Source organism: Vibrio mediterranei, from assembly GCF_013364395.1.
GTDB lineage: Bacteria > Pseudomonadota > Gammaproteobacteria > Enterobacterales > Vibrionaceae > Vibrio > Vibrio mediterranei.
The window spans coordinates 976,396-1,034,066 of record NZ_JABXGK010000001.1 but is presented as its reverse complement, the minus strand read 5'-3'; the positions used below and the strand labels follow the sequence as shown (position 1 = coordinate 1,034,066).

The following is a 57,671-nucleotide window of genomic DNA, read 5'->3' as shown; positions in this document are numbered from 1 at the left end:
AAACGTTTGCGCAATATTCGTGACAAATGCCGCAGTTATTGGTATAAAGCTCACGAAATTTAGAAACCCAATTCAGGAGAACATCATGGAACTGTCAGCATTGACTGCTGTTTCACCAGTAGACGGCCGTTACGGTAGTAAGACAACTGCACTTCGCAGCATCTTTAGTGAGTTTGGCCTACTAAAGTACCGCTCTATCGTTGAAATTCGTTGGTTGCAAAAACTAGCAGCAACGGATGCGATCAAAGAAGTTCCAGCATTCAGTGTCGAAGCTAACCAGTTTCTTGATGAGCTAGCCGCTAACTTTAGCGAAGAAGATGCGGCGCGTATTAAAGAGATCGAGCGTACTACTAACCACGATGTAAAAGCGGTTGAGTACTTCCTAAAAGAGAAAGTCGCTAGCGTTCCTGAACTGCACGCAGTAAACGAGTTCATCCACTTTGCATGTACTTCTGAAGATATCAACAACACGTCTCATGCTCTTATGCTTAAAGAAGCACGCGATACTGTGGTTCTTCCTGAGATCCGCAATATCATCGATGCGATCAGCAAACTAGCTGAAGAGTACCGTGACATTCCTTTGCTTTCACGTACCCACGGCCAACCTGCCTCACCTACTACTATGGGTAAAGAGATGGCAAACGTTGCTTACCGTATGGAGCGTCAATACAAGCAAATCGAAGCTGTAGAGATCCTAGGTAAGATTAATGGTGCGGTTGGTAACTACAACGCTCACCTATCTGCTTACCCAGAGCTAGACTGGCACAAGTTCAGCGAAGAGTTCATCACTGAGTCTCTTGGCGTAACTTGGAACCCATACACAACTCAGATCGAACCGCACGACTACATCGCCGAGCTATTCGATGCGATTGCACGTTTCAACACGATTCTAATCGACTTTGACCGTGACGTATGGGGTTACATCGCTCTAGGTCACTTCAAGCAAAAAACTATCGCTGGTGAAATCGGTTCTTCAACGATGCCACACAAAGTTAACCCAATCGACTTTGAAAACTCAGAAGGTAACCTAGGTCTAGCAAATGCTGTATTTGCTCATCTAGCACAAAAACTACCTATCTCTCGCTGGCAGCGTGACCTAACAGATTCAACGGTTCTTCGTAACCTAGGTGTTGGCTGTGGCTACGCTATCATTGCTTACACTTCAACGCTTAAGGGTATCAGCAAACTAGAAGTGAACCGTGAAGCGCTTCTTGCTGAGCTAGACAAAAACTGGGAAGTACTTGCAGAGCCAGTACAAACCGTTATGCGTCGTTACGGTATCGAAAAGCCTTATGAGAAACTAAAAGAGTTAACTCGTGGTAAACGTGTAGATGGCGAAGCAATGCGCAGCTTCATCGATGGCTTGGAATTGCCAGAAGAAGAGAAAGCACGCTTGAAGTTAATGACTCCAGCTAACTACATCGGTCAAGCAATTGAGCTCACCGATAAGCTGTAATTATTAATCAGTACATAAACTCAAAAAGGCTGCTTATTTTGCAGCCTTTTTTGTGGATATCATCAACGATAAATGTTCTAGATCACCTCCTACTGTTTTTGGAAAAACAGTGTGATCTTTCCTACTTCGATACCAAACTTTCGGATGCTCGTTAGGTTAAAAACGTGTTTATCATCTTGTCGATACAACCAATCATCGAAAGCCACAGTATAGGTTGAGCCATCAACCTTGAGTTCGAAGTCGTACTGCCATTGTAAAGCGTTACCCTCTTCCTTGCCTGTTGCCGCGCCAATGATATCGTCGGCCACCCCACGATAAGAACCATCTTGGAGCTTCTCAATGGTCCAAATCCTTTGGTCAATTTCCCCGTCATCAAAAACGAAGTCTTCAACCAGGACAAGCTTGTTGTCCTGCACTGTGCCGACAATAGTGACGTCAAAACGTCGGTTCTGTTTATTGGTATAGTCTTGAACCATTCCCCAAGCTTTTGTCTCTCCTTCAAAGTACCCGAACAAGTCAAATCTAGGTTCACTGTTTTTATAATCTGACAGGTCTGCACTACATGCACCTAACATGAGTACAAGAGGCAGTATAAGCCAACGAAATAACGTCATCTATTCATCCCTATAAGTTGGGCTCTAAGTTTCGGATACTGGCTATTTGGAGCTAGCCAAATACCAAGGAAGCCATCGTTCAACGACTCATCATCAATAGACCCTACGAGCTGCAGCGGCTTCTGATTCGTAAGATAATAGAACTTGCCCGATGTCCCATCACTGACATAAATGAGCTGCTGTCCATCTGATACACTCGGAAAAATATCGTATAACTTGGCAATCCATTGATTTCTTGTCACTTTATCGACACCCATTTTTTGCCATTGGTCAAGCGTCGCATCTAAAAGTTGTTGTCGACTGATGTCTCTTTGATACTGAATTCTTAATGCTATGGGATGGGGAGAAACGTCTTCTGACACTTCGTAAATGCCTTGAGGTGCAAGCAATTGGGAACGATAAACGTCAAAGAACAACCAACTGAGTTGCGCCTCCCCAACGACTTGCCACTGGCCCCACGCTTGATAACTGACGGGGGAATCTTTGGAGGCGACTGCGTTATGAGAACTCAGTAACAAGCTCAGTAAGGTCGCCAAAATTATCCTATGTCTCATGAGTCCACTTTCTCTCGTTTGGTCTTGGATATCGCACGATTAAGTAAACGATTAAGACCCATTCAATAAAAAGGATTCCGAGAGTGACCAGCATCGAATACTGCGTAGTTACAGCTCCAAGCTTAAAACCCGCCAAGTAACTAATCGCTCCACCGAATCCACCAATTATTGATACGAGGAGAATTGGGTAAGACGTCAAAAAAGTTTTCAAATAAAACGCATACCAAGAGAAAATTAACCAAAGCGCCATAAGCCATACCGGCAAAACATGAGTGTCGAACACAAGTAGACTAGCGAACATGTTCAGACTATCAATAACTAGGCCAGCGACAACCAACAGCGACAGTTGCAATAAACGAAGGTTTAGCATTCGATACGAAACCAAAATGGTCACAATACTCAATGTCAACGCTAGCCACTGAAACCTTGTTTGACCAATGACTGACAGTAACCAGATCACCTGAAACCAACTACTGATAATGAGAAGTTTCCACCCTGGTGACATATTGTGACCTCCATTATTTAGCATCAAACGTTTTATTAACGACCACGCTGGAAGGTAATATGAACGGTACTGATACTTTTCGCCCTAAACCCGCCTTCGCAATAACAAAAATAGTAGCGCCACATACGAATAAATCGCTCGTCGTAGCCTAAGGCTCTAACTCTCTCTAATGATGCTTCAAACCTTAGACGCCAATCCACCAATGTCTTCGCGTAATCCAAACCAATATCAAACAGATCTCTCACGATGAGATCCGTGTGTTTAGTACTGTAAGTGGTAAGCGCTGTGATGGAAGGCAAGAAGCCCCCAGGAAAAATGTACTTCTGTATAAAATCGACATTATCGGCATAGTAATCGTATCGCTGGTCAGCAATAGTAATAGCCTGAATCGCCATCAAACCTTGAGGTTTTAATAAAGACTGGCATTTTTGCAGATAGGAAACTAAGTATTGCTTACCAACTGCTTCAATCATTTCGATGGAAACAAGCTTATCGAATTCTCCCTCGAGTAAGCGATAGTCTTGCTTCAAAAGAGTAATCTTATCTTCGAGTCCTGCTTTTTCGACCTGCTGTTTTGCGTAATCAAACTGTTCATCCGAAATAGTGGTTGTGGTAACGTGACATCCATAATTTTTGGCCATATAAATCGCCATACCGCCCCAACCTGTACCTATTTCTATTACGTGATCTTCCGGTACTAACTGCAATTGTTGACAAAGCCGCTCCATTTTATTGAGTTGGGCTTGCTCTAGCGTGTCTGTCGGGCTTACATAAATGCCCGAAGAGTAGAGCATTCTCTCATCGAGAAATGTCTCATATAGACTGTTACCCAAGTCATAATGAGCTTGAATATTCTCTTTTGACTTAGTAACCGTATTGCGATTCACCCAGTGCCCAAGTTTATACATCACTTTCGTGAGCAGACTTGATTGATCTTCAATAGAGTCAAGAGCGGCTAGGTTGACCGCCATCAACTCCATTAACGCGGATAAATCAGGACTATCCCACCAATCATCCATGTACGCTTCACCCGCTGCGATACTGCCTCCTTGAATTAGTCGACGGTAAAACTCTGGGTGTTTCACTTCGATAATCGCTGTCGGTTCCCCATCTTTGGGTTTACCAAAGCGTTCACCAACATGTTTGCCGACGCTTCCTTCTTCTTGAAAGCTCTCTATGATGGTTAAACAACCAATCTCAAGTTTGTATAAACATTTGAATGCAATACTTTTCGCGGTTTTTTGTAAACCAGTTAGGGCTCTAGGTGCCTCTATTGAGGTCGTATTTAACATGTTGAATTCTCCCTAATTCTTTGAGTTCGTATGCTGCGAAAATTCGTCAGAAGGTGCAGAATGAGCCGAAGCCTTCTTGGGTTTAGAGTGGTCATAGATGGGTGTTCCTTTAAGCCATAACTTTAAGGCGTGCCAATATATCCCCACCACGACTTTCACCGTCATAATTGGGGTTGTGACCAATTGTCGGATTAAATTCTTCGAGGTAAATGCACGCCCTTTCATTGACAAAGTGGCATCAAATACTTTTTCTGACTTGTGACACGCTAAGTACACAAACAAGCGCTGCCCTAACGGCTTCAGACGCCACTGATACTGCTGATCTATAGGATTAAACGGAGAGACGTGGAATGCCTTGTCATGGCGCCAATTTTGATGATTTACACCTTTGTCTGCCTCTATAGCGTAATAATGTCTTTCATTCCAAGGGGTGTTACTTACTTCTGCCAACAGATAACGCCAGTTATTCTCTTCATCATATAGGTAATAGAAGTTGACCGGACTGAAATACAGACCAAGGTATCTCAGATGGCAAACCGCAACCACTCTACCCTCGATTTTTTCACCAGTGAGCTCCTCAACTTTACCTTGCACCGCTAACTTCAAATCGCCTTCACCTAGATAGTCTTCTCGGCGAAATCGAGCCCAGTGCCACCAACGTTCCCCAAAACCCCAAACTTTTTGCTTTAAAGAGTCAAGCTCATCTAAATCGATAGCAGGCATGAATAATGGATAATCTAAATGGTGTTTGGTAGGCGTATAGCGACGATGCGCTACGTGTCCAACCATAAGTTGGCTGTTGGAAACCATCACGCAGCTCCTCGTACAGAAGCGGAAGCATTGTTAACACTGGCTAAAATACCTTCAACAACATCCAACGCACTCTTCACTCCATCTTCATGGAATCCGTTATACCAATAGGCTCCGCAGAACCACGTGTTATTTTGACCCCACAGTTTTTCTCTATGTTGCTGTGCTTCAATACTTTGGGTCGTGAACACCGGATGACTATAGTTAAAGGTTCTGAGTATTTTGGAGCGGTCAATCACGTTAGATGAATTGAGCGACACGCAAAATGTCGTATCAGATTCAATATGCTGAAGAATGTTCATGTCATAGGTCAATGTCGGCAATCGAGATTGTTCATCTTCCGAGCCATCTAACGCATAGTTCCACGACGCCCATGCAGACCTTCTCACTGGAAGTAGACTTTCATCGCAATGCAACACTACTTCATTTGATTGATACTCCATAGCACCAAGAATCGATAACTCGGATTGTGTCGGCTCAGCAAGCATCGCTAGTGCTTGGTCGCTATGACAAGCAAAAATCACTCTGTCAAAACGCTCTGAGTTGCCATTAGACATCACCGTAACTCCAGCAGAATCTCGAGACACCGAGGTAACAGGAGAGTTCAACCGGATCTGATCGGCAAAGCCCTGCGTAAGCGGACCGATATAGCAGCGTGATCCACCTTCAATCACATACCACTGCGGTCTATTAACAACATCAAGCAAACCATGATTTAGGAAAAAGCGCAGAAAGAATCCAAGCGGGAATGCTCTCATATCGGCTAGAGTCGAAGACCAAATTGCTGCGCCCATTGGTAGGATGTAGTTTTGAGTGAAATAGTCAGAGAAGCGATGATGACTTAAAAAGTCGCCTAGCGTTTGAGTTGCTAGCAGGGATTTGTCTGACTCTGCAGACGATTTAGCAAGCTTATTGAACCTTAAAATTTCAAAGATAAAGCGGTAAAAGGTTGGATTGAGTAGGTTGCGTTTTTGGGCGAACAAGGTTGATAACGTATGACCGTTGTACTCTAAGCCCGTGGCTGCGTTCTTGACACTAAAACTCATTTGTGTAGGAACACCCTTTACTCCAACCTCTTTCATCATTCTCATGAAATTGGGATAAGTTCTATCGTTATAAACGATAAATCCAGTATCGATGGCATAGGACTTTCCCTTTACCTCAACGTCCACTGTGGCGGTATGACCACCAATATAATCATTGGCTTCAAACAGGGTTACATCGTGATGCTTATGTAAATAGTAACCACACGTTAAGCCTGAAATTCCTGTACCGATAATTGCTATTTTCATAGAAAGAAAGTCCTTTATCTATCACGATTGATTTAGCAAGCGTGTTACTAATTTAGTTTGTAAGCCATAAGGCATGATACCGACGAGGCGAAGAATCCACGTGAAGCGCTTGGGGAAATAGATGTAAGCTGCCCGTTTATCTATTCCCGTTTGAATCGCGTTTGAAGCTTCTTCTACCGATACCATCATCGGCATATCAAAATCGTTTTTATCCGTAAGTGGGGTTTTCACAAATCCAGGGAAAACACAGCTGATGGCAACCCCTTTTTTTTTCCAATCGAGCTGTAGAGTGCGCACTAAATAGGTGATAGCGGCTTTCGAAGCACCGTAAGCTTCAGCACGAGGCAGAGCCAACTCACCCGCTATTGAACTGACGACCACAACATGATGTTCCGATGACAATCTTGTCTGCATTTGTTCCAGTACATTCACGCTCCCCATCACATTGACTGTCATCACTCGCTCTATCAACGCTGCGTCAATCACCCCTTCATCGATGTACTCGCAGTCACCAGCATTGACTATCCACAGCGTTGGAACTAGTTCAATCTTGCTAAATGCCTGTGCTACCGCTTCCCTATCGGTTACGTCAAACGAAAGTGGAACGATGTTCTCTCTGCCCGCTTGTAACGAATGAAGTTTCGCCTCTGAACGCCCGCAGGCGTAGACAAGATAACCTTTTTCAGCATAATCATTAGCCAACTGCCATCCTATGCCAGATGACGCGCCGGTAATGAAGACGGATTGATGCGAGTGCGTCATTACTTACCCAACCTCTGTTTAATATTCTTAATAACAAAACCGAGTAGAGGAATGTTCTCGTAAAGCATTTCCCCTAAGTCGAAGTAATCTCGATGAAAGATGACTCGATCTCCGCTGAAACGAATGTGACTAACCCCATTTACTTTTACGGCTTCTCCCCCATTAAGCTTGGGATGCTGTAACTGCATGGTCCAAGTTAGAAAACCTGAATCTTCTACCTGTTGATGATGACGAATGTCAAAATCACATTTGATGACGTTGGTATACAAAGAGTCAAAATAAGCGGACAGTTGATCCCACCCCTCTAAGCGATGAGCTGAGTCCTCAAACACCACATCCTTGTGATAAATCTGTTCAAGAAGATGCAGGTTGTTCTTGTTTAGCTTCTGATACACCTCGCTAACCATTTCTATATTCATAACAACCCTTAATTCGTTTTTTCAAAAGTCTCTAAAGTACAAGCTAGTACAGCCTGAAAGTTATACAAGATCTGGAAAGTACAACTTTTTGTATAAGTGTTACGGTGGGGAGGTTTGAAAGGATCAAAAAAAAAGCTTGGAAATTTTTCCAAGCTTTTTAACAAGTTCTAAGAATTAGTATTGCTGATTTCTTAACGCATTAATACGCTTTTCTAGTGGTGGGTGGCTCATTAGAAGTTCGGTCATGGATCGCTTACCGTTGATGCCGAATGCCATCATGGAACCTTCAAGATGAGACTCTTGGCTCATTTTCAATCTTTCTAGTGCTGCAATCATCTTTTGTTTGCCAACAAGACTTGCCGCTCCCGCATCCGCATGAAACTCACGATGGCGGCTATACCACATAGTAATAAAGCTCGCTAGGAAGCCAAACACCAGTTCAAGCACCATAGAAACACCGAAGTACACCATCATGTTAGTGCCGCCTTCGCCTTCATCGCTGTTATTGTTTGACGCAACAATATTTGCAATAAAGCGAGACAGGAAGATAACGAACGTATTCACGACACCTTGCATTAGCGTCATGGTAACCATGTCGCCATTCGCGATATGACTAACTTCGTGGGCAAGTACCGCTTCTGCTTCGTCTCGTGTCATATTGTGTAGTAGGCCGCTAGATACAGCCACCAACGAGTCATCTCTCTTTGCACCCGTCGCAAATGCGTTTATATCTGGAGAATCATAAATCGCAACGGTTGGCATACCGATGCCCGCCTGCTGAGATTGTCGACCGACGGTTTCTAGTAACCAATGCTCTGTTTCATTACGAGGGCTTTCGATCACCATTCCACCAACTGAACGTAGCGCCATTTTCTTTGACATCATCAAAGAGATGAATGAACCGCCAAATCCAAATACTGCCGCCATGACTAATAAACCCGACAAACTGCCTGGTTGCATGCCAGTAACTGCATAGACAATGTTAAGAACAATACTTAACACTAGAACCACAGCAAGGTTAGTTGCTAGGAAGAGTAATACTCGCTTCATTCACATTTCTCCAAATTAAGAAGCTTGATTATGACGAAAATGCCATTTTGCTTATAGTTTTAGTCAAAGTTCTACGGCCCAAGTTTGAGATCCGTGTGGCATTTTTCGATTTCACTATATACATATAGTCTTAGATTTAAAAATCAAGGTTAAGCTTTAAATTGAAACAAACAGTTAATATCTTGATTACTTCATAAACTATAAGCCCATGAAATAACAGAAAAGCACATCAACTACCGATTATTGCAATTATACGCATATAAAATATGGAGCTAAGATTTCATTGTGATTGATGAAAAGGTCTTAGACTTTGGTCGTATTGTGAGTGATAAGTGTGCGAGTTAAAGTCCAGTGAGATTGAACACTCCATGTAGAAAAGGAAAATACCATGGTAGAGAACAACAACTTTCAGATGGCAATTGATTTGCTTTGCTGCCACCTCGGTATCAGCGAAGACGAAGCTCGTGAGCAACTAGGTATTCAAGACACTACTGAGCTAGACATTCATCTTATGGAAACTCAGTCTGCACTTATGGGCCTATCGGAAGATAAGTAACTTCCTACATGTTATCCAATTAAAAAGGGCTGTCATAATGACAGCCCTTTGCATTTATATGCTTTCGAGTACATCTAACTTGATATATTTGCCTAAGTCTCGCTTCTTACAGCCAGGAACGTAAGGCACCTCCCCTAACTTGGGTGCATCAATTTTGTTTTCTAGCATCTCTATAATTTCAGCGTAATGCTCCACACCAGGGTTTACGCGGTTAGCTACCCATCCGACTAATTCAAGACCATCCGCTTTAATCGCTTCAGCAGTAAGCATAGCGTGGCTCAAACAGCCCAATTTAATACCTACGACCAAGACAACTGGCAACTTTTCTTGTTGAACCCAAGTCGACAGACAATCGTCTTTCGAAACTGGTACGCGCCAACCACCAGCGCCTTCAACTAACACAAAGTCACTGTTTTCTTTATGCTGGTGTAAGGTTGTAGAGAGCTTGTCGTAACTAATTACTTCATCATCGGCTATCGCAGCAATATGCGGCGACGCAGGTAACGAAAGCGCATAAGGATTGACTAAGTCGTAGTCGATATCTTGATTCGCAGCCGCTTGAAGATGTAACGCATCTGAATTTCTCAGACCGTGTTCTGTAATTTCGCATCCTGCTGCGACAGGCTTATACCCTATCGTTGATTTTCCTTGTGCACCTACAGCACTTAATATCGCTTTTGATACAACGGTTTTCCCAACTTCAGTATCCGTACCGGCAATAAATAGTGCTTTCATCATAATGCAACTGACCCCAAACAAATTTGATAACTAGCAGGTAGCAACCCATCTTGGTTTGCGTATTTTTGATATTCCATTTCAAGTGCCTTGAGAGCCTGTTTACCAGTAAACCCTTTTGAGCGACCTTCTACGTGATTGGCTCCTATGCCTTTCAAGTCCTTCATCAAACCAAGTGCGGTGCGATACCACATAACCATTTCCGGCAAGTCTAGTTGATGGTCACGACATCCAGATTGCGCTAACGCAATTTTTACCTGATTCAACGTCGTAAAGTCGTTTACATGTTGATATGCATCAATTTTACCCCATGACCTCTTGAGTTCTTTAAGAGAGCCATCGACAAGAGATGAGAAGAATACAGCGCCTCCAGTTTTGGTCACGCGTTTCATCTCTCGCAGTGGTATCGACAAATCCGCACACCACTGTAATGCCAAGCTGGAGACTACATAGTCAAATTCAGCTGACGTAAAAGGTAGCTGCTCAGCGTCTGCCAATTGATAAGTCACATTTTCGATACCACAACGACGTTGAGCCTCTGCTAACATCTCAGCAGAGAGATCAGCGCAAACTACGTCAGCGCCTCTAAGCAGTAACTGCTGTGCGCAGTATCCCGTTCCACAACCAAGATCGAGCACTCGGCATCCAGATAAGTCATTGGGCAGTTTGTCCAACAAACGGTCCGCTACTTTTCGTTGCAGTTCAGCATGCTGGTCATAATGCTCTGCAGCACGTCCAAACGCGGCGGAAATTGCATCTTTATTTGGTAATGGAGCATGCAAATGAGCTAACACTTCGGTCATTTATCCTTCCTCCGAAAAACGTGTCAATTGGTTGGCAAGCATGATCACATCTTGATGCTGATGCGATGCAGAGAGAGTAATACGAAGCCTTGCACTTTCTCTGGGTACCGTTGGAGGACGAATAGCCGTGGTCCACACACCTTTTTCTTTTAAAGAAGAACAAAGCGCTAAAGCGCGAGCTGAGTCGCCGACAACCCAAGGCTTAATTGGCGTAAAGGTGGAGACATATTCTGGGCAATCGCTTAATAGCTCCTCAAACATGGCAGACAATTCCATCCATTTTTCTCTGCGCCAATGATGCGTTTGAATCATTGACAGAGCCTTTAACAGAGCACGGGCATGAGCTGCTGAAAATGCCGTTGAATAAATGTAGTGACGAGCAAATTGGGTTAGATATTGGCCCATTTCTTCTGAGCAAAGTATTGCCGCGCCATTAAGACCAAACGCTTTGCCAAACGTCACGACTAATATCTCTGGCTTGAGTTCACTGACCCCACAGGCTCCCAATCCATTGTCGCCAATGACCCCAATGCCATGAGCATCATCGACCATCGACAACATACCGCGTGTCTGGCAAACTCCGACAAACGCTTCGATGTCGGATAGATCGCCATCCATACTAAACACACTCTCGGTGACCGCGAGTGTTGAACGCTCAGCTCTAGCCAATGACTCCAAATGGGCAAGATCGTTATGACGAAAGCGCTTCATATCTGCGCCACAAAGCATACCCGCTTCCATCAGTGAGGCATGATTGAGTCTATCTTGAAGTAACAAATCCCCCTTAGTTAATAGCGTGAGCAGCAGCGCTTGATTGGCAGCATAACCTGACGAAAAAAACAGTGCAGTATCAAAACCCAACCATTCAGTAAGCGCAGATTTCAATGACTCATGCTGTGTGGAATAACCCGTCACTAAAGGAGAGGCTCCACTACCCACTCCAAGCTCTGAGATGGCTTGCTGATAGCTGTCTTTTAGCTCAGAACTTGACGCTAGACCTAAGTAGTCATTGGAAGAGAAGTTAAGGAATGACTGACCGTCTTTATAAAAAACAGATTGATTCCCTGACTCCAATGTTTGGACAGAGCGAAGCAAGTTGCTCCGCTCCCTTTCCATTAGAGCATCCGAGATGCGCTGGTTAAACGCTCGCGTCATAGAACAAATCGTCTTTTGTTGGACGCGCAGCAACACGCTCTACTACTCTATCTAGTAACTCGCTTTCTTGGATTTCATCTGGCTTTTGCGATGTCTCTTCGCGATTAATACCCAACTTCTTAAACAATTGAAGATCGGTATCTTCATCTGGATTAGGGGTCGTCAGCAACTTACAACCATAGAACACTGAGTTTGCTCCGGCCATGAAACACAGGGCCTGCATTTGCTCATTCATATTTTCTCGCCCAGCAGACAAGCGCACTGCTGACTTTGGCATCATAATACGGGCAATCGCAATTAGACGGATGAAGTCGAACGGTTCTACATCATCCACTTCTTCTAACGGCGTGCCTTTTACTTTGACCAACATATTGATAGGCACGCTTTCTGGTTGCACTGGTAAGTTGGCTAACTCCATCAGCAGACCGGCGCGGTCATTAGCACTCTCACCCATGCCAATAATGCCACCTGAGCAAATCTTCATACCAGCATCACGAACATGGCTAAGAGTGTCTAAGCGGTCTTGGTAAGTTCTTGTGGTAATGATGTTGCCGTAAAATTCAGGTGAGGTATCAAGGTTGTGGTTATAGTAGTCAAGTCCAGCCTCAGCTAAGTGACTTGCTTGATCTGGCGTTAGCATGCCTAAGGTCATACAGGTTTCTAAACCCATATCTTTTACGCCTTTAATCATATCTGTTAGCAAAGGCATATCGCGCTCTTTGGGGTTTTTCCATGCAGCCCCCATACAGAATCGCGTTGAGCCTGCATTTTTCGCTTTTTTAGCAGCATCTAGTACACGCTCCACTTCCATCAAGCGTTCAGATTCTACGTCTGTTTTATAACGTGCACTTTGGGGACAGTATTTACAGTCCTCTGGGCACGCACCGGTTTTAATCGACAGCAAAGTGCTAACTTGGACGTGATTTGTTTGTTGAAACTGCCTGTGCACCAACTGCGCCTCAAACAGCAGATCCATAAAGGGTTTGTTCATCAACGCTTGCACTTCGGCATGGGTCCAATCGTGTCGTACTTCCACTGGTTTATCCTTTGCTCACTTATAATTAGTCTTGGCTAGTGTACTGACAAGCGGTACACTGTCAACACCGACCACCCCAACAAGTTTACACTTGGTTAATTTTTAATCAGAGCTTATTTCATGGATTTAGAGTTTGATAAACAGCATATCTGGCACCCTTACACTTCTACCCTTAACCCTTTAACTTGTTATCCCGTCATCTCTGCTAATGACGTACTTCTTAAACTAGAAAATGGCCTTGAACTCGTAGACGGCATGTCTTCTTGGTGGTCTGCGATACATGGGTATAACCACCCAAAGCTCAATCAAGCGTTGATTCAACAAAGTGAAAAGATGGCTCACGTCATGTTTGGTGGCATTACTCACCAACCGGCAATCGACGTCAGCAAACGGCTGTTAGCACTGGCACCTGATAATCTGGAACACATTTTCTTAGCTGACTCTGGCTCGGTCTCTGTTGAAGTAAGTCTAAAGATGGCTCTGCAATATTGGCATGCAAAGGGAGAGAACCGACCTAAGTTCCTGACGTTAAGTCACGGTTATCACGGTGACACCTTTGCGGCTATGTCGGTAACCGATCCCAACAACTCGATGCACAGTTTGTATAAAGGGTTTCTTCCGGAGCATATTTTTGCGAAATCGCCAACGATCGGTTTTGACGAAGAGTGGGATGAGGCCGATATTGCCGACTTTAAAGCAAAGATTGACCTACACCACCGCGAGATCGCCGCAGTAATCCTTGAACCTATTGTTCAAGGCGCTGGTGGGATGCGAATTTACCACCCCAAATTTCTTTCCCGAGTGCGTGAGCTTTGCGACCAATACGGTATTTTGCTGATTTTGGATGAAATCGCTACGGGCTTTGGAAGAACAGGAAAACTGTTTGCTTGCGAGCACGCCAATGTCCAGCCAGACATTATGTGTGTTGGCAAAGCACTAACTGGCGGCTATATGACTTTGTCCGCTACACTCACGTCGAAGCATGTGGCTGATACTGTATGTGGTGGGGAAGCTGGCTGTTTTATGCACGGGCCTACTTTTATGGGGAACCCTTTGGCTTGCGCTGTTGCTTCAGCCAGCTTAGAACTCATTGCCGACAACCACTGGCAGCAACAAGTCAGCAGTATCGAAGCAATGTTTGCTCAGCTGCTCCCTGCCTTAACTCGCCACCAACAAGTTGAGAACGTGCGTTGGCTTGGCGCAATTGGTGTGGTTGAAACCAAACACCCCGTAAATATGGAAGTGATTCAGAAGCATTTCGTCGAACAAGGGGTTTGGATTCGACCTTTCGGCAAGTTGATCTATATGATGCCACCTTACATAAGCCAGCCGGAACATATTGACGCCTTAGTTAAAGCTATTGATTTAGCGTTGGAAAATGAAGCTTGCTTCGTTGAATCAAGCGCAGGATAACGTGTACTGAAAAGCGGTTTGACGCTTGGTTTCAAACCGCTTTGTATATCGATGATAATTAACGTAGTTGGCTATCTTTACTCGCCCGACGATTAAACAACGCCTGACGTTGAGTTAAGTGCTCTAGCGATTGCTGACATTGAATACAAAATCTCACACCCTTTATCGCTATGCGCCTCGCTTCAGGAATCAACTCCCCACACTCATCACAATAAAGCGCACTTTCTCCGCGACTCGCCGCGCTTCTTACCCGTGAAATCTCATCGTCAATGGTATTTTGAATTTGTTGGCTGACACTATCGTCATTTGCCCACCCTACGGCCATATGCCCTCCTCAGTTAGGTCGAGAAATGAATACTTACCGTGGTAAGGCGGACATTATAACTATTGGGCTTGAGTTAATAATCGGTCGAAATTAGGAAAGACTATTACATTGTTGTAATAGTTAAATCAGACGTCGCATACCTAAACAAGCGGAAAGTTGACTTCTAGATATGAAAAAGCCCAGCAATGCTGGGCTTAATAATTAGTAGGTTATGCGTTAACCGATATGTGTTGCGCCACTCATGTACTTTTGAAGTACAGCTGGAATCGCGATACGACCATCTGCTTCTTGGTTGTTCTCTAGGATAGCAACCATAGTACGGCCAACCGCTAGGCCAGAACCGTTTAGAGTGTGCACCAGCTCAGGCTTCTTCTCACCTTTACGGCGGAAGCGAGCTTGCATGCGACGAGCTTGGAAGTCCCACATATTTGAACAAGAAGAGATCTCACGGTATGTTTCCTGCGCAGGAACCCAAACTTCAAGATCATAAGTTTTGCGAGCACCAAAGCCCATATCACCAGTACAAAGCACCACTTTACGGTATGGAAGTTCTAGCAACTGAAGTACTTTCTCAGCATGACCAGTTAGCTCTTCAAGCGCGTCCATTGAATCTTCTGGCTTCGTGATTTGTACCAATTCAACTTTATCGAACTGGTGCATACGAATAAGACCACGAGTGTCACGACCATAAGAACCCGCTTCAGAGCGGAAACAAGGCGTGTGCGCCGTCATCTTAAGTGGCAAGTCCGCCTCTTCAGAAATAGTGTCACGAACTAAGTTCGTCACTGGCACTTCTGCTGTCGGGATAAGAGACAGTTTACGTGGCTCTTCATCGCTCGCTTTTTCAGTTAGTGGCTCAGTGTGGAAAAGATCTTTACCAAACTTAGGTAACTGACCAGTACCAAACAGGCTGTCCGCATTCACTAGATAAGGAACATACATTTCTGTATAGCCGTGTTCTTCCGTGTGAAGATCCAGCATAAACTGAGCGATTGCACGGTGAAGGCGAGCGAATTGGCCTTTCATAACGATAAAGCGTGCACCAGTAATCTTCGTTGCGCTAGCAAAGTCTAGACCATCACCCATCTCACCAAGATCAACGTGATCCTTAACTTCAAAGTCGTAAGACTTAGGCTCACCCCAACGTGAGATTTCTACGTTGTCGTTTTCATCTTTACCTTGAGGAACGTCGTCCGCTGGCAAGTTAGGAACAGACAGTGTGATGTCTTCAAGTTGAGCCATTACCGCAGTGAGCTCTTCTTTCTTCGCTTCAAGATCGCTACCTAGTGTACCGATCTGCTTTTTGATCTCTTCAGCGCCTTCTTTGTCGCCTGCAGCCATTTTCTGGCCGATCTGCTTGGAAATGGAGTTACGCGTGGATTGTAAATTCTCAACTTCTACTTGAATGGACTTACGTTGTTCTTCAAGTTTACGGATAGTCTCTACGTCTAGCTTGAAGCCGCGACGTGCTAATTTTTCAGCTGTTTCATCCAGCTCTGTACGAAGTAATTTAGAATCCAGCATTGCCAATCCTATGCTTTTTAGTTGTGAATACCTCTACAACTGATTACTTTCCAACCAGTTGTAGATATTGATTTGTTAACCGGATAAAGATAACTAAAAGCCACTACTTTTCATAGCGCTTTTGTGGGCTTTTTGCGTCTAAATCCGCCAGATAATCTAACTTTTCGCCAATTTTGGTTTCGAGACCACGATTTGTTGGCTGATAATAGCGAGTTCCTTCCATTTCGGGCGGAAGATATCGTTCACCAGCCGCATACGCACCCGGCTCGTCGTGAGCGTACCGATACTCTGCTCCATACCCCATATCTTTCATCAGTGAAGTCGGTGCATTTCTAAGATGATGCGGGACTTCATATTCTGGTAGGTTATGGGCGTCAGTTAAAGCCTGTTTCCACGCGGTATACACGGCGTTACTTTTTGGAGCGCATGCCAAATAGACAATCGCTTGAGCGATGGCCCTCTCACCCTCTGCGGGTCCGACACGAGTGAAACAATCCCATGCAGAAAGTGCAACTTGCATCGCTCTAGGATCAGCGTTGCCTACATCCTCTGACGCAATGGCTAATAGTCGGCGTGCGATATAGAGAGGGTCACAACCCGCCGCTATCATGCGCGCAGACCAATATAGCGCTGCATCTGGATTTGACCCCCTAATGGACTTATGTACCGCAGAAATCAAGTCGTACCAGATATCGCCTTTATTATCGAAGCGATTGACTTTCTCGCCTGCGACTTCCGCTAATAGAGCTAACGTAATGTCCTTCTCACCCTGTGCATTATCTTCGGCCATATCGTAGAGCAGCTCTAGGTAGTTCAGCGACATACGCGCATCGCCATTAACCAGCTCCGCTAAACGCTCCAGAACGTTGTCATGGAAATTTGCCGCGATAGTTCCCAAGCCTCGCTTTGCATCATCTCTTGCTTGCTCCAGTACCAATAAAATATCGGCTTTGTCCAAAGACGTCAGTTTGTAGACTCGAGCTCGAGACAATAGTGCATTATTAAGCTCAAATGAGGGATTTTCGGTGGTCGCACCAATAAAGGTTACTGTGCCATCTTCAATATGAGGTAGAAACGCATCTTGCTGGCTTTTGTTAAAACGATGGACCTCGTCCACAAACAGAATCGTTCGTTTACCAGCCAGCTTGTTCTCGCGAGCTCTTTCGATAGCCGCACGGATATCTTTAACACCTGACGTCACTGCCGAGACTCTTTCTACCTCTGCATCCGCATAATTTGCAGCCACTTCAGCAAGCGTCGTTTTACCTGTACCTGGTGGGCCCCAGAGAATCATTGAGTGCAATTGACCCGCTTCAAGGGCACGTCGAAGCGGTTTTCCCACACCCAGAATGTGCTGCTGACCAATATATTGCTCAACATTTTCTGGGCGCATTCTAGCAGCAAGGGGACGAAAATCTTCGTCCCCTGAAAAGTCAAAACTGAAATTACTCACGCAATCTCCTAGTTCCTTTGGTCGTCCACTTCGACGCCATTAGGAATCACAAAGGTAAATCGATCGGCAGAAGGTTTGCCTACCTTAATGTTGTCAAACGCAAAGGTCCCTTTCTGACCATCTTGCTCAATAACATTAAAGCCATGCACAATACCTTTGCTATCAATATTAATCTGGAACTGCCCCTGTGTTGAATCAACAGCAGTAGGAATCAGAGTAAATACATCGCCCTTTTGATTGACGTTGTAATTGTCCCAGTCACTGGCGCGATTACGAGTCAATAATACAAACGGGGTTTGCTCGGTCGCTTGCTCCTGATTGTAAATACTGACTTGCTCAATGAATGGGCTGTAGTACCACAAGTTGTTGCCATCTGATACCAAGACATTTTCGTCAGGCATGGTTGTCACCCAGCGGAACATGCTAGGACGTGATATTTCAACGTTGCCCTCGCCTTCCATCACGACCTCACCTTCAGGGCTAGTGACTTTTTGAGTGAAGGTAGCACTAAATCCGTCGTTTAGCTGTAGTCTGTCGCTTAGCTCCTGCTGAGGCGTCGCAGTTGCTAGTGCAGAAAAACCTAGCGTGGAAAAGCTCAAAGCGGCGAGCGTTAACCATTTCTTCATGTAGTCTCCTCAGAGCTTATCAATCATCATTAATCTTTAGGTGGCGGCGGTGCGAGTACCTCGCGATTACCATTATGGCCTGGCGCACTAACAATGCCTTGCGCCTCAAGTTGCTCTACGATGCGAGCGGCACGGTTGTAGCCAATCTTAAATCGTCTTTGTACACCTGATACCGAGCCTCGACGAGACTGAACAACGTGCTCGACTACTTGGTCGAACAACGGATCCATCTCTTCATCACCTTCCATTTTTTCACCTGGAAGTAGAGTTTCTGGTGATTGTTCACCGCTGGTAATCTCTTCAATGTAGTTAGGTTTACCACGAGCTTTCCAGTTATTCACCACCGCATGCACATCATCATCTGATGCAAATGCGCCGTGAACACGCGTGGTATGACTTGAACCAGGCGGCAAATACAACATGTCACCCATACCTAATAGCGATTCCGCGCCGCCTTGATCGAGAATGGTTCGTGAGTCTGTTTTTGTCGATACAGTAAAGGCCACACGTGTTGGGATGTTCGCCTTAATAAGACCAGTGATAACATCAACAGAAGGTCGCTGCGTCGCAAGAATAAGGTGTACACCTGCCGCACGTGCTTTTTGCGCCAAACGAGCAATCAATTCTTCAACCTTCTTGCCAACTACCATCATCAAGTCAGCAAATTCATCGACGATAACGACGATGTAAGGCAGTTTCTCGAGTAATGGCGGCTCAGGGTCCATACTGTCCCCAGCTTGCCACAGTGGATCATGAATTGGATGTCCAGCTTCAGCAGCCATCTTAAGTTTGTCATTAAAGCCTTTAATGTTACGCACACCTAATGCCGACATTAACTTGTAGCGACGCTCCATTTCTCCTACACACCAACGTAGTGCATTGGAGGCGTCTTTCATATCCGTTACAACTTCAGATAACAGATGAGGGATACCCTCATAGACCGATAGCTCAAGCATTTTCGGATCGATCATAATAAAACGAACGTCTTCTGGTGTCGCTTTATATAGCATACTCAGAATCATAACATTCACACCAACCGACTTACCCGAACCGGTTGTACCTGCCACCAGCACGTGAGGCATCTTCGATAAGTCTGCAACGACGGCATCACCTGCGATATCTTGACCAAGCACGACTGTGGTAGGAGATTTCGCTTCAATGAACGCTTGACTGCCCACTACGTCAGAGAAGAAGACAGTTTGACGAGACATGTTCGGCAGCTCTAGTCCAACATATGGTTTACCAGGGATAACCTCAACCACACGAACTGCCATTGCTGACAGTGAACGCGCTAAGTCCATCGACAGACCTGAAATACGACTCACTTTAACGCCCGGAGCAAGATCAAGCTCAAAACGGGTGATCACTGGACCAGGGAAGATATCCACCACTTCAGCTTTTATTTTGTAGTCAGCCAATTTCGATTCAACCAAACGAGCGATGTTTTCTAATGCCTCGCGGTCGATGAAATTCTCACGCTTCTCTGGATGGTAAAGAAGTTCCAAGGTCGGCATTGGCTCTACTGGCTTAGGAAGATTCTGCTCTTGCTGTACTAAGAACGGATTCATCTTAGCCACTTGTGCTTTTTGAGCATCTGCGACTAAGTTCTGGAACGCAGCGGAATCTGGGTCAACGACTTCAGGTTCAGGCTCATTACTTTCTTGAGGCACTGAAGCGTGCGACGTTTCCTCTTGCTCGAGCGCATCAATATCGAATGTAGGCTCTACATGGGTGCGAGACAGTTCAACTTCAAGTTCCTCAAAATTCCCCAACTCGCTACTTGCTTTAGGCACCGGCTCTGATGGAGTAATGTTAGTCGCCTCATCAACAAGATTTGTGTCCACCGATATAGCTTGCGTTGTCGGCTCACTCACTTCCCATGGCATGGTATCGATATTGACACTCTCAGTCGCAGTTTCAGCCTGAGCGGAGGTAGACGATAACGCTGCTGCTCCAATGGCCGTAGAGGTTAGTGGTATAGAGGCATCCAATTCCGGCTCATCATTATCTTGTGCAGCAAAGTCATCACTAGAGCGCGCCGCCATCTCGAGTTCTTCGATGGTAGCGCCCAATTGACGAGTTCGTTCAACCTGAGGTTCGTTGCTGGTCTCAGAATGAACCGATGGCTGCTCTTGTACTGGGGCGTCAAATACAGGCGTGACCGGCTCAATAGTCGGTGCTGCATGATGATATTCTGGCTCTGTTTCAACTTCAGACTCAGGGATTGTCATCGTCGGCTCAACACGCTGTGTATCCGTGTCTAGCTGTTGCCAATCCGAAGAGAACAGTGGGTCGAACTCTTCTTCTTTGTTTGATGCGGGTTGAGCCGCGACAGTGTTAACTGGTTCTGGTACATGGATGTTGTATTGTTTCTTCGCAACCGGCGCCGTATCTACATTATCGGTTTCAGACTCATTCGCTTCTGCGGAGAAATGTGGCATATCCTCAGCCGGCTCTTCTCGCTCAGGCTGCGATAAAACAGGCTCATACACTTCTTCTTTGGTACCACGTGCTTTATTAACGACGTTGGAAGACATAGACAGCACAGAATCGCCAATCCATTCGACAATACTCAGCCATGAGACACCGGTTAGCAGCGTAAACCCAGCACCCCATAGAAATAATAGAACAATGGTTGTGCCAAGTACGTTAAGCGTAGGTAGAGAGAGGCTCGTCAGAACGTCACCAATTACGCCGCCCGATGAAAAATACCAGATATCATCGAAGTTGATATCTGCAAGACCGCAACTGGTTAAGATGAGTATCACCAGACCGAGGATACGCGTTCCCCAGATCATCAAGTCAATTTCATCGTCTTCATCGCGATTGCGGAAAAAGACCCAGGCACTAAAAGCCACAATGAATGGTATTGGGTATGCCAAAGAACCAAAGACAAAAAATAAGGTATCCGCCAACCACGCTCCGACAATCCCCCCTGCATTTTGAATGTCTCCTCCCCATGAGGTCTGTGACCATGAAGGATCGGCAGGGTTAAAGGTGAATAGCGCTACAGCGAGTAGAATGGACGTAAGCACAGCCAAGATAAAGCAACACTCTCTCAGCCGTTGAAATCCGTTTAGGCGAAGCGCGTCTTGCTCTTCGCTCGTCTTGATAATCGTTTCGACTCTTTTTTTGTCCTGTTTGAACATAACCAACATCTAATTATTGAAAACAGCCCGAGCGGCAAAAGCCGCTCGGTGTATTCATTGATTTAACCACATCAAGGATTAAAACCCAATTTAGGTAGAGAATAAAGCATGGATTTTCATTACTTTAGTCAGCTTCCTGTAAGACTTACTGTAACTACAGTTTAGCGGGTTTTAATCACAAGTTGGTTGGTTTGCTTCACTTCTTCCATTACAACGTAGGTACGAGTGTCATTAACGCCCGGTAGACGAAGTAAGGTATCCCCAAGAAGCTTACGATAAGCACCCATATCCGACACCCTTGTTTTCAAAAGATAGTCGAAATCACCAGAAACTAGGTGACACTCTTGAATGTCATCCAGCTTTTGTACCGCAGTATTGAACTGCTCGAACACATCCGGTGCACCACGGTTCAATGTAATCTCAACGAAAACAAGTAGTGACGCATCTAAATATTGAGGGTTAAGAAGAGCAGTATAGCCCGTAATATATCCCTGTCTCTCAAGTCGACGTACGCGCTCTAAACATGGAGTAGGAGAAAGCCCCACTCGTTTAGAGAGTTCGACGTTTGAGATTCGACCATCTTTCTGCAACTCATTTAGAATGTTGCGGTCAATTCGGTCTAGTTCCTTGGACGGCTTCTTATAGTTGTCTGCCATTTTTTATTCCACCTTGTTACTTCCTTGCAAAAAAATATACTACAACTCTGTAATATTCAGTATCAAATTTTGTTTATTAGCTTCTATACTAGTACGTAATTCGACAATAACACCCTACAAACAGTTAATACAACCACAATATAATGAGGAGTCAGGATGATAATTGGCGTACCTAAGGAAATTAAAAACCACGAATACCGTGTTGGTATGGTTCCAGCAAGCGTTCGAGAACTAATCTCAAACGGCCACGATGTTTACGTTGAAACTAACGCTGGCGTTGGTATCGGTTTTTCAGACGATGATTACATCGCTGTAGGCGCATCCATTCTTCCTACCGCTGCTGACGTTTTCGCGAAAGCAGAGATGATTGTAAAGGTCAAAGAACCTCAAGCTGTCGAGCGTGCTATGTTACGCGAAGGACAAATATTATTCACTTATCTTCACCTAGCACCAGATTTTCCACAAACTGAAGAGCTAATCAAGAGCAAAGCTGTCTGCATTGCTTATGAGACTGTAACAGATAATATGGGTCGCTTGCCACTATTAGCACCAATGTCTGAAGTCGCTGGGCGAATGTCTATACAGGCTGGTGCACAAACACTCGAAAAGTCCAATGGTGGACGTGGTCTACTCCTAGGTGGCGTACCTGGTGTAGAACCAGCGAAGGTCGTCGTCGTTGGCGGTGGCGTAGTGGGTTCTAACGCTGCTCGCATGGCTGTTGGTATGCGTGCAGACGTCACAATCCTCGACCGCAATATTGATACATTACGCGTTTTGGACGAAGAATTCCAGGGTCGCGCAAAAGTCGTTTATTCTACTGAAGATGCTTTAGAGAAGCATGTTCTAGAAGCTGATCTTGTCATTGGCGCTGTTTTAGTACCTGGTGCTGCTGCACCTAAGCTAGTCACCAAAGAACATATCGCTAAGATGAAGCCTGGTGCGGCAGTCGTTGACGTTGCTATCGACCAAGGTGGTTGTTTCGAAACATCGCACGCAACCACTCATGCGGACCCAACTTACATTGTTGATGATGTGGTTCACTACTGTGTCGCAAACATGCCTGGCGCAGTTGCACGCACATCAACCTTCGCACTGAATAACGCAACTCTGCCTTACATCATCAAATTGGCGAACAAAGGCTATAAACAAGCGCTGACTGAAGACAAAGGCTTCCTAGACGGCTTGAACGTTATTCACGGTAAAGTGACTTGTAAAGAAGTAGCAGAGAGCTTCGATCTAGAATACGTAGAACCAACAACTGCTATTGCGATGTTTAACTAATCGCAAATCTACTTTGAACGTTATGTTCTAAACCTCTAAAAGTTAAAAACGGGCGTCATGCCCGTTTTTTAATGCGCTCTCTTCGCGTGAATCAGAATATTTCTTGGCGTCACACTGGACTCACAAAATGTACTGAGCCCCACATTATACCCCTGCTCTTGTAAATATATGGCTTTGTCCAAAGCTAGCCACACTTCCAATGGTCGCCTGAAAACGCCTTGTACTACGCTTAATGCTTCCATTTGCCAATATCGTCGGTGACCCATTTGTTCAAAATGGCCAAAATCAACATCAGGTAGGTCGAGTTGCTTATTACGAGCCGCCCATTCGCACAATGCTTTAAAACCACTCGATAGCTGCGATTTTTTTATGCTCGGTATAGGTAAGTAGCCTTCACTTAACTTATGACTCTGGCATAAAGCATCAAAGCCTAAACGAAACACCATCTCTTGTTCACGATGACGACGAACACGCTCTCCTCCTGTCACAGTTTCTTGAAGTGGGATTCGCAACTCATGTTTACTTAGTGATAGTTTTGCGGCCTTCCCCTCTTTGGACAATGGCGAGTAATTATCTCCTTGGATAAGGTGATAACAACACGGTGATATCGTCAGTGCGGATAAATGATGCTCTACGGCATGTTTAATAAGAGTAACGTGTAGATCGCCACATGCATGAAGCGCAACAGCATGTTGAGTTGGCTTAAAGACCAATTTAGATTGCGGAGAAAAAGCATCGCCTTGAACAAACCGCATGGGTAACGCGCGTTTATCGGCTTCTTCCTGCCCAGCTTTGCAAAGTGCTGATTGAAACTCAAAGCTTGTAACGGACTGCTTCGACTCCGAAGCCAATAACCGCCCTAAAAATCCTTTCCCTGAGCACCACTCTAGCCATTCATTGCCAGCATGGTCATTCAAACACGCCGTTATCATCTGCTTTATTTGTTCTAGTTTACGGCCAGGAATCCCGGCATCGAGACCTCTTGGCAACACAAGCTCCTCCGCCGAATGCATTGAGCGAAGTTCAATTGCGATATGAGCAGTTCGAACATCGGAAATATACGGCTCTAACGCTTCAATGACGCACTCAGTCGATGATTTGAGTTTCAGTATCTCTTGCGGGGACAGTGTTTGGAGCCATTCAAACAATTGAGGCGCTGACTCTCGCCATAATACTTGTTCAGAGATCACTTGATGAAAAGGATCATAGCGCCAATAGTTTTGATGACGAAGAAGAAATGAAGTGATGTCTGCAAACGACTGATGCATTTGCGTCCCCCTATTCCCGGTGCAATGCGTTAATCGCACCGATTGTAGGAGGAAGTCTTCAACAACGAAAGGAGTTTATGCTATCGAACGGGTAAGTCGATATCTTTAAACATCTCTTCAATCTCCACATTGGACTTGAGAGAGATGGCTTGTTCAACAACTGGGCGAGTCAAATGAGGAGCAAAACGCTCCATGAAATCATACATATACGAACGCAGGAACGTGCCTTTTCTAAAGCCAATACTGGTAGTACTAGCACCAAATATATGGCTTGCATCAATGGCGACAAGATCGGTGTCTTGCGATTCATCCATGGCCATACTAGCAATAACACCTACACCAATCCCCATTCTTACATACGTTTTAATGACATCAGCATCAGTTGCAGTAAAGACTACTTTAGGCGTCAATCCAACCTTGTTAAAAGCAGTATCAAGCTCTGAACGACCCGTAAAGCCAAATACATATGTTACCAATGAATACGCAGCTAAATCTTCAATGGTGATCTGTTGTTTCAGTGCCAAAGGATGGTCTTTTGGTACCACGATAGAGCGATTCCAGTGGTAGCAAGGCAACATGATGGCGTCCTGATAAAGATGCAATGCTTCTGTCGCGATAGCAAAGTTAGCGGTGCCTTTGGCAATCGCCTCTGACATTTGTGACGGTGTACCTTGGTGCATGTGCAGAGACACTTTAGGATAACGAGCCGTAAATCCTTTAATGACTTCAGGAAGCGCATAACGAGCTTGCGTATGGGTAGTCGAGATATTAAGCGTTCCCATTTCAGGGTGAGTATGCTCACCGGCAACCGCTTTAATACTCTCAACTCGAGAAAGGATTTCTTGAGAGATACGAATGATGTCTTCACCAGCCGTAGTCACTTGCGTAAGATGTTTGCCGCTGCGCTCAAAAATCTGAATACCCAACTCGTCTTCTAGTAAGCGAACCTGCTTACTAATACCCGGTTGAGAGGTATAAAGACTCTCTGCCGTGGCAGACACATTCAGGTTATGGTTCACTACTTCGACAATGTATTTTAACTGCTGTAACTTCATCGGCTTCTCATCATCCCTGTTGATATTGCATTGAGCCCATCACAACTCAAAACAAGCATATAATTATTAGTTATAACGAATTACTAGAAAGATTAACAGTTTTTTTGACTACAAAATGCTCATTTGCATTTTTGCTGGATGAAAAGCTATCGAATTCCTTGCTTTATGACCGAATCGACAACTTAGCAGTGTTGATGCTTTTGTCTTTGGTGTATCCTGTTTATCGAATTGTAGGGAAACTCATTGTAGATACAAAACGTTATGAATATTGGTTTAATCATCGCACTGGTTGCACTGTTGCTTGTCCTGATCCTTGGGTACAACATCATGCTGCAGTACAAATTAAAGGCGGAAGCGACACGACGTCAAGAATCCGCTCGCTACGTAGCCTTAATTGATGCTACTGAAGAACTGATAAGCGGTGCTAGTTACCTCCCTTACAGCAAAGAATTGATGCTTTGCCTTCATAATCGCATTCTCGATGCTCTAATGAACATGTATGAGCTCGATCCTAAGAATAAACACCTTGCCCAAAGAGTTGAGTCTGCCAAAGGTCAAGTTCAGCAGATTCAAGACAGTTATGAAGGTAACGACGCTACATCGTTTAAAGTGCCAACGAGCGATAAGCAAGCCATTATCATGCTTAAACTGGTTAAGCGCTTACGAGACACTGTTCGCACTGAACACAATAAAGGCCGGATGGATACCCAGTCGTATATGGTTGAGAATGCTCGACTCGAAACCATTCAGATTCGAATCAATATCGAAAATGTGGTTAAACGCGCTCACGAATCTATCGCAAAAGGTCAACCAGGTACCGCCGCTCAACTGCTTAAAAAAGGCATTGATGCGCTAAGCACAAAAAATGACAACTACTCGATGCAAGCCAAAGAGAAGCTGTCTGAAATGCTAGAGCAACTTCAAAATAGCCGACAAGCTAAAGCCGAAGAAAAACAACAACAAACCAACAGGGAACGTGATGACGACATCAACGCACTGTTTGGTGAAAAGAAAAAATGGTAATCTTTACCGGTTCAAAAAAGGTCGCTTTGGCGGCCTTTTTCAATTAGCTCAACGAAAAATATTATGATTACTTCATCTCAAATAGACGCGATTCTTTCTCCGATTAATCAGTTTCTACAATGTTCAACGCCTAACGAGTGGGTTGAAGAAGCAAAAAAGCCCGACAACCTACCTACCATACTTATCGACCACTTACTGTGTGAGTTGAAAGCTGGTCAGTCAGCAATGTTCCTGATTCGCAAATACGCGGTAGATAAACAAAGCGCCGCTGTGTTGTTTGATTGGTTTAAGCCTTATGAAGAGTTTGCATATCGCCGTATTGGTAATATGGAAACACTGCGTGGTAAGAGCAATATTTCTAAGTCCATTATCGCCAAGTCCGACTCACCTTATAGCCAAGACTTAATTGATAAAATGGTGCTACTGATTAAGGAAGAGCTGCATCACTTTTATCAGGTATTAGAAATCATGGAACAGCGTGGTATTGCTTATGAACCAATACCCGCAAGCCGATATGCGAAAGGATTACTATCGAAAATGGCAACTTATGAGCCTAATACCTTAGTAGACAAGCTCATTATTGGTGCCTATATCGAAGCTCGATCGTGCGAACGTTTTGCTAAGTTGGCACCTCACATGGACGACGATATCGCAAAATTCTACATATCACTATTGCGTTCGGAAGCACGCCACTACCAAGACTACTTAACGTTGGCAGAGCAGGTAGCCGGTGAGGATATCAGTGAACGAGTGGCTTACTTTGGTAAGATCGAGGCGGAGCTAATTTCATCTCCGGATAATGACTTTAAATTCCATAGTGGAATACCAGCTTAAGTCTATTTAGTAAGCAACATAAAAAAGAGCCAACATCTTATCGACATTGGCTCTTTTCTTTTTAATGGCTTAGCAATTTGGTTTAACGCAAAGACGCATTGATGTCTGCTAGAACCTGAGCTGGGTTTTCTGCTTGAGTAATTGGGCGACCAATCACAAGATAATCAGAGCCCGCCTGAATCGCCATATCTGGTGTCATGATACGTTTTTGGTCACCAACTGCAGTACCTGCTGGACGAATACCTGGAGTAACTAGTTTAAACTCTTTGCCAAGTTGTGCTTTTAGCATGCTAGACTCTTGAGCAGAACAAACCACCCCATCCAAACCAGCATCTTTGGTTAAGTTAGCCAAACGAAGAACGTGCTCCTGAGGCTCAACATTAATACCGATACCCGCGAGATCTGACTGCTCCATACTCGTCAGTACAGTCACACCAATAAGCAGCGGTCGGTCTTTACCATAAGGTTCTAGAATCTCACGAGATGCCGCCATCATACGCTCACCACCGCCAGCATGGACGTTCACCATCCAAACGCCCAACTCTGCTGCAGCTCGTACTGCTTTCGAGCAAGTATTAGGAATGTCATGAAACTTAAGATCTAGAAATACAGAGAAGCCTCGTTTATGAAGCTCTCGAACGAACTCAGGACCAAATAGTGTGAACATCTCTTTGCCCACTTTTAGTCGGCAAGAGCTTGGGTCAATTCTATCGACAAAAGCTAATGCATCGGCTTGGTTATCATAGTCCAGTGCAACAATCACTTTTTGGTCAATCATTTTCGCTCCTCGTTGAAAGTTGAGTTTTACTCAAAAAAAGCAGCACATAAGTGCTGCATGAAAAATTCTGTGTCGGAGGCTACTCGCCATCCAGTCCTCGTATAGGCTTGATCGTACCCCATCCTTTACATGAAGGACAATGCCAATATAACGAATGCGTTGAAAAGCCACATTTACGGCATCGATAGTGCGGCTTAGTTTTTAGTTGCTCACCCACCAGTGATTGCAAAGTCGTTAAGCTCTCCTTCGCTCGGCCCTCTTCCGCATTCGCAAGATGATAGTCCATCAGGCGGTAGAAACCTTTCATGGTTGGGCTACGAACCAGCTGCCGAGTAAGCAACGCCTGTGCGGCCTCCGTTCCTTCGTGATTTGCAACTAGCTGCGCTAACATCAACTCAGCAGAAACACCGGCACCTTTTTCAATACTGGCTCTCAGAAATTCAACCAAACCCTGTTCTTGCCCTAAGTGGTGATAACACTCAGCCAAGGTAGGGAGAACTTCACTGATAAAGTCTTTATCTTGTTCTAGCACTGACTCAAGGTAAGACACGGTTTTAGCGTAATCTTCATCTTCCAGATAAAGTTTACCTAATGAAATGCTGGCACGAGCACACCTAGGGTCAACGGCAAGGGCCTTTTTAAAGTTTTGGATCGCCTTATTAGTATTACCATCGGCTTTTTCGATCATAGCCAACTCACACCAAAAATGAGCGATGCTGTTCTTCACTCGCTTCTTGCCCATCTTTTGTAATGCTGTGGCGTACTCAATCGCTTTATACCACTCACTGGTTTGCTGATAGATTGCCAGCAGTTGCGTTAGAGCAGCTTCACGATGTTCAGGTTCATCAACCAATTGAACGAAGATCTTTTCTGCACGGTCAAGAAAACCTGACACCATATAGTCTTTAGCAAGCTGTTGCAGAGCGAGGTTTTTCTGATCGATGGTCAACCCAGAACGGGAGATAAGGTTTTGGTGAATTCGAATGGCTCGGTCTACTTCGCCGCGTGAACGAAATAAGTTACCCAAAGCTAGGTGAGTATCAATAGTCTCATTATCGACTTGTAGCAGTTCGATAAAGTGATCAACCGCTTTATCCGATTGATCAGATAGCAATAGGTTAAGGCCCGTCATATATTGACGAGATATTTGATGCGATTGCTCCTGTCGATCATGCTTCACGCTGCGCTGACCCATGTACCAACCATAGGCTGCAGCTATCGGAAGAAGCAGGAATAATAGCTCAAGCATTTAGTAAATAGACCCTAACCCTTTGTGTTTGATTAGCTATTTGAGCTAACCACTTCTTTAGATTCTGATGGTTTTTGTTTCGCTAACTGTTTCTTTAACTTGCGTACCGTCAATTGAGACTTGAGGTGTAAGCTGCCAAAAATAACCCAAGAGATAACAAAACCTACGACAAACACACTACCCAGCAAGGTCGATAGATGGAAATCACCTTGGGCCAGCAAATAATTAAAAGTCACCACTTCTTGGTTCTGTGAGCCAAGAGCTAAGGTCACTAAAAAAAGTACTATCAGTAAAACTATTTTTATAATCTTCATGCGTTTTTACCACAGTTATTGGATAGCTACGATTATGCAGGAAATTGGATTCACACACCATGCCCTCTAACAATAATCTTGTTAATCGTGGCTAAAATTAGAGTATATAGACTATTCTGTATGCACCTTTGGTGATAATTAAACGACTATGCGCACTCGACCACAAAACAAAACGGCACACTAATAAGTATGCCGTTTTATCGATTAACGAGTATTTATAGACTGTCGTTCACGCGCTCACGTAACTCTTTACCTGGTTTGAAGTGTGGTACGTATTTACCATCAAGTTCCACTTTATCACCAGTTTTAGGGTTGCGACCTACACGAGGTTCACGGTAGTGAAGAGAAAAGCTACCAAAACCGCGGATTTCAATACGGTCACCGCTCTCTAACGTATTGGCCATATGTTCTAGAATATCTTTTACCGCATCTTCAATTTCCTTTGCGGACAAATGAGTTTGCTCCGCGCAGAGTCTTTCTATCAGTTCAGACTTAGTCATAGGTAGGTACCCTCGTTACTCTTTATCTTTAGTATCTTTATATTCAGTGAATAGTGGTCTATTTGTCATTTTACAACAACAGTGCACTAACTGCCTGTATAAATTGATAATAGTCTATATTTTGAAAAGATAAAAACAAAAAAAAGGAGCCTTACGGCTCCTTTTTCACTAATGGCGTAAATTATTCGCCTTTAGCAGCTTTGAATGCATCAGCCATAGCATTACCGAACGCGCCTTCTTCTTGCTTGTTCAGTGAAGCCATTGCTTCTTGCTCTTCAGCTTCATCTTTAGCTTTAACAGATAGGTTGATTACGCGGTTCTTACGGTCAACACCTGTGAACTTCGCTTCAACGCTGTCGCCAACGCTTAGGATTAGAGACGCATCTTCAACGCGGTCACGTGATACTTCAGAAGCACGGATGTAGCCTTCTACACCTTCTTCTAGTTCGATAGTAGCACCTTTAGCGTCAACTGCAGTAACAGTACCGTTTACTAGAGTACCTTTCTTAGTGTCTGCAACGTAAGCATTGAATGGGTCATTTTCCATTTGCTTAACGCCTAGAGAGATACGCTCACGCTCAGCGTCTACTGCTAGAACAACTGCAGAGATCTCGTCACCTTTCTTGTACTCACGAACTGCTTCTTCACCAGCAACATTCCAAGAAATGTCAGATAGGTGAACTAGACCGTCGATGCCGCCTTCTAGACCGATGAAGATACCAAAGTCAGTGATAGACTTGATCTTACCAGTAACTTTGTCGCCCTTAGCTTGCATTTCAGCGAATGACTGCCATGGGTTAGCTTTACACTGTTTCAGACCTAGAGAGATACGACGACGTTCTTCGTCGATATCAAGAACCATAACCTCAACTTCGTCGCCAACATTAACAACTTTAGATGGGTGAATGTTCTTGTTAGTCCAATCCATTTCTGAAACGTGTACTAGACCTTCAACGCCTTCTTCGATTTCAACGAAGCAGCCGTAGTCAGTTAGGTTAGTAACACGACCAGTTAGCTTGTGACCTTCTGGGTAACGCTTAGCGATTGCTACCCATGGATCTTCGCCTAGCTGCTTAAGACCTAGTGATACGCGAGTACGCTCACGGTCGAACTTAAGAACTTTAACTAGGATCTCGTCACCAACGTTAACGATCTCAGATGGGTGCTTAACACGCTTCCACGCCATATCAGTGATGTGTAGAAGACCGTCAACACCGCCAAGGTCAACGAATGCACCGTAGTCAGTAAGGTTCTTAACGATACCTTTAACTTCAGTACCTTCTTGTAGAGTCTCAAGAAGTTCGTCACGCTCAACGCTGTTTTCAGATTCGATAACAGCACGACGAGAAACAACAACGTTGTTACGCTTCTGGTCTAGCTTGATAACTTTGAACTCTAGCTCTTTGTTTTCTAGGTGAGCAGTGTCACGGATTGGACGCACGTCAACAAGAGAACCAGGAAGGAAAGCACGGATACCGTTTAGTTCAACAGTGAAACCGCCTTTAACTTTACCGTTGATGATACCAACAACAGTTTCAGCTTCTTCGTAAGCTTTCTCAAGAACGATCCAAGCTTCGTGACGCTTCGCTTTCTCACGAGAAAGTTGAGTTTCACCGAAACCGTCTTCAACAGCGTCTAGAGCTACGTCTACTTCAGCACCAACTTCAACTTCAAGTTCGCCAGCAGCGTTCTTGAACTGTTCAGCAGGGATAGCAGACTCAGACTTAAGGCCAGCGTCAACAAGAACGAAACCGTTCTCGATAGCTACTACAGTACCTTTAACGATACTACCTTGTTGGAATTCTGTTTCGTTTAGAAACTCTTCAAAGAGTTGAGCAAAAGATTCAGTCATTATTTAATCTTCAATAAGTAAACGTCCATGGGCATCCTACCGCATGGGGTTGATAATTTAGTCGGTCATCATCCTTGCGACCAACGGCTCAAAGCTCACCAAGTCTATGCCTGATAGAGGCTACTTCGTGAGTTTAGATTCGATATATTGTAGCGCTTTTTCCAATACTTGCTCGATGTTTAGCGAAGTTGAATCTAGCACTAGAGCGTCATCTGCAGGACGAAGAGGTGCAACCGCACGGTTACGATCTCGATAGTCTCGTTCTTCGATCTCGCTCAAAAGGTCGTCAAATCTAACATCTAAACCCTTTAGTTGCAACTGCTTAAAACGCCTTTGCGCTCTTTCTTCTGCACTTGCATCTAGAAAGATTTTTACTGGTGCTTCAGGGAAAACAACAGTTCCCATATCACGACCATCGGCCACCAAACCGGGCTCGACATTAAATGCTCTCTGACGACGTAGCAGAGCTTCTCTTACGCGAGGCAGCGCTGCGATTTTTGATGCCGCATTGCCAGTTTCTTCTTTACGAAGTTCACCTGACACATCTTCACCTTCAAGGATCACTTTAACCAGTTCTCCTTCAGCGACAAACTGCACATCTAGGTGCATCGCCAATGGGACTAGCGCGTCTTCAGACTCAAGATCCACGCCATGATGAATTGCAGCTAACGCTAAAACGCGGTAAATCGCCCCAGAATCCAGTAAGTGATAGCCTAATTTCTCAGCTAGCAACATACACAGTGTGCCTTTGCCAGCACCACTTGGTCCATCCACAGTAATCACTGGTGTGTTTGAGGACATGTTTTACTCCACGTTGTTTTTTCATAAGCTCGACTTTGAAGGTCCAACTCATTTTTGTTCTTAATTTTACGGCGCAGAATTATATACCCAATAGCCTCAAGATGCCATTTTCTTTACCTTCAAACATAAAAAAGCGCCAACAAATAACCTTGTTGGCGCTCTATTCATTTAATGTATTTATACTATTGGTTTTTGGCCGCGGCTAATCAGTTTTAGTAGCACGTTATCGGCAGCCTCGCCCGCTACACCTGCCAGTTTATCGGTGATCTTCTTCTTTTGAACATAGTGGATAGACAACACGGTTTTGTCCTTACACGCTTCGATAACAATATCATCCGATGCTTTAATTTCATCCACCAGCCCTAGCTCTTTGGCTTGAGTACCAAACCAGTGCTCACCCGTCGCAACTTTATCCAAGTCGAGAGCCGGACGATGTTCGCGAATAAAGTCTTTAAACAGACCGTGCGTTTCTTCTAGTTCTTGTTTGAACTTGTCACGAGCTTTATCCGTGTTTTCGCCAAACATTGTCAGCGTGCGCTTGTACTCACCCGCTGTAAGCTGTTCAAATTCGATATCATTTTTCTTCAATAACTTATTGAAGTTCGGCAATTGTGCAATCACGCCAATAGAACCAACAACAGCAAATGGCGCTGAGACAATCTTGTCAGCAATACACGCCATCATATAGCCACCACTTGCCGCGACCTTGTCTACAGCGATAGTCAAAGGTAATTTCGCCGCTTTAATACGGTCAAGCTGTGAAGATGCCAAACCATACGCATGAACCATACCGCCACCGGATTCAAGGCGTACTAGTACTTCGTCGCCATCACGCGCTACAGCCAGAATCGCGCTCACTTCTTCACGTAGCGATGCCACTTCTTTCGCATCAATGCTGCCATTAAAGTCGAGAACGAATAGGTGTGGTTCGCGTTTGCTATCAAGCTCACCATCTTTTGACGCTTTTTTAATCTCTTTCTCGCGCTGCTTGGTTTTCTCTTTTTCCGCTTTCTTTTCTGCTTTATCACGAGCTTTGATGAACGCGTCATCGTGTAAGTGGTGTTCTAATTGCTCTACTGTTTGTTTACGTTGTTCAGTTAAGTTAGTGATTTCAAGTTCGCCTTTTGCGCCACCTGAGCGTCCACCAACTGACTTAGCAATAACCAACAACGCGACAATCGCTACGACAACAGTCACGATCTTGGCTAAAAATAATCCGTAGTCTAATAAAAATTCCAATGTGTTAATCCCCTGTACGACGAATTAGTGTATTGTAACCATCTTGTCACGATTACCAAGAATTATTCAAAACTAAGGAAGTGTTCAGTGGAATATTCAACCGCTCCTGAGGCGCTAAAAGGTAAAGTTATTCTAGTCACAGGCGCTGGTGCCGGCATTGGTCGCCAAGCTGCTTTGAGTTATGCCGAACATGGCGCAACAGTCATTTTATTGGGTCGTAATGTTAAGAATTTAGAGTACCTCTACGACGAAATTGAGAATGCAGGCTACCCACAACCCGCTATCATCCCGTTAGATCTAAAGGGTGCGACTAAGCAGAATTACATCGATATGGCGGAAACGATTGAAGGACAATTTGGAAAACTAGACGGTATTCTCCACAACGCCAGCGTCTTGGGCACATTAAGCCCTTTCGATCAAATTGACGAAGAGACCTTCGACGACGTGATGCAAATTAACGTCAAATCTGAATTTCTGATGACGCAAGCCTTGCTGCCTGCACTGAAAAAAGCCGAGGCAGGACGAGTAATCTTCACTTCCTCTACCGTTGGCCATTCAGGTCGTGCTTTCTGGGGTACTTATGCGATTTCTAAGTTTGCAACAGAAGGCATGATGCAAATTTTAGCGGATGAGCTTAGTGATACTGAAATTCGAGTCAATGCAATCAATCCTGGTGCTACACGTACTCGTATGCGTGAAAAAGCGTATCCAGGAGAAGATGCCAATACGCTAAAAACACCGAAAGATATTATGCCATTGTATCTGCACCTGATGGACCCTAGTGTCACCGACGTTAATGGTCAGTGCATTGACGCTCAGCCAAAGCGAGTGGTTGGCTAATATTTTTCCATGAGTCCGTCATTCTCAGTAGATCTAAGAATGACGGCTATTCACCCTTTGCATCAGCGACTCACATTATGATGCTCAGACAGAAACTCCCCTGCCATTGCAAAACCATGCTCATAATCTTCCATTATTTGGTCTTTCTGGCTCAGCAACCCTTTTGACGATAATTCATGTTTCGGTTGAATGTGCCATAGGTTTACATCCTCCGGTGGTGATAACAGAAACTGCTCCACTTCCGCATGATTAGCATAGTGAGACACCAACATATCCAAATGACTTGTACCGCTACGACTGAAAGGTACACGCTTGTTTTGAATGTCGATCAGTCGGCTAAGCTTTTCTTTGTCTTGGATCCAATTAGACAACTTAAGTTTATCGGCCGCTTTGAGTTTGTTCTGCTCTCGGTAAGATTCCAAGCGTGGTCCTGTTAAGCGTTGATAATCCGCTTTAATGCTCTCTAACTTCTCAGAAAAGTTCTTATGGAATTCTGACAACTTTTCCTTAGTGCCAGAGATTTTTAAGTGGTTAATGTGAGTATCCAACCCTGCTTCAAGTTCTTTCTTCCACTTATCTAGTGAATCTTTTACTGACGCAGTCACCGCATGTTGCTGTTTCGGCTGCGGAATGGTACTGATGACCACCATGTTGTTTATCCCTCGACGGTAAGACTCTTCTACTGGGATAGTCGCTGAGACACCACCATCGACCCATTTTTTGCCATCAAATTCAATGTCATGATAATAGAGCATTGGAATGGCACAGGTTGCTCTTAGTACATCAAACCAATTCTCCGCAAAAATCGGATAGTAGTAATCTTTAAGCTCTTCAACATCGGTAATACAAGCGAGTGCGATTCTATCCTCACCAAGGTACTGCTCACCCTTAGCAAGATCCAAAGGAAATTCACCACTGTTTACAAACTCAAACGCCCAGTCCAAATCCATTGGCTGCTGTTTTTGTAGGAACTTATTGAAGTCGAAAAATCGGTCTCGGGTGGTGTAATTCATAATGAAATCTAGCCCTAGACCACGTTGCTTAGTAACAAAAGAAGAGACATTCAATGCCCCTGCCGATGTGCCAATATAGAGTGAGAATGGGTCAAAATTCACATCGATAAATTTATCAAGTACACCTGCAGCAAACGCCCCTTTTTGGCCGCCTCCTTGTACAATCAACGAGTATTTTTCATTTTGTTTGAACACGACCACTTCTCCTATCCGAACCGACGATGGTGCAATCTTCCTTTGAGATTAAAATATTTGCTCTAGTCTGAACACTGCTTTTTTCGTGTTTTTTGTTACCACTAAATTCGGCTAACGCTTTGTTTATGTTAACTGTCTCCTAATATTCGTGTACCTCCCGATAATACAAGGCTTGCAGCCGTTAAGAATTATTATATACTGTACGTATATACAGGTATTTATTATGCATGAATTGATTAGCGAATTACAAAGTAAACAATTGATTTGGAAAGGGGCAAGAGCTGAGTCTTTCAGTGAGTGTCATTCAACAGGGTTTGCTGAATTAGATCATCGTTTAGGTGGAGGCTTCCCAACTTCTGGTGTTATTGATATTCAATCACCCCTTGGTATCGGTGAACTGAGACTATTGATGCCCTACGCACAAGCACAAACAACAGAACGACTTCTGGTGTTCATCAACCCGCCTGGTTATCTATGTGCGGAATACCTATACGCTCAAGGAATTGATCCTGCCAAGATCTTGCTGATTTATCCTGAATCTGGGAAACACGCACTCTGGGCAGCAGAGCAATGCTTAAAGAGTGGCGCATGTTGTGGTGTCTGTTTATGGCAAGATGGGCTCGAAATCCATCAAGCAAAGCGCTTACAAGTAGCTAGTGAAGTCGGACACTGCTTACAGTTCTTATTTAAGCCAGCCTTATCCGGAACCACATCACAAGTATTCTCACTACCCGTCTCCTTGAGTTTGAATTTGACTCCTCATGAGACAGGGCTTTCCATCTCTATCACTAAACGTAAAGGCGGCTTTGTTCGAGACAGTTTTGTTATTGATATGAGCACTTATTGGCCTGAGTTAACACTTTCTACAAAACCTCATACTTCTACCGTGATTCCTTTCCCAATGCAGCAACAAGGATAAGTGGAACAACGATGTTACTGTGGTTATATTTGCATTTCCCGACTCTGCAACTCGACACTCTATTTCATAATAAAGACAGCAACCATGATGCTGATGTCGCTGTTGCTATCGTCGATGGTCGCCGCCATGAAGTCATTCAAGCCAACCAGTATGCCCTTGAACAAGGTGTTAAATTAGGAATGGGGCTTGGTAGTGCAGCCGCACTTTGCCAGGATCTTCAAGTACACCCATACGACCCAGAAATGGAAGCTAATCGGTTGAGTGATATCGCTCAATGGTTGTATATGATCACCTCTGATATTTGCCTATTTCCGCCTAATGGATTGTTAATCAAAGTAACTAATATGCTTTCACTCTATGATGGCATCGACAATTATTGGTCGACTCTATACGCACACCTTAGCCATCTTGAGGTTCAAACGTTTTACTCTACAGGCCAGTCACCTTTCAGTGCGATGTTAATGGCAAAACAAGGTAAAAACTGGATTGAGCCACAGCTCACTCATCTGAAACAAGCCATCCTGAGCTACCCCTTAACATGTACTGAGCTACCGAATAAACAAGTAGAGAAATTACAACGAGTCGGCATTCAGACCATCGACGATTTACTAATACTACCTTTACCCGAAGTAGCAAAACGTTTTGATATCGACCTCGTCAACTATGTAGGAAGACTGACTGGTCAATTTAAGCACCCTGTGGAATTTTATCACCCTGCAGAACACTTCAGCCAATATCTGGAGTTGCTGTTTGATATTGAAAATATTGACTGGCTGCAAAAACCGTTGACGCGATTATTCAAGCAATTAGAGGTATTTTTGAAGCTTCGTGACAAGGTCGCGTTTGAATTACAGCTCACGTTACATCAACGAGATCATGGCGATAAGCCTGTGACTTTTCATTCCGCTCAAGGCGATTACCTTGCCACGAAATGGCAAGCGCTTTCTAAGTTAACTTTGGAGAATATCCAGCTTGATGGTCCCGTAAATGGCTTAACGCTTTCTATCGTTCGAGCTGAAGAAACCCATGTAAATGAACACGATCTCTTTGACGGTGTGAAAGGAAGTCAAACTAGCCTTGAGCTCATATCGACCTTACAAGCCAAGCTTGGCTTACAAGCGGTCACATCCCTCAAGCTCACTGACGATCCAAGACCTGAATTTGCCACCCAACCTATGATGCCAACAGCCAATGATAAAGCCGAGGTAAATACCTACTTACTCAAAAAGCTTCGCCCTAGCTTGCTCTACCCTAAGCCAGTTTTATTAGAGCAGCGTGTTTCTGTCATTTTAGGGCCTGAGAGAATCATCAGCGGTTGGTGGGATGGTAATGGCATTAAGCGTGATTACTACGTTGCTCGTAACGAACAAGGACAATGGTTGTGGTTGTTTCGAACCGAAGATAAACAGTGGTTTATTCATGGGTTATTCAGTTAGTCCGGAAAAGTAAAACAGATATGAAATACGCCGAATTATTTTGCCAAAGCAACTTTTCGTTTTTAACCGGTGCTTCTCACGCCGAAGAACTAGTATTGCAAGCAGAGTTCTTACAGTATTCCGCTATTGCTATTACGGATGAATGCTCCATCGCAGGTGCAGTGCGGGCTCATACCGCCATTAAGCAGCATGGTCTATCGCTAAAACAAATCGTCGGTAGCATGTTTTGGCTCAATGATGAGTGTCAGTTCATTTTACTTAGTCCAACACGGGAAGCCTACGCTGAACTCTGCCGTATTATCACGAATGCTAGACGGCGCTGCGAGAAAGGTGATTACCAACTATCAGAATGGGACATCATGTCATTGCGTCATTGTCTTATTCTATGGCTACCGACAGGCAGAGAGTCTGATGTGAGATGGGGTCGCTGGTTGGTACAGTATCACCACCAACGTCTTTGGATTGGCTTACAACGTCACCTAACCTCCAATGAACACCGCTATATACAACATTGCGAGACACTGTCTGTTGATTTGCAGCTCCCCATTACCGCTTGTGGTGGCGTTCTGATGCACACCGCAACTCGGCTTCCGCTTCAACACACATTAACCGCGATAAAACTCAATACCTCTATCGAAAAAGTATGCAGTCACTTACTAGTTAATACCGAGCGAAGCTTAAGACCCAAAACTAAATTGGAGAAACTGTACCGCTCTGAGTGGTTAAACGAGAGTGTATATATTGCTAGCTTGTGTGAGTTTAAGCTCAGCAAACTTCGTTACGAATATCCTAGTGAGCTTATCCCTAACGGAAAAACACCAATGGGGTATCTCAGAGAGTTAGTCGAGCGTGGTAAAGCACAGCGATTCCCCGAAGGACTTCCTTCACATGTGGAACAAACCATTAATAAAGAATTAGCCTTGATTGAGGAACTGGATTATCCGTTTTTCTTTCTCACTATTCATGACATCGTCATGTTTGCCAAACAACAAGGCATTCTTTACCAAGGACGAGGTTCAGCGGCGAACTCTATCGTCTGTTACTGCTTAGAAATAACCGCTGTTGATCCGAGACAAATCTCGGTCCTGTTTGAGCGTTTCATTAGTAAAGAACGTAATGAGCCACCCGATATCGACGTTGATTTTGAACATGAGCGTCGCGAGGAAGTAATACAGTACATCTATCAAAAGTATGGACGAGAGCGTGCTGCCCTTGCGGCGACCGTGATCTCTTATCGTTTTAAAAGTGCTGTGCGTGATGTAGGTAAAGCCTTAGGGGTTAGCGACACTCAACTCGATTATTTCATCAAGAACATCAACCGTCGTGACCGTTCACAAGGTTGGCAAGCTCAACTTATCGAGCTAGGGCTGAAGCCTGATTCACTGAAAGGTCAGCAGTTTATTGAGCTCGTCAATGAGATCACAGGCTTTCCACGACACCTCTCGCAACATGTGGGTGGATTTGTCATTTCATCAGGGCCACTTTATGAATTGGTTCCAGTAGAAAATGCTGCTATGGCTGAACGTACTGTCATTCAATGGGATAAGGATGATCTTGAGAGTCTTGGTCTACTCAAAGTCGATGTCCTTGCCTTGGGAATGCTAACCGCAATCCGCAAATGTTTTCAGCTGATCAATAAACACTACGGTCGAACACTGACCATTGCAGACATCACCCGTCGACAAGATGATCCTAATGTGTATGCCATGATTCAACGCGCCGACACTATTGGCGTATTCCAAATCGAATCACGAGCACAAATGAGCATGTTGCCACGTTTAAAGCCCGCTACGTATTACGATTTGGTCATTCAGATTGCCATTGTGAGGCCCGGGCCGATACAAGGGGATATGGTTCATCCCTTTTTGAAACGTAGAAACGGAGAAGAAGCCATTTCTTACCCTTCCAAAGAAGTCGAATCTGTCCTTTCTCGCACTCTAGGGGTACCTATTTTTCAAGAACAGGTCATCAAGCTTGCGATGGTTGCAGCAGGGTTCACTGGCGGTGAAGCGGATCAACTACGCAGAGCCATGGCAGCTTGGAAGAAAAATGGCGATTTATTTAAGTTTCGCTCTAAATTGATTCAAGGTATGCAGGCCAAAGGCTATGAGACCGAATTTGCCGAGCGACTATTTGAGCAAATATGTGGATTCGGTGAGTATGGCTTTCCGGAAAGTCACTCGGCCTCTTTTGCCGTGCTTGCTTATTGCAGCGCTTGGCTTAAACACTATTACCCAGATGCTTTTTATACCGCGTTACTCAATAGTCTGCCTATGGGCTTTTACAGCTCATCACAACTGCTCCAAGACGCTAAACGGCATCATGTTTCTATTGCCCCGGTGTGCGTCAATTACTCGCAATACCATCACTATTTAAGATCGACACCACAAGGCTTAGTACTACAACTTGGCTTTAGACAAGTTAACGGGCTCAGTGAATCGAGTATGCAACGCCTGCTACAACATAGGCCTCGCGAGGGCTTCACGACAGCGACGCAAATTAAACAGCTTGGACTGAATCGTCGTGAGTTAGAAATACTCGCTTCAGCCAACGCTCTGAAAGCCATATCAGGGCATCGTTACGCTACACGATGGGCGATGATGGATAATTTACAGGATTTACCCTTGTTTAAAGCGGAGAAGAGTGATGATTCGTCACTCCCCCACCAGCCATCGCCAATTGAAGATATGTTAGAGGATTTCTCTGCAATGAACGTGTCCCTCAATCAACATCCCATCACCCTCTTGGACCAAGCTGGCAAGTTAGGACGCTTTACTCGTATGCGGGACCTTACTTTGAAGCCACACAAGTCTTTGGTCACCGTAGTGGGTACTGTCACTGGAAAACAGTCACCAGGCACCGCAGCAGGCGTGACCTTTTTTACACTCGAAGATGATACCGGCAATATTAATGTTGTTGTTTGGCAAGCCACCGCAAGAGCTCAGAAAAAACAGTACCTCACCGCTAAAATCCTTAAGGTGAAAGGGATTTTAGAACGTGAGGGGCAAGTCATCCACGTAATAGCTGGACGCTTGATCGATATGACCGAGCAACTTTCTGATCTTAAGATACAGTCAAGAGAGTTCCACTGATTGCAAATCATAAAACGAAAAAACGGGAGCTATTGCTCCCGTTTTAAATCATATTGAATCATAGATCCGCTTCGACTGCCGCTTCCGTACGTCTTTTCTTCCATTCCTTGAAAATGAGTAAACTTAACGTCATTAAGACCTTAGAAGTTAACCAAATCATTCTGATGGAACAACCTTTAGCTGGTAGTTAAAATTTATTTATGACTCTTATGGCTTTTGACCATAATACAACCAAATTATAGCTTATTTTTAACGTACAGCGTAAATTATTTTGCGATGCGAAACAATTACAATGTCTCTCGCATACGGTCTTGCACAACTTCAACCAGTAAATCAGGTTGAAACTTAGAAATAAAACGGTCACAACCGACTTTCTCTACCATCGCATCATTAAAGCTACCACTGAGCGAGGTATTCAAAGTAATAAACAAATCTCGCATTCTAGGATCACTTCTAACTTCATGCGTTAGTTTGTAGCCGTCCATTTCCGGCATTTCTGCATCTGTAATCATCATCAACAGTTCATTACATACATCAATCCCCTCATCACACCATTGCTTGAGAAGGTTGAAAGCCATCGCGCCATCGAAGCACTCAATGATCTCGACGCCAAGCTGATCCAATGTGCCTTTCACTTGATTACGAGCCGTGGAAGAGTCATCAACGATAAGAATTTTTTTTCCTGACAAGTGAGGTAATAAGCTGCGGTCAAGGGTATGCTCAGAAATCGACACATCGTAGTCGATGATCTCTGCTAGTACTTTTTCAACATCAATGATTTCAACTAAATTGACTTGCTGATTCTCTTCAACCTTAGTGATCGCAGTTAAGTAGTTTGCACGACCGACTGTACGAGGCGGAGGTTGAATCTCTGTCCAAGCAGTATTAACGATATTCTTCACTTCACCAACTAAAAAGCCCTGAACAGATCGATTGTACTCAGTGATAATCAGGTTTTGGTCACCATCGTCTTTAGCTGGTGGAAAACCGATAGCGCGACGTAAATCAATCACCGGAACGGACTCACCACGCAGAGAAGCCACACCGCGAATACTAGAATGAGAGCCAGGAAGTTGAGTTAATGCAGGAAGCTTTAGCACTTCCTTTACTTTGAATACGTTGATAGCAAAAGTTTGACGGCTGTTAAGCGTAAACATTAACAGCTCTAATCTATTTTCTCCCACTAACTGGGTACGCTGATCTACTGAACTTAAAACGCTCGACATGAGGCTTCCTTGGCAAAACACGAACTAAAACTCTTATCTCATGTAATCGGCAGGAAGCACAAGAAGTTTACTGACTTTGTATAGAAAAGTATGACCGTCTACAAAAATGGTGAAAAGCCTTATCCTTCAATCACTTTCATCAGCAGCAAGCCATCATATAGTGCTTGTTTCACCAAAGCGGCGCCCGGCATTGTTGCTTGTTTATAAAAACGAGACTCGACAAGTTGTAGATCTTGAGTATAAACAGGGAGGCTTTGCTCTGCGATACAACGCTCAATGGCGGGATATAAAATCGATTTCGCTTGGTTGATAACACCACCAATCAGTACCTTTTCAGGATTGAAGAGGTTGATGACAATCGCAATGGCAGAACCTAAATGTTCGCCTAGTTTCTCTATCACCCCGATCGCTAAAGCGTCGCCATTCGCCGCCGCTTCACAAATAGCTTCAACCGTAATGTCTTCGCATTCAGAAAGAACCGACGCTTCGCCTTTCGCCAATCTTTTAGAAACTTCATCCCTGATAGCTTGTGAACTGGCAACAGTTTCAAGGCAGCCTCTATTGCCACAGTGACAAGGTGCGCCGTTGCGATCGATCTGGATATGCCCTAACTCACCGATATTACCGTGACGACCTTGTAATACACGACCATCTAATATGATTCCGGCACCTAGCCCGTGGTGAATTGAGATTAACACTGAGTTATCGCAATCTTGAGAGTGCCCAAAGAGGTTTTCCGCCAATGCCCACGCCCGGGTATCATTCGCTACGAAAACAGGCAATCCTGTTGCTTTAAAAATTTCCTCACCAATGTTTAAGTTCTTCACATTGTAGTGAGGCATTTGCAACACAATGCCTTGGTCGGAATTCACCAGACCGGGCAACGTCAATGCAATACTGGTGACACGATCGAGTTGCTCATTGTAACTTTCAAAGAAGTCATCAATTTCATAAAGCAGTCTCGCAAGTACATCTTCCTGATCCACTTCATGAATTTCTATTTTGGTATCGATAAGAACGTCGCCGCCAAGCTCGTGCAACGCGATAGATAGGTAGCCTCGCCCCAAACGCATGGAAAGGAACTGCCAACCTTGATTGTTGGTTTGTAATCCAACAGCTGGACGACCTCGACTGGTCGCCTCCTGAACGGTGGTTTCGTGTATTAGGTGTGCATCAATAAGTTCACGAGTGATTTTAGTAATACTAGCCGGAGCCAAACTACTGAGTTTTGATAAATCGATTCGCGAAATAGGCCCAAATTGGTCTATCAGTTTATACACACGACCAGCATTGATCTGCTTGATATGATCAATGTGCCCGGGTTGAGCCATGTACATTTTGCACTCCAAAAAACAACAACCTATTAATTTTTTTACTTTGCGAAGTAATTGTGAAGCAGTTTAATGGATTGCCGTGACAAATATCACGCATATAGATGAATCTTTGGGGCTCAAATCACCATACGACATTGATTGGCAAAGGCATCAATAAAATCTGACGTATAAAAAACAATCAATAGATGATTAAAGAGCTGTTAACAATATCAGCGCTTTTTTCACGACGAACAATAACTAACCTGTTTGAGATGGCAGCCAAAGGTCAGACGTTTCTGAAGCGTTTACTTGAGTGATACTTGCAAGATTATAACGCTCGACAAAACGGAATCCAGCATCGAGCCCAAGTTGATAGTCATGCAGGATATCCTCAGGATCACTCATTAAAGAAGCGGTTTTTAAAGCCACTTCTGGAGCAATTTGTAATACGAAGCAGTCATCAGGTGGGGTTTTCAAGAACTCTTGAGTTAACGCATATGTTTGGTAATGCACCATGAGCATATCGGCTAACCCAGAATCAAACTTTTCTCCAAATAAATGACTGAGACGGTAAATATCTGCAGCGCCGAACAGCCATCGACCACCGTTAATGAGGTTGAGATGTTGTGCATGCTTACTTTCCTGAGCTTTTAATATTTGGTTATCAAAGAAGCCATTCCAATCATTAGACCAACTTTGTATTTTTTCTTGCCACTGTAGCTGTAAGCCGTTAAGTGACTCCCTGAACCAAGTTGGTGGTTCGGTGGCAACGGGTTGATCATCCACCACTGGAGTATCTTCACCTCCACACTCTTCTGTTCGAATTACGACGATCGTGCGGTTCTCTTGTCGCCACGCTTCTTGAACGGGTATTGACGCAGACACCCCTCCATCGATGAATGCTTGTTGATTCAATGTTACCGAACCCTCAAATAAATTGGGAATCGCACTTGTGGCCATCAGCACTTGATACCAATTATCTTGCAACATTGGGAAATAGTGATCTTTGAGAGTCGAAACATCGGTGACCGCTGCGAATGCTCTTCGCTGACCAATGACCCTTCGCCCCATGTCGATATCTAGCTTATACGGATACTCACAAATTCTGTCGAGCGCCCATTCTAAGTTGAGATACTGTTTGCGACGAATAAAACTAAACAGATTAAAAAACTGTGGATCGGTGGTAAGGTCGAGAATAAAAGATTTGCCTAGGCCGGCTTGTCTAGAAAGGTAGGCGCAAATGTTTAAAGCGCCAGCTGAAGTCCCATAAAACTCATCAAATGGGTCAAAATTAGACAACAAAAAGGCGTCTAGCACACCAGATGTGAAGATACCTCGCTGGCCTCCTCCCTGTGCAACTAACGCCGTTTTACCGCCAATATATTTTTGTAACTGAGCATCATCTATGACGGTTCGGGTATTGGTAATTAACCCAAGATTCGCCATATAAATCTTATGCAGTTAGGATCGCGATAAGTCCAAACGCAACAATGGTGCTGAACGCAACCGTCGTGATCGTCAGAGCTAGTTTAAGATCGTATTCCATAACACCTCCAGTTGTAACATTTTAATTACTATTGTGACATACAATTACAATATACAGGTAACCACTTCAAATTTATGACGTTAATGTCACACTATAATTAAAACTAGTACATCCCAGACGTGAATTGTAGCCAATCAGTTCTTATTTATAGGAATGCAAAAATGACATACAGGTTCTTACTGCTCCCCCTTGCCACAACACTCTTAAGCTTTTCCAGTTGTGCCAATGTCATTGTGACACCGTTTATTGGCTACTCGATGGGAGGTGCTGCCGAAAACGGCAATGGTGAGAGTTATGATATTTCTCCATCGGCAAATGCAGCATTAGCAATTGAGTTTCCGTTCCGCAATGGACGAATGGGTGTCTTTTACTCTCAGCAAGACTCTTCATTAGATACCTTAAACTTGGACTCTCGAATTCAATACCTCCAGTTTCAAAGTAGCGCCGAGTATCGAGTTAACGACCAAACCTCTACATATATCGGAGCAGGGCTTGGCGCCTCTCATACTTCTGGGGAGTGGGCTAAGTCACACACTGGATTTGCGGCAAGTATATTTGGTGGAATGGAGTACCATCTAACCAAGAACCTCGCTTTAAACGGGCAAATCCGTTGGCAAGGAACTGCGGTGAGCAACGAAACTATATCTATTTGTAACTTGCCGACAGAAGATCAAAGCTGTCTTATCGGTTTTAAAACCAAATGGATGAATCAGTTTCAAACTAACTTTGGCATCAGTTTCAGATTCTAACATTTCCGTTAACAATTTTAATACATTGCGAGAACTTTTATGCTACACAGCAACGTGTAACAAGATAAAATCACAGGAAATTATTAAGAATATTTCGCTGTATTTTATAAAGGATAAAAGAAGTAGAGAACGCAACATCCCCACCACTTTAGTATATAAATCTAACATAACACCATTCCACAATACTAACCACCAAGAACCAATCCAAACCAGAACAGTGAAATCTATTGCGATCAAGTAATAACGGCGTTACTCTGATTTTAATTTGTAGCTAAATGTTTCACTAGCAAGCATTAGAAAGCACAAAATCCAGTCGTATCATCTATTTTAATTGGCATGTGCCGAGCAATATTCAAAATAAGAACCATATTAGAAAATATATCGTTTGAATATTTATTAATAAGCAGAAATTTCCATTACAGAATAATAATTGGATTTGAGTATAGATGAGGCCATGTAGAAGATTCACTAAAAGGAGTTAATTATGAAACGTGAACAGTGGGGATCTCGAGCGGGATTCATACTTGCAGCGGTAGGTTCAGCCATTGGACTTGGTAATATCTGGCGTTTCCCTTATATGGCTTATGAAAATGGCGGTGGCGCGTTCTTTATTCCCTATTTGTTCGCCATGATTACCGCTGGTATTCCCTTTATGATCTTAGAGTTCAGTATGGGTCAAAAGTATCGCGGTTCTGCGCCAGCAACCTTGGCTAAAATCAACAGCAAGTTTGAATGGCTAGGTTGGTTTCAAGTGGGTGTCGCCGCGACCATCGCCGTTTACTATGTAGCGGTTATTGGATGGGCTATTTCATACTTCGGTATGTCTTTCACGCAGAGTTGGGGAACCGATACCAATGCATTTTTCTTCAGTGAATACTTACAGCTTGGAGACAACTCTCCGAGTAACCTTGGTGATATTCAATGGAAAATAGCAGGGTCGATGCTTATCGCTTGGGCCATTACATATGCGGCAATTGCAGGAGGCGTTAAATCTGGTATTGAGCGCGCAGCGAAAATCATGATGCCTGTACTGTTTGTCATGGTATTACTGCTGATCGGTCGTATGATTTTCCTTCCAGGTGCACTGGATGGCGTCAACTATATGTTTGAACCTGACTTCAGCAAGATTTGGGATGTAAAAGTTTGGGCAGCCGCCTATGGGCAGATCTTCTTCACGTTGAGCATTGGCTTTGCCATTATGCTCGCCTACTCCAGCTACTTACCCGAGAAGTCAGATATCACCAATAATGCGTTTATGACAGTCCTTATTAACTGCGGCTTCTCAATCCTTGCAGGTATCATGATTTTCTCTGTTTTGGGCTACATGGCACAAGAACAAGGTAAACCTTTGACTGAGGTCGTTACCGCAGGGGTTGGTCTTGCATTTGTAACTTTACCAGCAGCGATTAACTTACTACCAGCTCCATATATCCTAGGGCCACTTTTCTTCTTCGCACTTGTCATTGCAGGTTTAAGCTCACACATTTCTATTATGGAAGCCGTGACATCTGCCGTCATCGACAAGCTAAAGTGGCGTAGAAATAAAGCGGCAAGCGTTATCTGTGGCGCAGGCTTAGTTATCTCTATGGCCTTTGCCACTAACGGAGGCTTACTACTACTTGACCTTGTCGACCATTTCGCAAATAACGTTGGTATCGTATCAAGCTGCCTAATCGAAATTATACTTATGGCTTGGTTGCTAAAAATTGCTGATGTACGAGACTATGTCAATCAAATATCTGACTTCACTATTGGTACTTGGTTCGACGTATGTCTTCGATTCATTACTCCTGTCATCCTAGCAATTATCGTCGCCACGAAGTTTAAGACTCTCTTTACCGAAGGCTACGGTGGTTACGACCAATCGGATCTGCTTTTGTTAGGATGGGGGCTCATGGGGCTACTCGTTGTGGTCGGAATTGTGATTAATTTAACCAGTAAGAAAGAGGCTTAATATGACAGTCAGCGCAATCTTTATGATGGTTTTAGGGCTTGGTATCACATGGGGTGGTGCATCCTACTGCATTAAGAAAGCCATGGATAAATAACCCAAAATTTATTTTTAAACAAAAATGCCAGCATCTAAATGCTGGCATTTTTTATGAATCAATTTAGAAGCTGTACCTAACACCGATACCCGCCCCAATACCTAACTTCAAATCACTATTATCAAACATCAGATTTGGGGTTAATTGAGCGTAAGCGTCCCAACTACGTGCAAAAGGGAGTTCTACGCCAAGTGCCACGCGCGGTCCAAATTTATCAGAACGTTGAATTTGACCACCGACGCCAGCAAACCAGCTAAACGGTACGTCTCCACCAAATTGTCCACGACTAAAGATATAGTCAGCAGCAACGCCATCGTTACCCACGGCAAAGTTAACGGTATTATTGATTTGGCCAACAATACTTAATCCTTGATCCAACCCCATACCGATCTTGAAGCCAGAGTTACCGCTGCTGCGCGATGAGCTTCTAGACTGATTAGATTTTTGATTACTTTGAGCCGGTTTACTTGTCGCAGGAGTTGCAGTTTGATTTTCTTCAACAATTTGCCATTGCTCTTCACCGCCAGCAGTATTGCTTGCAAACGTTGCGAATGACGAAATGGTAGCCATAGTAAATACCACTACCAAAGGGAATTTTATTTTCATAGGTTTGCTCTCTGATTGATCATGCCTGCTCTTCTGTTTAACTGAGAGCTTGTGTCTTCTGGCATGTAAGTTGGAATAACGGCATTCTAGAGAGGCAAGTAGTCCAAATGTCATGACAAGGAAAACAGAGAGCAAGAATTTCCACTCCATACGATCAAAAAAAGGGAAGCAAATGCTTCCCTTTTCAATTTTTATTGGACGTGTTGATTAGCCGTGGTTACGAATCCACTCGTCCATATCTGTTTTCAGGTTATCTGACTTAGTACCGAAGATAGCTTGAACACCACCTGATACTACAACTACACCTGCTGCACCAAGTTGCTTAAGCTTGTCTTGGTCAACGATTTCAGTGTCAGCTACCGCTACACGTAGACGAGTGATACATGCGTCTAAGCCTGTGATGTTAGCTTTACCACCGAATGCCGCAACTAGTTCACCAGCCATTTCGTTACCAGAAACTGCTGCAGCTGCATCTTCAGACTCGTCTTCACGACCTGGAGTCTTAAGGTCCATTGCAGTGATAACGGTACGGAATACAAAGTAGTAGATTGCCGCGTAAACTAGACCAACACCAATCATCAGACCCATCTTCTGAGCGTGGCCAGAAAGAACTAGGAAGTCGATTAGACCGTGTGAGAATGAAGTACCGTGTACAAAGCCTAGAGTGTTAGCAACAACGTATGCAGAACCAGCTAGTAGAGCGTGGATTGCGTATAGTACTGGAGCAACGAATAGGAATGAGAATTCGATTGGCTCAGTAATACCTGTTAGGAACGATGTTAGTGCTGCAGAAGCCATGATACCCATAACTTTTGCGCGGTTCTCTGGTTTAGCACAGTGTGCAATAGCGATTGCAGCAGCTGGTAGACCGAACATCTTGAACATGTAACCACCCGCTAGCTGACCGAAGCCATTACCAGCAGCACGAGATGCATCGTCTGCAACTAGGTAACAAGTTAGTACGCCGTTTTGAGTTTCGCCTGCTGCGTTTACACAAGTACCTGCTTCGAAGAAGAATGGTACGTTCCAAACGTGGTGTAGACCGAATGGGATTAGAGAACGCTCAACAACACCGTAGATACCGAATGCTAGTTGTGGGTTTTGCTCAGCAGCCCAGTGAGAGAATGCACCGATTGCAGAGCCGATTGGTGGCCATACGATAGACAGTACGATACCTAGTGCGATTGCAGTGAAACCAGTGATGATTGGCACAGCACGCTTACCAGCGAAGAAGCCAAGGTATTCTGGAAGCTGAATTTTGAAGAAACGGTTGAATGCCCAAGCAGCCACACCACCGACAAGGATACCACCTAGTACACCTGTATCGATTTTTTCAACACCCATTACGCCAGCCATAACGCTTAACGTAGCAGTCATGATGCCGTAACCAACGATTGCAGCAAGACCTGCAACACCATCGTTGTTAGTGAAGCCTAGTGCAACACCCACAGCGAATAGAAGAGCCATTTGGCCAAATACCGAACCACCAGCTTGTTCCATAAGATTAGAAACAACATCTGGGATGAAGCCAAGGTTGGCAGCACCTACCCCAAGTAGAATACCTGCAACTGGTAGTACCGATACTGGTAGCATCAGAGACTTACCAACTTTTTGCAGGTTAGCAAAAAGGTTCTTAAACATGTTTATGCTCCTGATAAAGTTATTAGTTTATGGGCTCTAACGGCACACCCCCGTAGCCTTAAATGTTAGCACCCATAGAAAATGTAACCACGAATTGAATTATATTTTCTGCCTCTAAATATATATTGATGCTCCTCATGGTTTCTACACACTTACGAAATTTAGTTTCAAAACTACGCTTAGATCACAGTTCATCGGCCAAAATGTAATGCTTTACAACTGCCATAAGACATTGTTTTTATTGATATTAATATTAGCATCAATTAATTTTACGCAGTGAATAAAATACACACTTAAGTTATTTTACGTAACATAATTACAGTTTGTGCAGACTAACTACTTTTTTCTCAACAGATTTGGTGAACATTAACTTTTTTTGACTTTTTCAATTTTTGAAAACAAAAAAGACGCATATTGCGTCTTTTTTAATCACTCCTAGCAAGAAACTTAATTTTTATCGCAAAAATAGATCGTGATAGTTTTGGGTTGTTTTTTCACCGACTTCTTTAAGTGAAACCCCTTTTAGCTGTGCTATGTATGCTGCAACTTCAACTACATAAGCTGGTTGATTCTCTTTCCCTCGATGAGGAACTGGAGCTAGGTAAGGCGAATCCGTTTCAATAAGCAGTCGCTCTAAAGGTAGCTGTTTAACCACCTCTTTCAGCTCTTTGGCTTGTCTAAAAGTGACAATTCCAGAGATAGAGATGTAGAAGCCTAACTCCATCGCAGCCTGAGCAAATGGCAAATCTTCTGTAAAACAATGTATGACACCACCACACTTTTCAGCCGAACCATTTTTCAGAATAGCTAGAGTGTCTTCACGTGCGTTTCTAGTATGAATAATCAGAGGTTTATTAACCTCAACCGCTACCTCTACCTGTTGCTCAAACCGGGTTTTCTGAAGGGCGGCTGTTTCAGGTTGATAGTGGTAATCCAGCCCTGTTTCACCAATAGCAACCACTCGGTTATGCGAGGCATATTGCTTAAACAGTTCAAGAGAGAAGTCACTCTCAACGTCTAATGGATGGACACCACAAGAGGCCATAACCTCTGGATACGGTTCGATTAATTCCAACATCTTTGGAAATGAACCTAATGTCACACCCACTGATAACAACTTCTCGACATTCGCTGCTTTAGCTTTCTGAATAACATCTTGAATGCCCAAATGGACATCGTCATAGTCGAGTTTGTCTAAGTGGCAGTGGGAATCTACAAACATAATTTTCTAACTTAAATTTGATAATGATGAACGAGCTTTAGCATTACCAACCCCGTTCAAAGTAATATAGCGCGATGACTAATTCTAGACTTAGTTCAACCCATAAAGCCAATCGGCCACGAGTAATTCAGTGTTAAGGCCAGGGAAAGAACGTAATTGCTCGCATAGGGCCTGTAGAGACTGAGAATGCGTATATAGGCTTTCGTAACCGTATACTTCAGCAATTTGGCTCGCTTCAGGTAAAGACGTTCGAATATCAATACCTAAGGAAGATTTTTGAGCACAGCTAAGAAGTAGCCACAACCAATTGAGCTGGGTAGAGAGCTCGCTACTATTCTTCATTAGCGTTGTAATAAATTCATTAGTATCTAAACCATCACTACGAATAAAACCGATGAAGGCTCCAATTAACGCTTGATACTCTTTATCTTGTCCCGACTCTACAAACTGACGCGTTGAAATAGGTTCAAAATGGCAAAGTAGTGCCGAATGACGAGGAACGGACTTTCCTATCTCTTGGCTAACCCAGTCAATACACATTTGTTCGGAGGGCGATGAAACATGCCAAACTTCACAACGACTTCTGATCGTTGGCAGCAATAACTTGGTGTTCTCAGTCGACAAAATAAATAAACATTGCGCCGGTGGCTCTTCGAGTGTTTTTAACAGCGCATTAGCGGCCGAGGCATTCATACGATCGGCTTGAGGAATAACAATAACTCGATAATGACCAAACTGAGAAGACTCTAATGCCCATTTGTTTGCTTGTCGTATCTGCTCAACGGATAATGATTTCTTATCTTTCTCGGGAAGCACATAGTGAACATCAGGATGTCCACTAGCCTTAAGTAGATCGCAACAATGACAGAAACCGCAAGGTTCAGACTTGTCGTTTTGACACATCAACCCTGCAACGTATCGTTCAATCATTGACTCCGGAGCAAAGCCTACCTTAGCTTGAATCAACATCGCTCCGGGCACGTGCTGTCGTTCAAGGTTATCCTTAAGCTTCGACCAAGTTGGTACTAACCATGGATAGACTTGCATAGATTACCCTTTTTGCTTTGCTAACCAAGTACGCACAGCTTGCTGGATCGAGTGCTGTACGTCTTCAATCTTCTGGCTTGCGTCAATAATGGCAACTGACTCATCATTATTCGCCATTTCAAGATAGCGCTCACGGGTACGCTCAAAGAAACTAATGTCCATTTTTTCGATTCGGTCGAGTTCACCTCGTCCACGTGCACGCTCAAGACCTAGACGTGGGTCGATGTCCAGATACAAAGTAAAATCGGGCTTGAATTCACCAATGGCAATATGCTTTAGGGAAGTCATCACAGCCTGGTCAATTTCACGACCACCGCCTTGGTATGCTTGTGAAGACATGTCATGTCTATCACCAATTACCCAAGCACCTTTTGCTAACGCCGGCTTGATCACTGTCTCAACCAACTGAATACGTGATGCATACATCAACAGTAACTCAGCGCGGTCTTGCAACGGCTCGCCTTCGTGTTCTTCTTTGACCAAGGCTCGCATTTTTTCTGCTAGGACAGTCCCTCCAGGTTCGCGTGTATTAACGATATCCTGAATGCCAGCTGCATCCAACTCAGCTCGCAACGTACTGATCGCAGTGCTTTTCCCTGCACCTTCTAGTCCTTCAATAACGATAAATTTTGCTTGGCTCATTTTTTACTTCTTAATTGTCTTAAGTATTGTTGGACCGCTCTATTGTGGTCTCGTAGATTTTTAGAAAATACATGTCCACCTGTACCGCTCGCAACAAAGTACAAGTAATTACTATCTTCTGGATTTACCGCAGCTAAGATAGACGCTTTGCCTGGCATAGCAATTGGCGTAGGTGGCAAGCCATTGATGACATAAGTGTTATATGGCGTTGCTTCTCGGAGGTCTTTCTTTCTAATATTGCCATCATAACGATCGCCCATTCCGTAAATAACGGTAGGATCGGTTTGAAGTCGCATACGCTTATTGAGTCGATTCACGAAGACGGACGCCACTCGCTCTCTTTCTGATGGTACCGACGTTTCTTTTTCAATGATTGAAGCGAGTATTAGCGCCTCATAGCTATTCTTTAGGGGTAATTTTTCTTGTCGAGCGTCCCAACTCTGCTCTAGGATAACACTCAGCTTTCGATGAGCACGCTTCAAGATGTCTAAATCGCTATCACCAACAGAATAATGATAGGTCTCAGCGAGAAAAAGCCCTTCTAGCTTTTCACGTTCAATACCCAATTGCTGCGCAATTTCAGCTTCTGTTAACGTATCAGTCTTATGCTCAAGATATTCTGCTTGTTTGAACTGCTCTCGCCACTCTTTGAAAGTAGACCCTTCGATAAAAGTGATAGCGAGTTGATATTCTTTGCCATCAATGATCGCGTTGAGTGCTTGCTCAAAAGTCATCCCAGGTAGGACTTCGAAGGTACCCACTTTTATTTGAGTCAAGTTCGGGTGAAAACGACGAACAAGAGATGCAAACTGAGTAGGCTTAATCCACTGGTCGTCTACAAATGTTGAGATGACCGTATTGAGATTATTACCACGCTCCACGGTAACAAGATGTGGTTGTTCAATATTCAACGGCTGAGCGATAAATTCGTTTACACTCTGTTTAATATATAAAAAGCCACCTAAAGCAATTGCTCCTAAGACAACCACTGCAAACAAAAACTTCTTTATCACTGACCTAACTTCTCCTGAATACGTCTTGTCATATTTCCAATAGGGAATTGAGCATCCTGAATTTTGGTTACGGGTGCAACCCCTAAAATACAATTGCTAACGAATATCTCATCTGCGGACATCAATGTGTTGAGCTTAAACGAGTCGATTAAGATTGGTAGCTCGTCTTGATTTGCAACTCGTAAAACTTCTGCACGCATAACACCTTCTACTCCGGCCATATCAAGACTTGGCGTGTGAAGCACACCATCCCTAAACCAAAAGATATTCGCCATTGTGGTTTCGATTACGTTACCGTTAATATCCAATACGATTCCGTCGAGACGGCCACTACGTTCAACTTGTTCCTTTGCAAGGATTTGCTCCAGACGATTGTTATGCTTTAATCCCGCCAGCAACGGGTTTAACCCCAATACGATATCGCAAAGTGACAGTTCAAGACCGACCTGACGTAATTCGCTATAACCAACAGGGAAATCGAACTGACTTAGAGTAATCAAGGGGCCTCGATTTACACTAGGGCTATAACCTCGCCCTCCTTCACCACGGCTTACATGTATTTTGATGCCGGCCAGTGCTTTGCGTGACACAACTCGCTCAAGTTCAACCTTCATCTGCTGCCAATCTACGGGTGCCATCTTCAGACGCAGTAGAGCCCGTTCCATTCGCTTCACATGCTGATCCCACAACTGCAGTTTGCCTGACTTAGTCAGAATCGTTGTAAAGCAACCGTCACCATATTGAAAACTTCTGTCCGTAACTGAAACATGGTCGACTTGATTTCCATCACGCCAAAACATAGTTCTTCCTTTAAAAACAAAACGGCTTAATGCTAAGCATCAAGCCGTTTGAATACAAGTGTCTTGTACGATTACCGCGGGTTACATCTTTTTGAAAATCAATGAACCGTTAGTACCGCCAAATCCAAATGAGTTACAAAGTGCATATTCCATGTCAACTTTGCGTGCAGTATGTGGAACTAGGTCTACATCGCACTCAGGGTCTGGATTATCTAGGTTAATCGTTGGTGGGACAATTTGATCTACCAAAGACATTATAGTGATGATCGCTTCCGCTGAACCAGCTGCGCCTAGCAAGTGGCCTGTCATCGATTTTGTCGATGATACTAGCACTTTTTTCGCACCTTCTTCGCCAAGAGCACGTTTAATGCCTTTGATCTCAGCAACGTCACCAGCTGGTGTTGAGGTACCGTGAGCGTTCACATAACCGATTTGTTCACCAGTAATGCCTGCATCACGAAGTGCAGCTTCCATAGCCAAAGCGCCACCAGAACCATCTTCACTTGGTGAAGTCATATGGTAAGCGTCGCCACTCATACCAAAACCAACAAGCTCGGCATAAATTTTCGCACCACGTGCTTTAGCATGCTCATACTCTTCAAGAACGATCATGCCTGCACCGTCACCCAATACGAAGCCATCGCGGTCAACATCCCAAGGACGTGACGCTTTTTGTGGTTCATCGTTACGAGTAGATAGCGCTTTAGCTGCACCAAAGCCTGCCATACCAAGTGGAGTTGAAGCTTTTTCTGCACCACCAGCTACCATTGCTTCAGCGTCACCATATGCAATCATACGTGCAGCATGACCGATATTGTGAAGGCCAGTCGTACATGCAGTAGAGATTGCGATGTTAGGACCACGAAGACCAGCAAGAATAGAAAGTTGGCCAGCAACCATGTTTACGATAGTCGAAGGTACAAAGAAAGGGCTTACACGACGAGGGCCTTTAGTTACCAACGCTTGATGTCCCGCTTCGATTAGGTCAAGACCACCAATACCAGAACCAATAGCTACACCGACACGGTGTTGGTTTTCTGGTGTGACTTCTAGACCAGAGTCTTTGAGAGCGTGCATGCCTGCTACGATGCCGTATTGGATAAACAAATCCATTTTCTTAGCATCTTTTTTAGACACGTATTCACTACCATCAAAGTCTTTTACTAAGCCAGCGAAACGAGTTGAAAAATCGGTTGTATCGAAATGTTCAATATTTACGATACCACTCTTACCCTCCAAAAGGGCTTTCCATGAAGATTCTACGGTGTTGCCTACCGGTGACAACATACCCATGCCAGTGACAACAACACGACGCTTGGACACGATTTTATTCTCCGGGATATTTGTGATTCTATTTGAAAGGATAGAAGACGTTTAAAAAAACACAGGCGGCCAGAAGGCCGCCTGGAAAGAGATATTACTGAGCGCTGTTTACGTAGTCGATAGCAGCTTGAACAGTAGTGATCTTCTCAGCTTCTTCATCAGGAATCTCAGTGTCGAATTCCTCTTCTAGAGCCATTACTAGCTCAACTGTATCTAGAGAATCTGCACCTAGATCGTCAACGAAAGAAGCTTCGTTCTTAACTTCTGCTTCGTCTACACCTAGCTGTTCAACAATGATTTTCTTTACGCGTTCTTCGATGTTGCTCATTTTTCTTTTCCTTTACAGATTTCGCTTTATGCGATGTTTCCGTAGTTTATTCGAACTATTGAAAGTTGCAAGGGGGTCCTTGCTGGTCAAACCACAATTTTAGCGAATTTAACCGAAATTCAGCACATTTTTGACTTAAATCATGCACAAATGTTGCACAGATCAAACCATGTACATGCCACCATTTACGTGAAGTGTCTCACCTGTGATGTATGCCGCTTCTGGCGATGCAAGGAATGCAACAGCAGATGCAATTTCACGAGGGTCACCTAAACGACCAGCAGGTACGTTGG

The 57,671-nt window shown here is 44.1% G+C and carries 56 protein-coding genes (1 of these 56 running past the window's edge); 13 read left to right on the top strand and 43 right to left on the bottom strand.

From position 1 onward, the window contains the following. Positions 1-85: 85 nt before the first annotated feature. The gene (purB, locus tag HOP38_RS05005; protein ID WP_006074095.1) at positions 86-1,456 is read left to right on the top strand and encodes an adenylosuccinate lyase; all 1,371 of its coding nucleotides are present in this window, start codon (positions 86-88) and stop codon (positions 1,454-1,456) included. 89 nt (positions 1,457-1,545) lie between these two features. Here purB and HOP38_RS05000 read toward each other — a convergent pair whose 3' ends face one another. The 9 genes from HOP38_RS05000 to htpX all read right to left on the bottom strand — a co-directional run bounded on the left by HOP38_RS05000 (position 1,546) and on the right by htpX (position 8,754). Further along, entirely contained in the window at positions 1,546-2,070 is a 525-nt protein-coding gene (locus HOP38_RS05000) for a DUF3833 domain-containing protein (protein WP_006074093.1), read from the bottom strand. After that, positions 2,067-2,624, bottom strand: coding sequence for a chalcone isomerase family protein (locus HOP38_RS04995; protein WP_006074091.1), 558 nt, complete (start codon positions 2,622-2,624; stop codon positions 2,067-2,069). Before HOP38_RS04995 ends, HOP38_RS05000 begins: the two co-directional genes overlap by 4 nt. Next, complete coding sequence (locus HOP38_RS04990; protein WP_006074088.1) at positions 2,614-3,129, bottom strand: DUF2878 domain-containing protein; 516 nt, start codon at positions 3,127-3,129, stop codon at positions 2,614-2,616. Before HOP38_RS04990 ends, HOP38_RS04995 begins: the two co-directional genes overlap by 11 nt. A 35-nt stretch (positions 3,130-3,164) precedes the next feature. Next, on the bottom strand, positions 3,165-4,421 hold the full coding sequence (locus HOP38_RS04985) for an SAM-dependent methyltransferase (RefSeq protein ID WP_198557571.1): 1,257 nt from the start codon (positions 4,419-4,421) through the stop codon (positions 3,165-3,167). 12 nt (positions 4,422-4,433) lie between these two features. Continuing rightward, complete coding sequence (locus HOP38_RS04980) at positions 4,434-5,231, bottom strand: DUF1365 domain-containing protein (RefSeq protein ID WP_198557570.1); 798 nt, start codon at positions 5,229-5,231, stop codon at positions 4,434-4,436. Continuing rightward, positions 5,231-6,523 carry an NAD(P)/FAD-dependent oxidoreductase gene (locus HOP38_RS04975; protein ID WP_198557569.1) on the bottom strand — a complete coding sequence of 431 codons (1,293 nt, stop codon included), beginning with the start codon at positions 6,521-6,523 and terminating at the stop codon, positions 5,231-5,233. Before HOP38_RS04975 ends, HOP38_RS04980 begins: the two co-directional genes overlap by 1 nt. 21 nt (positions 6,524-6,544) lie before the next feature. Then, a complete protein-coding gene (locus HOP38_RS04970) occupies positions 6,545-7,285 on the bottom strand; it encodes an SDR family NAD(P)-dependent oxidoreductase (RefSeq protein ID WP_198557568.1) in 741 nt (246 codons plus the stop codon). Continuing rightward, positions 7,285-7,704 (bottom strand): nuclear transport factor 2 family protein, encoded by a 420-nt coding sequence (locus tag HOP38_RS04965; protein ID WP_006074077.1) that lies wholly within the window; start codon positions 7,702-7,704, stop codon positions 7,285-7,287. The genes HOP38_RS04970 and HOP38_RS04965 overlap by 1 nt, the downstream gene beginning before the upstream one ends. A gap of 174 nt (positions 7,705-7,878) precedes the next feature. Then, on the bottom strand, positions 7,879-8,754 hold the full coding sequence (gene htpX / locus HOP38_RS04960; RefSeq protein WP_198557567.1) for a protease HtpX: 876 nt from the start codon (positions 8,752-8,754) through the stop codon (positions 7,879-7,881). Between the two features lie 388 nt (positions 8,755-9,142). On the opposite strand from htpX, the gene HOP38_RS04955 reads away from it, so the two are divergent. Further along, on the top strand, positions 9,143-9,310 hold the full coding sequence (locus tag HOP38_RS04955) for a hypothetical protein (protein ID WP_006074074.1): 168 nt from the start codon (positions 9,143-9,145) through the stop codon (positions 9,308-9,310). Positions 9,311-9,364: 54 nt separating this feature from the next. Here HOP38_RS04955 and bioD read toward each other — a convergent pair whose 3' ends face one another. The 4 genes from bioD to bioB are packed head-to-tail and all read right to left on the bottom strand — an operon-like array spanning position 9,365 to position 13,039. Further along, entirely contained in the window at positions 9,365-10,048 is a 684-nt protein-coding gene (bioD, locus tag HOP38_RS04950) for a dethiobiotin synthase (RefSeq protein ID WP_006074073.1), read from the bottom strand. Further along, positions 10,045-10,848: a malonyl-ACP O-methyltransferase BioC gene (bioC, locus tag HOP38_RS04945; RefSeq protein WP_198557566.1), complete on the bottom strand. Its 804-nt coding sequence runs from the start codon at positions 10,846-10,848 to the stop codon at positions 10,045-10,047. The genes bioD and bioC overlap by 4 nt, the downstream gene beginning before the upstream one ends. Next, complete coding sequence (locus HOP38_RS04940; protein ID WP_198557565.1) at positions 10,849-12,003, bottom strand: 8-amino-7-oxononanoate synthase; 1,155 nt, start codon at positions 12,001-12,003, stop codon at positions 10,849-10,851. Continuing rightward, a complete protein-coding gene (gene bioB, locus HOP38_RS04935; RefSeq protein WP_006074067.1) occupies positions 11,987-13,039 on the bottom strand; it encodes a biotin synthase BioB in 1,053 nt (350 codons plus the stop codon). The genes HOP38_RS04940 and bioB overlap by 17 nt, the downstream gene beginning before the upstream one ends. Positions 13,040-13,159: 120 nt before the next feature. Between bioB and bioA the strand changes: the two genes are divergently transcribed. Further along, entirely contained in the window at positions 13,160-14,452 is a 1,293-nt protein-coding gene (bioA, locus tag HOP38_RS04930; protein ID WP_171389249.1) for an adenosylmethionine--8-amino-7-oxononanoate transaminase, read from the top strand. A gap of 58 nt (positions 14,453-14,510) precedes the next feature. Here the strand turns inward: bioA and HOP38_RS04925 are convergent, their stop codons facing one another. The 6 genes from HOP38_RS04925 to lrp all read right to left on the bottom strand — a co-directional run bounded on the left by HOP38_RS04925 (position 14,511) and on the right by lrp (position 22,185). Continuing rightward, positions 14,511-14,777, bottom strand: a complete 267-nt coding sequence (locus tag HOP38_RS04925) for a DksA/TraR family C4-type zinc finger protein (RefSeq protein ID WP_171389250.1) — start codon at positions 14,775-14,777, stop codon at positions 14,511-14,513. Positions 14,778-14,993: 216 nt separating this feature from the next. Beyond that, entirely contained in the window at positions 14,994-16,301 is a 1,308-nt protein-coding gene (gene serS / locus HOP38_RS04920) for a serine--tRNA ligase (RefSeq protein WP_124940889.1), read from the bottom strand. 103 nt (positions 16,302-16,404) lie between these two features. After that, positions 16,405-17,694: a replication-associated recombination protein A gene (locus tag HOP38_RS04915; protein ID WP_276311917.1), complete on the bottom strand. Its 1,290-nt coding sequence runs from the start codon at positions 17,692-17,694 to the stop codon at positions 16,405-16,407. 68 nt (positions 17,695-17,762) lie between these two features. Next, positions 17,763-18,380 carry an outer membrane lipoprotein periplasmic chaperone LolA gene (lolA, locus tag HOP38_RS04910; protein WP_006074059.1) on the bottom strand — a complete coding sequence of 206 codons (618 nt, stop codon included), beginning with the start codon at positions 18,378-18,380 and terminating at the stop codon, positions 17,763-17,765. A 29-nt stretch (positions 18,381-18,409) separates the two neighbouring features. After that, on the bottom strand, positions 18,410-21,529 hold the full coding sequence (locus HOP38_RS04905; protein WP_198557564.1) for a DNA translocase FtsK 4TM domain-containing protein: 3,120 nt from the start codon (positions 21,527-21,529) through the stop codon (positions 18,410-18,412). 161 nt (positions 21,530-21,690) lie between these two features. Continuing rightward, positions 21,691-22,185: a leucine-responsive transcriptional regulator Lrp gene (gene lrp / locus HOP38_RS04900; protein ID WP_004734558.1), complete on the bottom strand. Its 495-nt coding sequence runs from the start codon at positions 22,183-22,185 to the stop codon at positions 21,691-21,693. Between the two features lie 156 nt (positions 22,186-22,341). On the opposite strand from lrp, the gene ald reads away from it, so the two are divergent. Then, positions 22,342-23,466: an alanine dehydrogenase gene (gene ald, locus HOP38_RS04895; RefSeq protein WP_198557563.1), complete on the top strand. Its 1,125-nt coding sequence runs from the start codon at positions 22,342-22,344 to the stop codon at positions 23,464-23,466. Between the two features lie 68 nt (positions 23,467-23,534). Here ald and HOP38_RS04890 read toward each other — a convergent pair whose 3' ends face one another. Together HOP38_RS04890 and cysB are read right to left on the bottom strand one after the other, a co-directional pair. After that, on the bottom strand, positions 23,535-24,734 hold the full coding sequence (locus HOP38_RS04890) for a methyltransferase (RefSeq protein ID WP_198557562.1): 1,200 nt from the start codon (positions 24,732-24,734) through the stop codon (positions 23,535-23,537). An 80-nt stretch (positions 24,735-24,814) separates the two neighbouring features. Continuing rightward, the gene (gene cysB, locus HOP38_RS04885) at positions 24,815-25,789 is read right to left on the bottom strand and encodes an HTH-type transcriptional regulator CysB (RefSeq protein ID WP_031496747.1); all 975 of its coding nucleotides are present in this window, start codon (positions 25,787-25,789) and stop codon (positions 24,815-24,817) included. Between the two features lie 261 nt (positions 25,790-26,050). Between cysB and HOP38_RS04880 the strand changes: the two genes are divergently transcribed. Together HOP38_RS04880 and miaE are read left to right on the top strand one after the other, a co-directional pair. Further along, positions 26,051-26,812: a hypothetical protein gene (locus HOP38_RS04880; RefSeq protein WP_006075564.1), complete on the top strand. Its 762-nt coding sequence runs from the start codon at positions 26,051-26,053 to the stop codon at positions 26,810-26,812. A gap of 63 nt (positions 26,813-26,875) precedes the next feature. Further along, positions 26,876-27,646, top strand: coding sequence for a tRNA isopentenyl-2-thiomethyl-A-37 hydroxylase MiaE (gene miaE / locus HOP38_RS04875; protein WP_198557561.1), 771 nt, complete (start codon positions 26,876-26,878; stop codon positions 27,644-27,646). 82 nt (positions 27,647-27,728) lie between these two features. Here miaE and pyrF read toward each other — a convergent pair whose 3' ends face one another. From pyrF to sohB, 7 genes are all read right to left on the bottom strand, one after another. After that, positions 27,729-28,424, bottom strand: coding sequence for an orotidine-5'-phosphate decarboxylase (gene pyrF / locus HOP38_RS04870; RefSeq protein WP_198557560.1), 696 nt, complete (start codon positions 28,422-28,424; stop codon positions 27,729-27,731). A gap of 79 nt (positions 28,425-28,503) precedes the next feature. Beyond that, positions 28,504-29,673: a lipopolysaccharide assembly protein LapB gene (gene lapB, locus HOP38_RS04865; protein WP_038230014.1), complete on the bottom strand. Its 1,170-nt coding sequence runs from the start codon at positions 29,671-29,673 to the stop codon at positions 28,504-28,506. 32 nt (positions 29,674-29,705) lie between these two features. Further along, positions 29,706-29,987 carry a LapA family protein gene (locus HOP38_RS04860; protein WP_038230012.1) on the bottom strand — a complete coding sequence of 94 codons (282 nt, stop codon included), beginning with the start codon at positions 29,985-29,987 and terminating at the stop codon, positions 29,706-29,708. A gap of 215 nt (positions 29,988-30,202) precedes the next feature. Beyond that, positions 30,203-30,487 carry an integration host factor subunit beta gene (ihfB, locus tag HOP38_RS04855; RefSeq protein ID WP_088876954.1) on the bottom strand — a complete coding sequence of 95 codons (285 nt, stop codon included), beginning with the start codon at positions 30,485-30,487 and terminating at the stop codon, positions 30,203-30,205. Between the two features lie 181 nt (positions 30,488-30,668). Then, on the bottom strand, positions 30,669-32,339 hold the full coding sequence (rpsA, locus tag HOP38_RS04850) for a 30S ribosomal protein S1 (protein WP_038230008.1): 1,671 nt from the start codon (positions 32,337-32,339) through the stop codon (positions 30,669-30,671). A gap of 120 nt (positions 32,340-32,459) precedes the next feature. Continuing rightward, the gene (gene cmk, locus HOP38_RS04845) at positions 32,460-33,140 is read right to left on the bottom strand and encodes a (d)CMP kinase (protein ID WP_031496510.1); all 681 of its coding nucleotides are present in this window, start codon (positions 33,138-33,140) and stop codon (positions 32,460-32,462) included. A 177-nt stretch (positions 33,141-33,317) separates the two neighbouring features. Beyond that, positions 33,318-34,379 (bottom strand): protease SohB, encoded by a 1,062-nt coding sequence (gene sohB / locus HOP38_RS04840; protein ID WP_038230006.1) that lies wholly within the window; start codon positions 34,377-34,379, stop codon positions 33,318-33,320. A gap of 87 nt (positions 34,380-34,466) precedes the next feature. Here sohB and HOP38_RS04835 point away from each other — a divergent pair, with 87 nt between their 5' ends. Next, the gene (locus HOP38_RS04835) at positions 34,467-35,219 is read left to right on the top strand and encodes a YciK family oxidoreductase (protein WP_198557559.1); all 753 of its coding nucleotides are present in this window, start codon (positions 34,467-34,469) and stop codon (positions 35,217-35,219) included. 62 nt (positions 35,220-35,281) lie between these two features. Here HOP38_RS04835 and HOP38_RS04830 read toward each other — a convergent pair whose 3' ends face one another. Beyond that, a complete protein-coding gene (locus HOP38_RS04830; protein ID WP_006075071.1) occupies positions 35,282-36,427 on the bottom strand; it encodes a patatin-like phospholipase family protein in 1,146 nt (381 codons plus the stop codon). A 223-nt stretch (positions 36,428-36,650) separates the two neighbouring features. On the opposite strand from HOP38_RS04830, the gene imuA reads away from it, so the two are divergent. Genes imuA through HOP38_RS04815 form a run of 3 tightly spaced genes read left to right on the top strand, consistent with a single transcriptional unit; the run spans position 36,651 to position 41,874 of the window. Further along, a complete protein-coding gene (gene imuA / locus HOP38_RS04825; RefSeq protein WP_124940882.1) occupies positions 36,651-37,346 on the top strand; it encodes a translesion DNA synthesis-associated protein ImuA in 696 nt (231 codons plus the stop codon). Positions 37,347-37,357: 11 nt separating this feature from the next. Next, positions 37,358-38,782: a Y-family DNA polymerase gene (locus HOP38_RS04820; RefSeq protein ID WP_198557558.1), complete on the top strand. Its 1,425-nt coding sequence runs from the start codon at positions 37,358-37,360 to the stop codon at positions 38,780-38,782. Positions 38,783-38,802: 20 nt separating this feature from the next. Continuing rightward, positions 38,803-41,874, top strand: a complete 3,072-nt coding sequence (locus HOP38_RS04815; protein WP_198557557.1) for an error-prone DNA polymerase — start codon at positions 38,803-38,805, stop codon at positions 41,872-41,874. A gap of 287 nt (positions 41,875-42,161) precedes the next feature. Here HOP38_RS04815 and HOP38_RS04810 read toward each other — a convergent pair whose 3' ends face one another. From HOP38_RS04810 to cydH, 4 genes are all read right to left on the bottom strand, one after another. Beyond that, entirely contained in the window at positions 42,162-43,100 is a 939-nt protein-coding gene (locus HOP38_RS04810) for a chemotaxis protein CheV (RefSeq protein ID WP_006075075.1), read from the bottom strand. 119 nt (positions 43,101-43,219) lie between these two features. Then, a complete protein-coding gene (gene mlc, locus HOP38_RS04805; protein ID WP_006075076.1) occupies positions 43,220-44,437 on the bottom strand; it encodes a sugar metabolism global transcriptional regulator Mlc in 1,218 nt (405 codons plus the stop codon). Positions 44,438-44,671: 234 nt separating this feature from the next. After that, positions 44,672-45,859: a patatin-like phospholipase family protein gene (locus HOP38_RS04800; protein WP_062460370.1), complete on the bottom strand. Its 1,188-nt coding sequence runs from the start codon at positions 45,857-45,859 to the stop codon at positions 44,672-44,674. A gap of 7 nt (positions 45,860-45,866) precedes the next feature. Beyond that, a complete protein-coding gene (gene cydH, locus HOP38_RS04795; RefSeq protein WP_096441502.1) occupies positions 45,867-45,959 on the bottom strand; it encodes a cytochrome bd-I oxidase subunit CydH in 93 nt (30 codons plus the stop codon). A gap of 161 nt (positions 45,960-46,120) precedes the next feature. Between cydH and HOP38_RS04790 the strand changes: the two genes are divergently transcribed. The 3 genes from HOP38_RS04790 to HOP38_RS04780 all read left to right on the top strand — a co-directional run bounded on the left by HOP38_RS04790 (position 46,121) and on the right by HOP38_RS04780 (position 48,756). Beyond that, positions 46,121-46,708, top strand: coding sequence for an outer membrane protein (locus tag HOP38_RS04790; protein ID WP_198557556.1), 588 nt, complete (start codon positions 46,121-46,123; stop codon positions 46,706-46,708). Between the two features lie 484 nt (positions 46,709-47,192). Beyond that, complete coding sequence (locus HOP38_RS04785) at positions 47,193-48,662, top strand: sodium-dependent transporter (RefSeq protein WP_198557555.1); 1,470 nt, start codon at positions 47,193-47,195, stop codon at positions 48,660-48,662. 1 nt (position 48,663) lies between these two features. Beyond that, on the top strand, positions 48,664-48,756 hold the full coding sequence (locus HOP38_RS04780; protein ID WP_006075081.1) for a MetS family NSS transporter small subunit: 93 nt from the start codon (positions 48,664-48,666) through the stop codon (positions 48,754-48,756). A 63-nt stretch (positions 48,757-48,819) separates the two neighbouring features. On the opposite strand, the gene HOP38_RS04775 is transcribed toward HOP38_RS04780, so the two are convergent. The 10 genes from HOP38_RS04775 to fabG form a co-directional block, all read right to left on the bottom strand. Continuing rightward, entirely contained in the window at positions 48,820-49,362 is a 543-nt protein-coding gene (locus HOP38_RS04775; protein ID WP_124940878.1) for a hypothetical protein, read from the bottom strand. A 207-nt stretch (positions 49,363-49,569) separates the two neighbouring features. Further along, positions 49,570-51,003 carry a PTS glucose transporter subunit IIBC gene (gene ptsG, locus HOP38_RS04770; protein WP_006075083.1) on the bottom strand — a complete coding sequence of 478 codons (1,434 nt, stop codon included), beginning with the start codon at positions 51,001-51,003 and terminating at the stop codon, positions 49,570-49,572. Positions 51,004-51,457: 454 nt separating this feature from the next. Beyond that, positions 51,458-52,225: a TatD family hydrolase gene (locus tag HOP38_RS04765; protein WP_124940877.1), complete on the bottom strand. Its 768-nt coding sequence runs from the start codon at positions 52,223-52,225 to the stop codon at positions 51,458-51,460. Between the two features lie 90 nt (positions 52,226-52,315). Further along, positions 52,316-53,272 (bottom strand): DNA polymerase III subunit delta', encoded by a 957-nt coding sequence (gene holB, locus HOP38_RS04760; RefSeq protein ID WP_198557554.1) that lies wholly within the window; start codon positions 53,270-53,272, stop codon positions 52,316-52,318. 3 nt (positions 53,273-53,275) lie between these two features. Further along, on the bottom strand, positions 53,276-53,914 hold the full coding sequence (tmk, locus tag HOP38_RS04755) for a dTMP kinase (protein ID WP_006075087.1): 639 nt from the start codon (positions 53,912-53,914) through the stop codon (positions 53,276-53,278). Next, positions 53,911-54,927, bottom strand: a complete 1,017-nt coding sequence (gene mltG, locus HOP38_RS04750; protein ID WP_198557553.1) for an endolytic transglycosylase MltG — start codon at positions 54,925-54,927, stop codon at positions 53,911-53,913. Before mltG ends, tmk begins: the two co-directional genes overlap by 4 nt. Beyond that, entirely contained in the window at positions 54,924-55,727 is an 804-nt protein-coding gene (gene pabC / locus HOP38_RS04745; protein ID WP_198557552.1) for an aminodeoxychorismate lyase, read from the bottom strand. The genes mltG and pabC overlap by 4 nt, the downstream gene beginning before the upstream one ends. A gap of 81 nt (positions 55,728-55,808) precedes the next feature. Continuing rightward, positions 55,809-57,050, bottom strand: coding sequence for a beta-ketoacyl-ACP synthase II (gene fabF / locus HOP38_RS04740; RefSeq protein ID WP_006075090.1), 1,242 nt, complete (start codon positions 57,048-57,050; stop codon positions 55,809-55,811). A gap of 94 nt (positions 57,051-57,144) precedes the next feature. Further along, a complete protein-coding gene (gene acpP / locus HOP38_RS04735) occupies positions 57,145-57,378 on the bottom strand; it encodes an acyl carrier protein (RefSeq protein WP_004406112.1) in 234 nt (77 codons plus the stop codon). 162 nt (positions 57,379-57,540) lie between these two features. Further along, a protein-coding gene (fabG, locus tag HOP38_RS04730) for a 3-oxoacyl-ACP reductase FabG (protein ID WP_198558251.1) crosses the window boundary here: on the bottom strand, positions 57,541-57,671 show its end. The gene runs 604 nt beyond the window's last position; 131 of the gene's 735 nt are visible here — the last part of the coding sequence; the start codon falls outside the window, past its right edge — the gene reads right to left on this strand; its stop codon occupies positions 57,541-57,543.

Coding starts and splice junctions, on each gene's coding strand:
- lolA (WP_006074059.1), bottom strand. CDS start 18,380: ATGAAGAAATGGTTAACGCTCGCCGCTTTGAGCTTTTCCACGCTAGGT.
- serS (WP_124940889.1), bottom strand. CDS start 16,301: ATGCTGGATTCTAAATTACTTCGTACAGAGCTGGATGAAACAGCTGAA.
- HOP38_RS04880 (WP_006075564.1), top strand. CDS start 26,051: ATGAATATTGGTTTAATCATCGCACTGGTTGCACTGTTGCTTGTCCTG.
- bioC (WP_198557566.1), bottom strand. CDS start 10,848: ATGACCGAAGTGTTAGCTCATTTGCATGCTCCATTACCAAATAAAGAT.
- HOP38_RS05000 (WP_006074093.1), bottom strand. CDS start 2,070: ATGACGTTATTTCGTTGGCTTATACTGCCTCTTGTACTCATGTTAGGT.
- ald (WP_198557563.1), top strand. CDS start 22,342: ATGATAATTGGCGTACCTAAGGAAATTAAAAACCACGAATACCGTGTT.
- HOP38_RS04810 (WP_006075075.1), bottom strand. CDS start 43,100: ATGTCGAGCGTTTTAAGTTCAGTAGATCAGCGTACCCAGTTAGTGGGA.
- imuA (WP_124940882.1), top strand. CDS start 36,651: ATGCATGAATTGATTAGCGAATTACAAAGTAAACAATTGATTTGGAAA.
- HOP38_RS04995 (WP_006074091.1), bottom strand. CDS start 2,624: ATGAGACATAGGATAATTTTGGCGACCTTACTGAGCTTGTTACTGAGT.
- HOP38_RS04985 (WP_198557571.1), bottom strand. CDS start 4,421: ATGTTAAATACGACCTCAATAGAGGCACCTAGAGCCCTAACTGGTTTA.
- cydH (WP_096441502.1), bottom strand. CDS start 45,959: ATGGAATACGATCTTAAACTAGCTCTGACGATCACGACGGTTGCGTTC.
- rpsA (WP_038230008.1), bottom strand. CDS start 32,339: ATGACTGAATCTTTTGCTCAACTCTTTGAAGAGTTTCTAAACGAAACA.
- HOP38_RS04780 (WP_006075081.1), top strand. CDS start 48,664: ATGACAGTCAGCGCAATCTTTATGATGGTTTTAGGGCTTGGTATCACA.
- miaE (WP_198557561.1), top strand. CDS start 26,876: ATGATTACTTCATCTCAAATAGACGCGATTCTTTCTCCGATTAATCAG.
- purB (WP_006074095.1), top strand. CDS start 86: ATGGAACTGTCAGCATTGACTGCTGTTTCACCAGTAGACGGCCGTTAC.
- HOP38_RS04890 (WP_198557562.1), bottom strand. CDS start 24,734: ATGCATCAGTCGTTTGCAGACATCACTTCATTTCTTCTTCGTCATCAA.
- HOP38_RS04970 (WP_198557568.1), bottom strand. CDS start 7,285: ATGACGCACTCGCATCAATCCGTCTTCATTACCGGCGCGTCATCTGGC.
- HOP38_RS04820 (WP_198557558.1), top strand. CDS start 37,358: ATGTTACTGTGGTTATATTTGCATTTCCCGACTCTGCAACTCGACACT.
- tmk (WP_006075087.1), bottom strand. CDS start 53,914: ATGAGCCAAGCAAAATTTATCGTTATTGAAGGACTAGAAGGTGCAGGG.
- HOP38_RS04990 (WP_006074088.1), bottom strand. CDS start 3,129: ATGTCACCAGGGTGGAAACTTCTCATTATCAGTAGTTGGTTTCAGGTG.
- htpX (WP_198557567.1), bottom strand. CDS start 8,754: ATGAAGCGAGTATTACTCTTCCTAGCAACTAACCTTGCTGTGGTTCTA.
- HOP38_RS04775 (WP_124940878.1), bottom strand. CDS start 49,362: ATGAAAATAAAATTCCCTTTGGTAGTGGTATTTACTATGGCTACCATT.
- bioD (WP_006074073.1), bottom strand. CDS start 10,048: ATGATGAAAGCACTATTTATTGCCGGTACGGATACTGAAGTTGGGAAA.
- HOP38_RS04790 (WP_198557556.1), top strand. CDS start 46,121: ATGACATACAGGTTCTTACTGCTCCCCCTTGCCACAACACTCTTAAGC.
- ptsG (WP_006075083.1), bottom strand. CDS start 51,003: ATGTTTAAGAACCTTTTTGCTAACCTGCAAAAAGTTGGTAAGTCTCTG.
- holB (WP_198557554.1), bottom strand. CDS start 53,272: ATGCAAGTCTATCCATGGTTAGTACCAACTTGGTCGAAGCTTAAGGAT.
- HOP38_RS04765 (WP_124940877.1), bottom strand. CDS start 52,225: ATGTTTGTAGATTCCCACTGCCACTTAGACAAACTCGACTATGACGAT.
- ihfB (WP_088876954.1), bottom strand. CDS start 30,487: ATGACTAAGTCTGAACTGATAGAAAGACTCTGCGCGGAGCAAACTCAT.
- HOP38_RS04955 (WP_006074074.1), top strand. CDS start 9,143: ATGGTAGAGAACAACAACTTTCAGATGGCAATTGATTTGCTTTGCTGC.
- lapB (WP_038230014.1), bottom strand. CDS start 29,673: ATGCTTGAGCTATTATTCCTGCTTCTTCCGATAGCTGCAGCCTATGGT.
- HOP38_RS04965 (WP_006074077.1), bottom strand. CDS start 7,704: ATGAATATAGAAATGGTTAGCGAGGTGTATCAGAAGCTAAACAAGAAC.
- HOP38_RS04980 (WP_198557570.1), bottom strand. CDS start 5,231: ATGGTTTCCAACAGCCAACTTATGGTTGGACACGTAGCGCATCGTCGC.
- mlc (WP_006075076.1), bottom strand. CDS start 44,437: ATGTACATGGCTCAACCCGGGCACATTGATCATATCAAGCAGATCAAT.
- cysB (WP_031496747.1), bottom strand. CDS start 25,789: ATGAAGTTACAGCAGTTAAAATACATTGTCGAAGTAGTGAACCATAAC.
- HOP38_RS04905 (WP_198557564.1), bottom strand. CDS start 21,529: ATGTTCAAACAGGACAAAAAAAGAGTCGAAACGATTATCAAGACGAGC.
- bioA (WP_171389249.1), top strand. CDS start 13,160: ATGGATTTAGAGTTTGATAAACAGCATATCTGGCACCCTTACACTTCT.
- pabC (WP_198557552.1), bottom strand. CDS start 55,727: ATGTTTTGGCGTGATGGAAATCAAGTCGACCATGTTTCAGTTACGGAC.
- HOP38_RS04815 (WP_198557557.1), top strand. CDS start 38,803: ATGAAATACGCCGAATTATTTTGCCAAAGCAACTTTTCGTTTTTAACC.
- HOP38_RS04925 (WP_171389250.1), bottom strand. CDS start 14,777: ATGGCCGTAGGGTGGGCAAATGACGATAGTGTCAGCCAACAAATTCAA.
- HOP38_RS04915 (WP_276311917.1), bottom strand. CDS start 17,694: ATGCGCCCAGAAAATGTTGAGCAATATATTGGTCAGCAGCACATTCTG.
- acpP (WP_004406112.1), bottom strand. CDS start 57,378: ATGAGCAACATCGAAGAACGCGTAAAGAAAATCATTGTTGAACAGCTA.
- HOP38_RS04785 (WP_198557555.1), top strand. CDS start 47,193: ATGAAACGTGAACAGTGGGGATCTCGAGCGGGATTCATACTTGCAGCG.
- cmk (WP_031496510.1), bottom strand. CDS start 33,140: ATGTCCTCAAACACACCAGTGATTACTGTGGATGGACCAAGTGGTGCT.
- HOP38_RS04800 (WP_062460370.1), bottom strand. CDS start 45,859: ATGGCGAATCTTGGGTTAATTACCAATACCCGAACCGTCATAGATGAT.
- HOP38_RS04975 (WP_198557569.1), bottom strand. CDS start 6,523: ATGAAAATAGCAATTATCGGTACAGGAATTTCAGGCTTAACGTGTGGT.
- HOP38_RS04940 (WP_198557565.1), bottom strand. CDS start 12,003: ATGACGCGAGCGTTTAACCAGCGCATCTCGGATGCTCTAATGGAAAGG.
- HOP38_RS04860 (WP_038230012.1), bottom strand. CDS start 29,987: ATGAAGATTATAAAAATAGTTTTACTGATAGTACTTTTTTTAGTGACC.
- lrp (WP_004734558.1), bottom strand. CDS start 22,185: ATGGCAGACAACTATAAGAAGCCGTCCAAGGAACTAGACCGAATTGAC.
- pyrF (WP_198557560.1), bottom strand. CDS start 28,424: ATGATTGACCAAAAAGTGATTGTTGCACTGGACTATGATAACCAAGCC.